At 63.7% G+C, this 54,249-nt stretch carries 63 protein-coding genes (1 of these 63 running past the window's edge); 29 read left to right on the top strand and 34 right to left on the bottom strand.

Translation table 11 applies throughout. The features are described from left to right. The 8 genes from ACX80Z_RS08715 to ACX80Z_RS08680 all read right to left on the bottom strand — a co-directional run. Positions 1–51: the 5' end (the start) of a DUF2254 domain-containing protein gene (locus ACX80Z_RS08715; RefSeq protein WP_459315584.1), read on the bottom strand. 1,344 nt of this gene lie to the left of the window's left edge; the window shows 51 of its 1,395 coding nt (coding positions 1–51); its start codon is at positions 49–51; its stop codon lies off the left edge, out of view. 83 nt (positions 52–134) lie between these two features. Then, a complete protein-coding gene (locus tag ACX80Z_RS08710) occupies positions 135–485 on the bottom strand; it encodes an iron chaperone (protein ID WP_024475637.1) in 351 nt (116 codons plus the stop codon). Between the two features lie 12 nt (positions 486–497). Continuing rightward, positions 498–797 (bottom strand): MoaD/ThiS family protein, encoded by a 300-nt coding sequence (locus ACX80Z_RS08705; protein WP_459303544.1) that lies wholly within the window; start codon positions 795–797, stop codon positions 498–500. 1 nt (position 798) lies between these two features. Further along, positions 799–1,887, bottom strand: a complete 1,089-nt coding sequence (locus tag ACX80Z_RS08700; protein ID WP_459315583.1) for a WD40/YVTN/BNR-like repeat-containing protein — start codon at positions 1,885–1,887, stop codon at positions 799–801. A gap of 118 nt (positions 1,888–2,005) precedes the next feature. Beyond that, positions 2,006–2,839 (bottom strand): ABC transporter permease, encoded by an 834-nt coding sequence (locus tag ACX80Z_RS08695; RefSeq protein WP_459315582.1) that lies wholly within the window; start codon positions 2,837–2,839, stop codon positions 2,006–2,008. Continuing rightward, a complete protein-coding gene (locus tag ACX80Z_RS08690) occupies positions 2,836–3,780 on the bottom strand; it encodes an ATP-binding cassette domain-containing protein (RefSeq protein WP_459315581.1) in 945 nt (314 codons plus the stop codon). Before ACX80Z_RS08690 ends, ACX80Z_RS08695 begins: the two co-directional genes overlap by 4 nt. A gap of 41 nt (positions 3,781–3,821) precedes the next feature. Then, positions 3,822–4,670 (bottom strand): DUF4097 family beta strand repeat-containing protein, encoded by an 849-nt coding sequence (locus ACX80Z_RS08685; RefSeq protein WP_459315580.1) that lies wholly within the window; start codon positions 4,668–4,670, stop codon positions 3,822–3,824. 79 nt (positions 4,671–4,749) lie between these two features. Next, entirely contained in the window at positions 4,750–5,238 is a 489-nt protein-coding gene (locus ACX80Z_RS08680) for a histidine kinase (protein WP_459315579.1), read from the bottom strand. Positions 5,239–5,329: 91 nt separating this feature from the next. Here ACX80Z_RS08680 and ACX80Z_RS08675 point away from each other — a divergent pair, with 91 nt between their 5' ends. Together ACX80Z_RS08675 and ACX80Z_RS08670 are read left to right on the top strand one after the other, a co-directional pair. Then, positions 5,330–6,208 carry a DUF4031 domain-containing protein gene (locus tag ACX80Z_RS08675; RefSeq protein WP_019482104.1) on the top strand — a complete coding sequence of 293 codons (879 nt, stop codon included), beginning with the start codon at positions 5,330–5,332 and terminating at the stop codon, positions 6,206–6,208. Positions 6,209–6,305: 97 nt separating this feature from the next. Then, positions 6,306–6,950: a TetR/AcrR family transcriptional regulator gene (locus ACX80Z_RS08670; protein WP_459315578.1), complete on the top strand. Its 645-nt coding sequence runs from the start codon at positions 6,306–6,308 to the stop codon at positions 6,948–6,950. Here ACX80Z_RS08670 and ACX80Z_RS08665 read toward each other — a convergent pair. Then, complete coding sequence (locus tag ACX80Z_RS08665; RefSeq protein ID WP_019482106.1) at positions 6,947–7,183, bottom strand: hypothetical protein; 237 nt, start codon at positions 7,181–7,183, stop codon at positions 6,947–6,949. The genes ACX80Z_RS08670 and ACX80Z_RS08665 overlap by 4 nt on opposite strands. Before the next feature lie 112 nt (positions 7,184–7,295). Between ACX80Z_RS08665 and ACX80Z_RS08660 the strand changes: the two genes are divergently transcribed. From ACX80Z_RS08660 to ACX80Z_RS08650, 3 genes are all read left to right on the top strand, one after another. Next, on the top strand, positions 7,296–8,633 hold the full coding sequence (locus ACX80Z_RS08660; protein ID WP_459315577.1) for an MATE family efflux transporter: 1,338 nt from the start codon (positions 7,296–7,298) through the stop codon (positions 8,631–8,633). 97 nt (positions 8,634–8,730) lie between these two features. Then, a complete protein-coding gene (locus ACX80Z_RS08655; RefSeq protein WP_459315576.1) occupies positions 8,731–9,339 on the top strand; it encodes a hypothetical protein in 609 nt (202 codons plus the stop codon). Positions 9,340–9,406: 67 nt separating this feature from the next. Next, positions 9,407–9,739 (top strand): hypothetical protein, encoded by a 333-nt coding sequence (locus tag ACX80Z_RS08650; RefSeq protein WP_019482109.1) that lies wholly within the window; start codon positions 9,407–9,409, stop codon positions 9,737–9,739. Between the two features lie 144 nt (positions 9,740–9,883). Here the strand turns inward: ACX80Z_RS08650 and ACX80Z_RS08645 are convergent, their stop codons facing one another. Beyond that, on the bottom strand, positions 9,884–10,429 hold the full coding sequence (locus ACX80Z_RS08645; protein WP_019482110.1) for a CGNR zinc finger domain-containing protein: 546 nt from the start codon (positions 10,427–10,429) through the stop codon (positions 9,884–9,886). 76 nt (positions 10,430–10,505) lie between these two features. Here ACX80Z_RS08645 and ACX80Z_RS08640 point away from each other — a divergent pair, with 76 nt between their 5' ends. After that, on the top strand, positions 10,506–11,474 hold the full coding sequence (locus ACX80Z_RS08640; protein ID WP_459315575.1) for an EamA family transporter: 969 nt from the start codon (positions 10,506–10,508) through the stop codon (positions 11,472–11,474). Positions 11,475–11,492: 18 nt separating this feature from the next. On the opposite strand, the gene ACX80Z_RS08635 is transcribed toward ACX80Z_RS08640, so the two are convergent. Genes ACX80Z_RS08635 through ACX80Z_RS08625 form a run of 3 tightly spaced genes read right to left on the bottom strand, consistent with a single transcriptional unit; the run spans position 11,493 to position 14,393 of the window. Next, a complete protein-coding gene (locus ACX80Z_RS08635) occupies positions 11,493–13,772 on the bottom strand; it encodes a heavy metal translocating P-type ATPase (RefSeq protein WP_459315574.1) in 2,280 nt (759 codons plus the stop codon). 55 nt (positions 13,773–13,827) lie between these two features. Next, positions 13,828–14,052: a heavy-metal-associated domain-containing protein gene (locus tag ACX80Z_RS08630; RefSeq protein ID WP_019482113.1), complete on the bottom strand. Its 225-nt coding sequence runs from the start codon at positions 14,050–14,052 to the stop codon at positions 13,828–13,830. Positions 14,053–14,081: 29 nt separating this feature from the next. Further along, positions 14,082–14,393 carry a metal-sensitive transcriptional regulator gene (locus ACX80Z_RS08625; RefSeq protein WP_019482114.1) on the bottom strand — a complete coding sequence of 104 codons (312 nt, stop codon included), beginning with the start codon at positions 14,391–14,393 and terminating at the stop codon, positions 14,082–14,084. A 161-nt stretch (positions 14,394–14,554) separates the two neighbouring features. Here ACX80Z_RS08625 and ACX80Z_RS08620 point away from each other — a divergent pair, with 161 nt between their 5' ends. Then, entirely contained in the window at positions 14,555–15,190 is a 636-nt protein-coding gene (locus tag ACX80Z_RS08620; RefSeq protein WP_019482115.1) for a DUF305 domain-containing protein, read from the top strand. Positions 15,191–15,244: 54 nt separating this feature from the next. After that, positions 15,245–15,889 (top strand): DUF3105 domain-containing protein, encoded by a 645-nt coding sequence (locus ACX80Z_RS08615; protein ID WP_024475625.1) that lies wholly within the window; start codon positions 15,245–15,247, stop codon positions 15,887–15,889. A gap of 67 nt (positions 15,890–15,956) precedes the next feature. Here ACX80Z_RS08615 and ACX80Z_RS08610 read toward each other — a convergent pair whose 3' ends face one another. Further along, a complete protein-coding gene (locus tag ACX80Z_RS08610; protein ID WP_459315573.1) occupies positions 15,957–17,504 on the bottom strand; it encodes an MFS transporter in 1,548 nt (515 codons plus the stop codon). Positions 17,505–17,565: 61 nt separating this feature from the next. Here ACX80Z_RS08610 and ACX80Z_RS08605 point away from each other — a divergent pair, with 61 nt between their 5' ends. Continuing rightward, positions 17,566–18,114, top strand: coding sequence for a TetR/AcrR family transcriptional regulator (locus ACX80Z_RS08605; protein ID WP_019482118.1), 549 nt, complete (start codon positions 17,566–17,568; stop codon positions 18,112–18,114). Positions 18,115–18,120: 6 nt separating this feature from the next. On the opposite strand, the gene ACX80Z_RS08600 is transcribed toward ACX80Z_RS08605, so the two are convergent. Genes ACX80Z_RS08600 through arsB form a run of 4 tightly spaced genes read right to left on the bottom strand, consistent with a single transcriptional unit; the run spans position 18,121 to position 21,652 of the window. Beyond that, the gene (locus ACX80Z_RS08600; RefSeq protein WP_459315572.1) at positions 18,121–18,771 is read right to left on the bottom strand and encodes an arsenate reductase ArsC; all 651 of its coding nucleotides are present in this window, start codon (positions 18,769–18,771) and stop codon (positions 18,121–18,123) included. A 13-nt stretch (positions 18,772–18,784) separates the two neighbouring features. After that, positions 18,785–20,149, bottom strand: a complete 1,365-nt coding sequence (locus ACX80Z_RS08595) for an NAD(P)-binding domain-containing protein (RefSeq protein WP_459315571.1) — start codon at positions 20,147–20,149, stop codon at positions 18,785–18,787. Further along, a complete protein-coding gene (locus ACX80Z_RS08590; RefSeq protein WP_019482121.1) occupies positions 20,146–20,559 on the bottom strand; it encodes an arsenate reductase ArsC in 414 nt (137 codons plus the stop codon). The genes ACX80Z_RS08595 and ACX80Z_RS08590 overlap by 4 nt, the downstream gene beginning before the upstream one ends. Continuing rightward, the gene (gene arsB / locus ACX80Z_RS08585; RefSeq protein WP_116778003.1) at positions 20,552–21,652 is read right to left on the bottom strand and encodes an ACR3 family arsenite efflux transporter; all 1,101 of its coding nucleotides are present in this window, start codon (positions 21,650–21,652) and stop codon (positions 20,552–20,554) included. Before arsB ends, ACX80Z_RS08590 begins: the two co-directional genes overlap by 8 nt. Positions 21,653–21,762: 110 nt before the next feature. On the opposite strand from arsB, the gene ACX80Z_RS08580 reads away from it, so the two are divergent. Both ACX80Z_RS08580 and ACX80Z_RS08575 read left to right on the top strand, forming a co-directional pair. Next, positions 21,763–22,116: an ArsR/SmtB family transcription factor gene (locus ACX80Z_RS08580; protein WP_459303552.1), complete on the top strand. Its 354-nt coding sequence runs from the start codon at positions 21,763–21,765 to the stop codon at positions 22,114–22,116. A gap of 118 nt (positions 22,117–22,234) precedes the next feature. Next, the gene (locus ACX80Z_RS08575) at positions 22,235–22,792 is read left to right on the top strand and encodes a dihydrofolate reductase family protein (protein ID WP_459315570.1); all 558 of its coding nucleotides are present in this window, start codon (positions 22,235–22,237) and stop codon (positions 22,790–22,792) included. A gap of 121 nt (positions 22,793–22,913) precedes the next feature. Here ACX80Z_RS08575 and ACX80Z_RS08570 read toward each other — a convergent pair whose 3' ends face one another. Then, complete coding sequence (locus ACX80Z_RS08570; RefSeq protein WP_459315569.1) at positions 22,914–23,969, bottom strand: lactonase family protein; 1,056 nt, start codon at positions 23,967–23,969, stop codon at positions 22,914–22,916. 93 nt (positions 23,970–24,062) lie between these two features. Between ACX80Z_RS08570 and ACX80Z_RS08565 the strand changes: the two genes are divergently transcribed. From ACX80Z_RS08565 to ACX80Z_RS08545, 5 genes are all read left to right on the top strand, one after another. Continuing rightward, positions 24,063–25,529 (top strand): cryptochrome/photolyase family protein, encoded by a 1,467-nt coding sequence (locus tag ACX80Z_RS08565; RefSeq protein ID WP_459315568.1) that lies wholly within the window; start codon positions 24,063–24,065, stop codon positions 25,527–25,529. Positions 25,530–25,660: 131 nt separating this feature from the next. After that, the gene (locus ACX80Z_RS08560) at positions 25,661–26,062 is read left to right on the top strand and encodes a phage holin family protein (RefSeq protein WP_019482127.1); all 402 of its coding nucleotides are present in this window, start codon (positions 25,661–25,663) and stop codon (positions 26,060–26,062) included. 186 nt (positions 26,063–26,248) lie between these two features. Then, positions 26,249–26,500: a hypothetical protein gene (locus ACX80Z_RS08555; RefSeq protein ID WP_019482128.1), complete on the top strand. Its 252-nt coding sequence runs from the start codon at positions 26,249–26,251 to the stop codon at positions 26,498–26,500. A gap of 3 nt (positions 26,501–26,503) precedes the next feature. Further along, on the top strand, positions 26,504–27,418 hold the full coding sequence (locus tag ACX80Z_RS08550; protein WP_024475998.1) for an FHA domain-containing protein: 915 nt from the start codon (positions 26,504–26,506) through the stop codon (positions 27,416–27,418). An 8-nt stretch (positions 27,419–27,426) separates the two neighbouring features. Next, on the top strand, positions 27,427–27,960 hold the full coding sequence (locus ACX80Z_RS08545) for a 2'-5' RNA ligase family protein (RefSeq protein WP_019482130.1): 534 nt from the start codon (positions 27,427–27,429) through the stop codon (positions 27,958–27,960). Here ACX80Z_RS08545 and ACX80Z_RS08540 read toward each other — a convergent pair. Continuing rightward, positions 27,957–28,877 (bottom strand): AEC family transporter, encoded by a 921-nt coding sequence (locus ACX80Z_RS08540; protein WP_019482131.1) that lies wholly within the window; start codon positions 28,875–28,877, stop codon positions 27,957–27,959. The genes ACX80Z_RS08545 and ACX80Z_RS08540 overlap by 4 nt on opposite strands. A 98-nt stretch (positions 28,878–28,975) precedes the next feature. Continuing rightward, complete coding sequence (purB, locus tag ACX80Z_RS08535; RefSeq protein WP_459315567.1) at positions 28,976–30,400, bottom strand: adenylosuccinate lyase; 1,425 nt, start codon at positions 30,398–30,400, stop codon at positions 28,976–28,978. Positions 30,401–30,569: 169 nt separating this feature from the next. On the opposite strand from purB, the gene ACX80Z_RS08530 reads away from it, so the two are divergent. Together ACX80Z_RS08530 and ACX80Z_RS08525 are read left to right on the top strand one after the other, a co-directional pair. Then, positions 30,570–30,878 (top strand): hypothetical protein, encoded by a 309-nt coding sequence (locus ACX80Z_RS08530; RefSeq protein ID WP_024476001.1) that lies wholly within the window; start codon positions 30,570–30,572, stop codon positions 30,876–30,878. Further along, a complete protein-coding gene (locus ACX80Z_RS08525; RefSeq protein WP_459315566.1) occupies positions 30,875–32,203 on the top strand; it encodes a hypothetical protein in 1,329 nt (442 codons plus the stop codon). The genes ACX80Z_RS08530 and ACX80Z_RS08525 overlap by 4 nt, the downstream gene beginning before the upstream one ends. Here the strand turns inward: ACX80Z_RS08525 and ACX80Z_RS08520 are convergent. Continuing rightward, positions 32,180–32,572 carry a phage holin family protein gene (locus ACX80Z_RS08520; protein WP_019482135.1) on the bottom strand — a complete coding sequence of 131 codons (393 nt, stop codon included), beginning with the start codon at positions 32,570–32,572 and terminating at the stop codon, positions 32,180–32,182. The genes ACX80Z_RS08525 and ACX80Z_RS08520 overlap by 24 nt on opposite strands. A 51-nt stretch (positions 32,573–32,623) precedes the next feature. Between ACX80Z_RS08520 and ACX80Z_RS08515 the strand changes: the two genes are divergently transcribed. The 5 genes from ACX80Z_RS08515 to ACX80Z_RS08495 all read left to right on the top strand — a co-directional run bounded on the left by ACX80Z_RS08515 (position 32,624) and on the right by ACX80Z_RS08495 (position 37,695). Next, positions 32,624–33,763 carry a histidinol-phosphate transaminase gene (locus ACX80Z_RS08515; RefSeq protein ID WP_459315565.1) on the top strand — a complete coding sequence of 380 codons (1,140 nt, stop codon included), beginning with the start codon at positions 32,624–32,626 and terminating at the stop codon, positions 33,761–33,763. Between the two features lie 119 nt (positions 33,764–33,882). After that, positions 33,883–35,055, top strand: a complete 1,173-nt coding sequence (gene pdhA, locus ACX80Z_RS08510; protein ID WP_116777997.1) for a pyruvate dehydrogenase (acetyl-transferring) E1 component subunit alpha — start codon at positions 33,883–33,885, stop codon at positions 35,053–35,055. Then, entirely contained in the window at positions 35,056–36,030 is a 975-nt protein-coding gene (locus ACX80Z_RS08505) for an alpha-ketoacid dehydrogenase subunit beta (RefSeq protein WP_019482138.1), read from the top strand. A gap of 9 nt (positions 36,031–36,039) precedes the next feature. Further along, positions 36,040–37,434, top strand: a complete 1,395-nt coding sequence (locus ACX80Z_RS08500; protein WP_459315564.1) for a dihydrolipoamide acetyltransferase family protein — start codon at positions 36,040–36,042, stop codon at positions 37,432–37,434. A gap of 24 nt (positions 37,435–37,458) precedes the next feature. Continuing rightward, entirely contained in the window at positions 37,459–37,695 is a 237-nt protein-coding gene (locus tag ACX80Z_RS08495; RefSeq protein ID WP_459315563.1) for a hypothetical protein, read from the top strand. 7 nt (positions 37,696–37,702) lie between these two features. On the opposite strand, the gene ACX80Z_RS08490 is transcribed toward ACX80Z_RS08495, so the two are convergent. Together ACX80Z_RS08490 and ACX80Z_RS08485 are read right to left on the bottom strand one after the other, a co-directional pair. Further along, positions 37,703–38,965, bottom strand: coding sequence for an aminotransferase-like domain-containing protein (locus ACX80Z_RS08490; protein ID WP_116777995.1), 1,263 nt, complete (start codon positions 38,963–38,965; stop codon positions 37,703–37,705). Positions 38,966–39,068: 103 nt separating this feature from the next. Then, positions 39,069–40,037: a helix-turn-helix transcriptional regulator gene (locus tag ACX80Z_RS08485; RefSeq protein WP_024476007.1), complete on the bottom strand. Its 969-nt coding sequence runs from the start codon at positions 40,035–40,037 to the stop codon at positions 39,069–39,071. Between the two features lie 604 nt (positions 40,038–40,641). Here ACX80Z_RS08485 and ACX80Z_RS08480 point away from each other — a divergent pair. The 3 genes from ACX80Z_RS08480 (at position 40,642) to ACX80Z_RS08470 (ending at position 43,015) form a co-directional block, all read left to right on the top strand. Further along, positions 40,642–41,640, top strand: coding sequence for a lantibiotic dehydratase C-terminal domain-containing protein (locus ACX80Z_RS08480; RefSeq protein ID WP_019482143.1), 999 nt, complete (start codon positions 40,642–40,644; stop codon positions 41,638–41,640). Positions 41,641–41,689: 49 nt separating this feature from the next. Continuing rightward, positions 41,690–41,881 (top strand): hypothetical protein, encoded by a 192-nt coding sequence (locus tag ACX80Z_RS08475; protein ID WP_019482144.1) that lies wholly within the window; start codon positions 41,690–41,692, stop codon positions 41,879–41,881. A 114-nt stretch (positions 41,882–41,995) separates the two neighbouring features. Further along, entirely contained in the window at positions 41,996–43,015 is a 1,020-nt protein-coding gene (locus ACX80Z_RS08470; protein WP_019482145.1) for a Gfo/Idh/MocA family protein, read from the top strand. Between the two features lies 1 nt (position 43,016). On the opposite strand, the gene ald is transcribed toward ACX80Z_RS08470, so the two are convergent. After that, positions 43,017–44,129, bottom strand: coding sequence for an alanine dehydrogenase (gene ald, locus ACX80Z_RS08465; RefSeq protein ID WP_019482146.1), 1,113 nt, complete (start codon positions 44,127–44,129; stop codon positions 43,017–43,019). A gap of 279 nt (positions 44,130–44,408) precedes the next feature. Between ald and ACX80Z_RS08460 the strand changes: the two genes are divergently transcribed. Beyond that, on the top strand, positions 44,409–45,620 hold the full coding sequence (locus tag ACX80Z_RS08460; RefSeq protein WP_459315562.1) for a PucR family transcriptional regulator: 1,212 nt from the start codon (positions 44,409–44,411) through the stop codon (positions 45,618–45,620). Positions 45,621–45,638: 18 nt separating this feature from the next. On the opposite strand, the gene ACX80Z_RS08455 is transcribed toward ACX80Z_RS08460, so the two are convergent. After that, positions 45,639–46,043: a helix-turn-helix domain-containing protein gene (locus ACX80Z_RS08455; protein ID WP_459315561.1), complete on the bottom strand. Its 405-nt coding sequence runs from the start codon at positions 46,041–46,043 to the stop codon at positions 45,639–45,641. A gap of 172 nt (positions 46,044–46,215) precedes the next feature. Between ACX80Z_RS08455 and ACX80Z_RS08450 the strand changes: the two genes are divergently transcribed. After that, positions 46,216–46,482 carry a hypothetical protein gene (locus ACX80Z_RS08450; RefSeq protein WP_019482149.1) on the top strand — a complete coding sequence of 89 codons (267 nt, stop codon included), beginning with the start codon at positions 46,216–46,218 and terminating at the stop codon, positions 46,480–46,482. A 56-nt stretch (positions 46,483–46,538) separates the two neighbouring features. Here the strand turns inward: ACX80Z_RS08450 and ACX80Z_RS08445 are convergent, their stop codons facing one another. The 8 genes from ACX80Z_RS08445 to ACX80Z_RS08410 form a co-directional block, all read right to left on the bottom strand. Continuing rightward, a complete protein-coding gene (locus ACX80Z_RS08445; RefSeq protein WP_459315560.1) occupies positions 46,539–47,297 on the bottom strand; it encodes an SDR family oxidoreductase in 759 nt (252 codons plus the stop codon). A gap of 60 nt (positions 47,298–47,357) precedes the next feature. Continuing rightward, complete coding sequence (locus tag ACX80Z_RS08440; RefSeq protein ID WP_459315559.1) at positions 47,358–48,374, bottom strand: PHP domain-containing protein; 1,017 nt, start codon at positions 48,372–48,374, stop codon at positions 47,358–47,360. Positions 48,375–48,420: 46 nt separating this feature from the next. Further along, the gene (locus ACX80Z_RS08435) at positions 48,421–49,182 is read right to left on the bottom strand and encodes an IclR family transcriptional regulator (protein WP_019482152.1); all 762 of its coding nucleotides are present in this window, start codon (positions 49,180–49,182) and stop codon (positions 48,421–48,423) included. A 120-nt stretch (positions 49,183–49,302) separates the two neighbouring features. After that, positions 49,303–50,166, bottom strand: coding sequence for an ABC transporter permease (locus ACX80Z_RS08430; protein ID WP_459303554.1), 864 nt, complete (start codon positions 50,164–50,166; stop codon positions 49,303–49,305). Beyond that, entirely contained in the window at positions 50,150–51,130 is a 981-nt protein-coding gene (locus tag ACX80Z_RS08425) for an ABC transporter ATP-binding protein (RefSeq protein WP_019482154.1), read from the bottom strand. The genes ACX80Z_RS08430 and ACX80Z_RS08425 overlap by 17 nt, the downstream gene beginning before the upstream one ends. Next, entirely contained in the window at positions 51,127–52,275 is a 1,149-nt protein-coding gene (locus ACX80Z_RS08420) for a LolA family protein (RefSeq protein ID WP_459315558.1), read from the bottom strand. Before ACX80Z_RS08420 ends, ACX80Z_RS08425 begins: the two co-directional genes overlap by 4 nt. Positions 52,276–52,415: 140 nt before the next feature. After that, on the bottom strand, positions 52,416–52,964 hold the full coding sequence (locus ACX80Z_RS08415; RefSeq protein ID WP_026040990.1) for a hypothetical protein: 549 nt from the start codon (positions 52,962–52,964) through the stop codon (positions 52,416–52,418). Further along, complete coding sequence (locus ACX80Z_RS08410; RefSeq protein WP_459315557.1) at positions 52,961–53,197, bottom strand: hypothetical protein; 237 nt, start codon at positions 53,195–53,197, stop codon at positions 52,961–52,963. The genes ACX80Z_RS08415 and ACX80Z_RS08410 overlap by 4 nt, the downstream gene beginning before the upstream one ends. A gap of 65 nt (positions 53,198–53,262) precedes the next feature. Here ACX80Z_RS08410 and ACX80Z_RS08405 point away from each other — a divergent pair, with 65 nt between their 5' ends. Beyond that, the gene (locus ACX80Z_RS08405) at positions 53,263–54,036 is read left to right on the top strand and encodes a hypothetical protein (protein WP_459315556.1); all 774 of its coding nucleotides are present in this window, start codon (positions 53,263–53,265) and stop codon (positions 54,034–54,036) included. Positions 54,037–54,249 lie beyond the last annotated feature (213 nt).

Below are 54,249 nucleotides of genomic sequence, written 5' to 3'. Positions count from 1 at the left end.
AGCGCGAAACTTATCGCCGATCCGGCTGGTTGGGCCTGAAGTCATAGCCATCGGCGGTAGGGCTCCTTGTTGGTGTTACAGGTACCTGCAAAGCGTAGACCAGGCCGCCGTGGATTACCGTGAGCAACCCCAAGTTAGGCGGAACCCGTGATCTCAGCTCGCCGTGCCCGCACAATCTCAACAACTACCGTCGCCGGAAGGGGGTGTTCCGGCGTGAACCTGATCGTGCCGGTGGAAAGTGAATAGTCGCCGAGCCTTCCGCGGACCTGGTCGACTACTGCCGGTGAGAAGGGGTGGACCGCAAGGTGCCGGGCGCTGGCCGTGACACCGATCAGCGGTTTGCCCCCGACTTTCAATACGGGTATTCCGTAGCTCACCCCGGCGACGGCGTCGGGTGCCGCTGCGCGAGCGACAGCGATAAGCCGTTCCAGGCACTCACGCTCGGGTTGGCCCAACGCCGCCACTGCCTCATCAAGTGAATCCATCGGTGTATCCGGCTAGCCGCCGGCCACGGACTGGATGATCATCACCTCGGCGCCTGGCGGGACTGGTGTCGAAAGCCCCGCCAGGCGCCGCACGTCCTCCCCATCGACGTACACGTTGACGTACCGGCGCAGGGCGCCCGTCTCGTCACGAATGCGCCGGGCGAACACCGGATAACCCTCGTGCAGGGTGTCGAGTAGCTGCGCGAGGGGGACCGGCGATTCAGCGGCGACAGGCACCGATGACCGGTCGCCGATCAAGGGCCGCAAGAGGGTCGGAATCAGGACCGTCACACCGCCCGAGGTGGCGCCCACCCTAGGAGCCGACGACAGCTGAGGCGCGGACACACAGGACGTCGGGCAGGTGGGAGACCACTTCGGTGAACGTTGCGCCCTCGTCGGCGCTCGCGTACACGGTGCCGCCCCGGGTGCCGAAGTACACACCCACCGGGTCCAGCGCGTCCACGCCGGCGGCGTCCCGCAGCACCGCGTTATATTCCTTCTCCGGTAACCCCTGGTCCAGCCGCGTCCAAGAGGATCCGGCGTCGTCGGTGCGGTGCACTGCGAGCCTGGCAGCTGGCGGGATGCGCTCGCCGTCGGCCTTCAGCGGGATCACCCACGCCGTTCCAGCACGATGCGGATGCGCGAGCATCACAAATCCGAAATCCGCGGGCAGGCCCTCGGCAATTGATTCCCAGGTTTCGGCGCTGTCGTCCGACCGATAGACCCCGTGGTGGTTCTGCGCATACAGTCTCGTGGGCTCCACCGCGTCGCGGGCTATCTTGTGCACGCACTGACCGAATTCGGGGTTGGGGTCGGGCATGAAGTACGCCGAAATGCCCTTGTTCCGCGGCGCCCAGGACGTTCCACCGTCATCGGAGCGATACACCCCGCCAGTGCTCATCGCCACGTGGACTGTGTCGTCGACCGGGCTCGGAGCCACTGAGTGCGCTGCGGCGCCACCGAAACCGGCACCCCATTCGGGGCGGTGAGGGTGATCCCATAAGCCGCGATTCAGTTCGAAGTGCTCGCCGTAGTCGGTCGACTTCCACACCGAGATGGGCTGACAACCGGCCCAAACCACTCCCGGGCGGTCGGCGGAATCGGGATGGAGCTGCCAGATCCGTTCGACGGCAGCGTCGTCGTCCGCCGCGAACTTGATGGCACCGTGTTCGGGTTCAGACCAGGTGGCGCCGAGATCGTCGGAGTAGACCACCGTCGGGCCCCAGTGGTAGGACAGCACGCCCGCCATGACCCGGGTTCGGCCCTCACGGGTATCGATGCCCACGCTCGCCACCTCCTGCATCAAAAAGTGTGGGTCGGAGAGCGTCCAGGTCAGCCGGTCGGTGCTGGTCGCAAGCCAGAGGCCCTTCTTCGTGCCGATGGCCAGGAGAGTTGTTGTCATGGGGTCCTCGGTTCAGTGGGTAACTGATGTGAACACTGTAAACAATGGCATAGGCGCGGTGTCCTGTACATAGGTCGATCGGACGCCGCGGCGTCGTCGGCGACGTGGCAGGCTTGGGTCAGCGCACCGACTTCCGTTCGTAGATTGCCATCGACCAGGTGTGGCCGACGGCGATGATGACGGCGCACCACCCGAGCGACAAGCCAAGGTTCCAGTCCAGAGGGTTGCCGAGCAGCAACCCGCGGATAGCTTCAATGAAGGGGGTAAACGGCTGATACTGGGCAAACCACTGCAACCACTCTGGCATCGACGCGGTCGGGACGAACCCACTGCCGAGGAACGGCAAAAGGGTCAGTAGCAGTGGCCAGTTGCTGGCCGTCTCCACTGATTTGGCCTGGATTCCCATTGCCACGCCGAGCCAGCTGACCGCGTAGCTGATCAGTGCGATGAGCCCGACCGCGGTCAGCCATTCCAATGGAGTTGCGGTGGGTCGAAAACCAATCAGCAGGCCCACGGCTAGTACCAGTACGACGGCGATGATGCCCACGATCGTGTTGCCCAGGACGTGGCCAGCAAGAACGGCGGATCGCGGAATAGCCATGGTGCGGAACCGGGCGGTAATACCTTCGGTCATGTCCATTGCGGCAGTGATCGCGGCACCTCCGGCGTTGCCCGCTACGGTTACCAGGAGTATCCCCGGCAGCACGTAGGAGATATACGCTTCCCGACCCAAGTCCGGGTCCACGCCGGGCAGTCCGGCCCCGAGGGTGCCGCCGAAAACGTACACGATGAACAGCAAGGCCACCACGGGTCCGAGGATCGTGAACAGTGACAGGGCGGGGTAGCGGATCATATGCAGTAGGTTTCGGCGCAGCAGGGTGAGCGTGTCGGCGAAACCGTGGGATTGTCTTGTGGCGCCAGAACGTGCCGGCGACGCAGCGGTGGTGGTCATGGTGTGAATCCTTGGGTATCAATCCGGCCGGTGAGAGCGAAGAACACGTCGTCCAGGTCGGGGGTGTGGATACTGAGGTCGTCAACCTCCAGGTTGGCGGCGTGAAGGCGGTTCAGGAGAGTGCGAAGTGCACCCGGCGCGCCATGGCTCGGCACGGTGAGCGTTAGGGCCGCGAGGTCGCTTTCGGATCCATCGACCAGTTGGGCGGCGGACTGCAGCGCTCCGGTGTCAGGGAACCGCAACCGGACATGTCCGCCGGGTACCAGGCGTTTGAGCTCCTCCGGCGTACCTTCGGCAACAATCCGGCCTCCGTTGAGGACCGCGATCCGGCCCGCAAGGCGATCTGCTTCCTCCAGGTGCTGGGTGGTGAGGAGGACTGTGGTGCCCTCGGCCACCAGGTCGCGCACAATATCCCACATTGTGTGGCGGCTGCGCGGATCCAGTCCGCTGGTGGGTTCGTCCAGGAAAATGACCGTGGGCGTCGCAACCAGCGTCATCGCAAGGTCGAGTCGCCGCCGCATCCCGCCGGAGTATGTGGACAGGGGCTTCCGGGCGGCCTCGACCAGATCGAACTGTTCGAGGAGTTCGCTCACCCGGGTCCGCGAGCGTTTCGCGCCGAGATGCCGCAGGCGCGCCATCAGGCGCAGATTTTCTTCGCCGGTCAGGAGGTTGTCGACTGCCGAGAACTGTCCGGTCAGGCCGATGGCTGCCCGGACCCCGTTGGGGTCGCTGACGACGTCGCATCCTGCGACCGCCGCGGTGCCGGCGTCAGCCCGGATGAGAGTAGACAGGATATGGATCGTTGTCGTTTTACCCGCGCCATTCTGGCCGAGTAGGGCTGTAACGGTTCCCGCACTGACGTGGAGGTGGACGTCGTCGAGCACCACCTTGTTCCCGTACGATTTCCGCAGCCCCTCAACGCTGATTGCTGAAGTTCCCATGTCTGGTTCCTGGATTCTGTGTTCTCGATGAGCGCGCCCACCTACGGGGCGCGGTTGATGGAAATGCTGCCGCCATGGGTGCGTGCCCGGACGGCTACTGACTGCTCTGATGGCGCTGGTGCCTGATCGCCGGTGAGCTCATTGCGGATCTGGCCTAGCTTTGACGCCAGGTCGAGCCAGGCGGCGACGCCGCGCCGCACCCCGATGCTGATCTGGCCGAACCCGCTCTCGACGGCGATGCTGCCGTTTGAGACGTCGGGGAGGGTGATGCTGCCGTAGGCTGTCTTGGCCGTGACGGATGCCAGCGCCCGGGCGATATGGAGGTCGCCGTAGGAGAGCTTCGCCTCAAGTTCACCCGCGGCTTCCTCCACTGAAATGGCGCCATGGGAGGCCTTGAGGATGGCGTCGCCGGTGATGGCGCCGACCCGTATTTGGCCGTGGTCGGCAGTCACCTCGGCACCACCTCCGACCGAGCCGACTGTCGCGTTGCCGTGGCCGACCCGCAACCACAGGTCGCCCGTGGCGGCGTCCACTTCCACGGGGCCCATCGAGCTCTTGATCCGGGTGGCGCCCAGGCGGCCGATGGTGCGGACACCGCCGACAGCGATTTTGGCGGTGAGCCGCGAATCGGCTGGCAGCTCGATGAGCAGGTCCACCGATTCGGTGGGGCCAATCACGCTGAAGCGGGGCTTTGGGCCGGAGATAGTGAGCCGTTGCCCGTCGAAATCGACGGTTGTCGCTTCGGCGCCCCGGCGGTCGACCGCCCGGTCCGGGTTGGTGGCCGAAACGGTGACCACCGTGTCGGGCCGGTCGCTGGCAATGACGTCGATCGCACCGACCTGCAGATTGATGGCGAGGTCGATGGCACTGGGGGTGGTGTAGGTAGGCATGCTGAAGTACTCCCCTTGGTAGGCGTGTGTGTATTACCCCGCGGGCTCGCGTGGTTAATGGAGTTGTCAGGCGGACGGGTTAGCGCGCCCAGCCCGCGAAGTTGTCGCCGGTGCGCAGGGCACGCTGCGCTGAGCGTCGTTGCTTGGGCTGGAGCGCGGCCGCTACCGCCCGGACCAACCAGGTGTTGACTGATAGACCGTCGGCCGCCGCCGCATCATCCACCCGCGCCTTCAGCGCGTCGGGAAGACGGAGTGTGGTCCGGGTGGTGCTCGCATCCTCATGGTCAACAGCCACAGAGCTCGGTCCGTCCGCTTCCGTCTCCACTGCGGGCATGGAGACCACAAACTCGACCTCCCGGCCCCTGAGTCGGAGGTCCACGGACCCAGGTGCCAGGTCCCGGGTAATTTCGCCGGCTGCCGCCGACAGGACATCGAGCAGGACGATCCGGGTTGCAGCATCCAGCCCGGCGGCAAGCCGTTCGGCGATTGCCCGGGTGTCGTCGGCGCCGGTTTCGGAGGCGTCCACCAGCTGGCGTTGCAGGTCACGGATGTACTGCCCTAGTTCCATCTCACCATCGTGACACCATAGTGGTGTCATGTCAATGAATAAGTGGTGTCACTTTCTGAGTGGCCCGCACTGCCCCCGGTAAGCTGGAGCAATGGCCATCTTCATAGACCCCCCGCTATGGCCAGCCCACGGGACCGAATTTTCCCATCTGATCTCGGATACCTCCGTCGCCGAGCTTCACGCTTTTGCTGCCGTCGCCGGGATTGCCGAACGGGCCTTCGACGGCGATCACTACGATGTTCCGGCCCGCCGCTACCGCACACTCGTGGCCTTGGGGGCGAGGGAGGTGGATTGCGGAACCCTGACCCGGATCCTGATCTCCAGTGGTTTGCGCATCCCGGCCCGGCAGCGCGCGCCGAGGTTACGGCGTGCCCTGCTGGTGCGGTGGGGCGCGGTGGCGCCGCAGGCTCCACAGTTGGGTGAGAGCCTGCTGGGCCGATGGTCCGAGGCGCATCGCCGCTACCACACACCCTCCCATCTCCTCGAGGTGCTGGAGGCGCTCGATGTGATTTTCCTGCCGTCCGACGACGAGCACCTGCGCCGCCGGGTCCGGCTTGGCGCGTGGTTTCACGATGCCGTCTACGAGGGCGCCGCCGGAGCGGACGAGCGAGCGTCTGCTGCCTTGGCCCAGGATTGGCTGTCAGGGGTTGTGCCGGCAGCTGAGGTGGCGGAGGTGGCCAGACTGGTGCACCTGACCGCGTCACACGACCCGATACCCGGCGACCGCGCTGGCGAGCTGCTGTGCGACGCGGATCTGGCCGTCCTGGGGAGGCCGGAGCACCAATACGGGCAGTATGTCGCGGCGGTACGCCAGGAATATGCCCATGTGTCGGACCACGACTTCACTGTCGGCCGCAGCGACGTCGTGCGGCGGCTCCTCGCCATGGACCGATTGTTCCGCACCGTCCCGGCGCAACGACTGTGGCTGGAAGCCGCTCGCGCCAATCTGCTGAACGAGCTGCGGTCCTGATCCTTCCTCCGGGGTCTCGCTGCAGGACGGTTGATGCCTCGTGACACAATTGTTGACACTGTTTACTTTTATCTGTCCGAAGTTAGGTTGAGGGCCTGTGACCCAGCAGTCGAATCCGCGCACCACGTACCGGCACGGTGACTTGCGGCGGGCGCTGATCGCAGCGGGAACCGAGCTGGCGCGTGAGGGTGGACCCGACGCCGTCGTCCTTCGGGAGGTGACCCGCCGCGCCGGTGTGACCCCGAACGCCGCCTATCGGCACTTTGCTGACAAGAGCGCGCTGTTGTGGGCTGTATCCCTTGCCGCACAGTCGAGACTGGCGGCAGCTATGGAGGAGGAGCAGTCAGCGATCGACGACGACGGCGCTCGTCTCGGCAATGTCGGGCTCGCGCGCGCGAAACTACGTGCGGTCGGGGCCGGGTACCTGCGCTTCGCCCAAACCGAGCCGGGGTTGTTCAGAACCGCATTCGCCAACCATATTGACCTGCGGGACGCTGCGATTGAAGACTCTGCCGGGCCGCACGGCAGGACCCCGTTCCAGCTGCTGTCCGACGCCCTGGATGCGCTCGTTGACGCCGGGGTGTTGCCGGTTGACCGGCGGCCGGGTGCGGAATTTGTTGCCTGGTCGGCGGTGCATGGGCTGGCCATGCTGGTGATCGACGGCCCGCTGCGCGGGTTGGACGCCGATCAGCGGTTGAGTGCCGCGGGGCGCCTGCTGGAAATGGTGGAGAAGGGGATCTAGTCCTGGTCGAGGCTGGAGTGGTGTTTGCGGCGGACGACATAGCCGGTCGCAAGAGAGGCGATCGCTATCGCGATCAGGAGCGCACCGATCCCGAGGTTCAGCCCGGCACCTGCGGGCACCGCCTCATTGAGCGCAGCGGCCCTGGCGAAATCGGAGATGCCCTGTGGGATGAAGAGAGTGCTCAGGAAGAAGGCCACCAGACCGCCGATGAAGAACCAGACCTGTTTTTGCATTGAACTCTCCTGTGCGCCGTCGTGCCCCGGCATTAAGCCTAGCCGACCAACGTCCCTTGACCGCTTCCACTCGGGTAGGAGACGGTTCGGAGCAAGGCATTAAGGTGGCACTGTGACCACCGCACTGCCTGACACCCGCGAGCTGAGCCGCCGGATCCTTCACCTTGCCGTGCCGGCGTTGGGCGCGCTGATCGCGGAGCCGTTGTTCCTGTTGGCCGATTCAGCCATTGTGGGGCACCTGGGTGTCGACGAACTTGCGGGCGTTGGGCTGGCGTCCACCGTGCTGCACACCGCGGTCGGGCTGATGGTCTTCCTCGCCTACTCGACCACGCCCGCCGTCGCACGGTTCCTGGGCGCGGGGCGGATGCAGGATGCGGTGGCAGCGGGCCGGGACGGGATTGGCCTGGCGCTGGTGCTGGGCATGGTGTTGTCCACCGCGGGCTGGGTGCTGGCGCCCGGGCTGTCCTCACTGATGGGCGCCGAGGAGCAGGTGCATGACTTCGCCGTCGACTACCTGCGGTATTCGATGCCTGGCCTGACCGCGATGCTGGTGGTGCTCGCGGCAACCGGCGTGCTCCGCGGCCTGCAGGACACCAAAACGCCGCTGCTGGTGGCGGGCATCGGTTTCACGGTGAATATCGGCCTCAATTTCCTCCTGGTGTACGGGCTGGGGCTCTCGGTGGCCGGGTCGGCGCTCGGGACCAGCATCACGCAGTGGGGGATGGCCGCCGTGTACCTGACCATCGTCTACCGGCTGTCCCGAAAGAACCGGGTCCCGCTGCGCCTCTCCTGGCTTGGACTACGGGCGACGGCGCGGGTCGGCTCGTGGCTCATGTTGCGCACCATGAGCCTGCGGGCCGCAATCCTCGCCACGGTCTACGTCGCGACGGCGCAGGGGTCGGTTTCCCTCGCCGCACATCAGCTAGTGATGACCATCTTCATCTTCCTTGCGTTTGCCCTCGATGCGATCGCCATCGCTGCGCAGGCCCTGATCGGCAAGGAACTGGGTGCCGGCGACAAGCCGCTCGCGCACGCGTTGACCCGCAGAATGATCGGCTGGGGGTTGGGATTTGGGGTCATTACCGGTGCGCTCCTTGCGGTGGCTGCGCCGTTTGTCGGGTGGATCTTCACCACTGACGAGTCAGTCCAGTCGGCGCTCGCGGCGGGGCTCTTTGTCCTCGCCGCGTCACAACCCATCTGTGGGCTGGTGTTTGTGCTTGACGGGGTGCTGATCGGAGCCGGAGACGCGAAGTATCTGGCGATCGCCGGCGTCGTCAATCTTTTGCTCTACCTGCCGCTGCTGATCTGGGTCTTCAACGCCGAATTGACCGGACCCGCCGGTATCGTCTGGCTGTGGGTGGCGTTCGGTGTGGGCTACATGGCTGCTCGTGCCCTGACCCTGGCCTGGCGGGTCCGCAACGACCGTTGGATGGTAACCGGCGCCCACTAGGCATGGGTCCCCGACAGACTTCACGGGGTCCACTCGGGGATAAACTAGGACTTCTGGACTGAAGTGATCAGCCCTGTGTCTACCGGAGGTCTACGCAATGGGTGCCGCACCCCAGGATGCGACGGTCCAACCGCCACGCACTCCGCTCGATCAAGCGGCGGCGGTCTGGCGGCCGTTGCTCTTTCGCGCGATTGTGTCCACGGCCTTCGGGGCCCTGACGATTTTCTGGGTTCAACCATCGGTTCATGTCGCGTCAGTGGCCGGTGGACTGTACCTGTTGGCGCTCGCAGTTTCGGCGGCCTGGTTGGAGCGGGCTGCCGGGGTGAAGACCAGCGGCGACCGGTGGGTGGCCGGGATCGGGCCGGGGTTCCTCCTGGTGGGGGGCGTGCTCAACCTGTGGGTTCATACCGATGCGATGTTCGCCCAGGTTGTTGCGCTCGTTCTGGTGATTTCCGGGGCTGTTGACCTGTTTGTGGGAATCCGCCAACGCCGCTTCAATGTCGTTGGGAAAGATCTCATCGTGGTCGGTGCAGTGGGAATGACCTCGGGATTGTTGCTTCCGCTTTTCCAGGACGCTGGGGCGCACGCGCTGCTCGGCGTAACGGGAGGCGGGGCGATCATCATCGCTGTCGTTCTGGCGATCGCGTCGTTCGGCTTCCGGCATGATGTACGTCACGCGGATAAGGCGTCCCCGTCAACCGCGTAAACTAGACACGGCAGTCTTTCTACCCTTCGTAGAAGAATGTGCGGCGGCAATTTCTCAAGGAGTAACAGTGTCCAAATCGGTCAAGGGTGTCAAAGGCCCTCTCATCTTCTCTGCTGTCCTCGGGGCGGTGGCCGGTATCGTCGCGATGGTTGTCTCCACCGGTGGTGGAACGAGGGAACTCAGGGTTGATATCGGCCTCACTGCGGCCGGTATCGCGTTCATTGCGGCGCTGGTGGTCTGTGCGCTGCTCCTGATGACGGAGAAGCCCAACGCTGATCACCTGGGCAAGGGAACCGGCATCAATCGGTCATCGTCGAAAATCCAGGGCGGCGCAGGCAACCTCGATAAGGACGGAAACATCAAAGGGACGCCGCGCGGCGGCCCGGACAGCCCTCGCTGACCCTGCCCGCTGGCCCGTCGTTCCGGCCCAGGTCCAGAAAAGTGGCTGCACTGCAGGCCCAGGTCCAGAAAAGTGGTGGCACTGCAAGTGCGCTGTTGGGCAACCACTGGTATGCGGGTGCGGGACTTTTCTGGCCCCGAGGGGTTACCCCGTAGCCGATTTTCGGGCCCGGTAGGCCTTGACGTGGGCGCGATTCGCGCAATTTCCGGTGTCGCAGTACCGTTTCGAGCGGTTCCGGCTCAGGTCCAGCACCACGGCGCTGCAGTCGTCGGCCGCGCAGATCCGCAGCCGCTCCATTTCGTGGGTCCTGATGACATCGACCAGAGCCATCGCCGCTTCGGTTGCCATTCGGTCCTCCAGCGGAGCTTCGGGCCCGGTGGCATGCAGGTGCCAGTCCCAGTGATCATGACGTACCAGTTGGGGAAGGGCGCGGGCGTCGCTCAGCATCCGGTTGACGTGCGCGACGGCGTCGTCCTCCGTTGACGTCCATACCTCCTCCAGCTCTGCCCTGAGCTGCACCACCGCAGCCAACTCGTTGGCAGTATGGGCGCGCGAGCCGGAGAAGTCCTGTTCCGCCAGGAATCGGTCGAGGTCCGCCAGCGTTGTCAGCTGGTCGGTCTCCTCCTTGCCCGTGTTGATGAGCGCTGCCGCAGAGATCAACGCAACCTCTGTGTCATTAGCAAAGGTCACATTGACTCCTGACATTGTTGGGGTCTACTGTCACTACCATAATCAACTTTTGGTCATGACACTAATGAGGTTCAGCATGAAAAACGGCGCAGCGGCGGGTCTGTGGTGGGCGGTCATCTCGGCGGCGGCATTCGGCGTGTCCGGGCCGTTTGCCAAATCGCTGCTGGAAATCGGCTGGAGCCCCGGAGCTGCCGTCGGTGTGCGCATTGGTGGTGCCGCCCTGGTCTTGCTGATTCCGGTCCTGTTTGCGCTCCGCGGGCGCTGGACCGCACTTCGCGGCAGTGCACTGACCCTCATCATCTACGGTGTCACTGCCATCGCGCTCTGCCAGTTCTTCTACTTCAACGCTGTGCAGCGGATGTCAGTGGGCGTATCCCTGTTGCTGGAATACCTGGCGCCGATACTGATTGTCGGATGGCTGTGGGCGCGAAGCCGCCGGGCACCACGCCGCCTCACCGCCGCTGGTTCGGTGACGGCGATGCTGGGTTTGCTCCTGGTGCTGGATCTCACCTCGGACGAGCGGCTGGACCCGATTGGAGTCATTTACGGGCTTGCGGCGGCGGTCTGCCTGGCGGTCTTCTTCCTCATGTCAGCCAAGGCCGACGACGGCCTGCCGCCGCTGGTGATGGCAGGGGGCGGCATGGTGGTGGGCGCCGTGGCGATCGGGGTCATGGGGCTGGTGGGCATCATGCCGTTCACCTTTGAATTTCGGGATGTGACGCTGGCTGGTTGGGAGACGAGCTGGCTGGTCCCCGTCCTCGGCCTGGTCCTGATCTCGACCGTGGTGTCCTACTTCACCGGGATCCTTGCCGCCCGCCAGCTCGGCTCGAAGGTGGCTTCCTTTGTGGGGCTCACCGAGGTGATGTTTGCGGTGCTCGCGTCCTGGCTGATGCTCGGTGAGCTGCCGGGACCCATCCAGCTGCTGGGCGGTCTGCTGATTGTCGGCGGAGTGGTGATGGTTCGCGTCGATGAGCTACGCACGCCAGCTGATGGGATCCAGCCCCTGGAGCGGGCGAACGACGTCGAACCTGTTCCGCTGCCCTAGAACCATCCCCGCCGACCGTTACTTGCCGAACCTGCGCAGCCGGAGCGAGTTGGCCACTACCAGCACCGAACTCGCGGCCATCGCCGCGCCGGCGACCATGGGGTTGAGGAAGCCGAGGGCCGCCACCGGGATTCCAATGGTGTTGTAGAAGAAGGCCCAGAACAGGTTGGTCTTGATGGTGCGCAGGGTGATCCGTGAGAGCTCGATGGCCTGGGCCACCTGCTCCAGGCTGTTCCCCATCACGGTCAGGTCGGCTGCCTCGATAGCCACGTCAGTGCCGGAGCCCATCGCGATGCCAAGATCGGCCTGGGCCAGCGCTGCGGCGTCGTTGACTCCGTCGCCGGCCATGGCCACCGTGGCCCCCTCGGCCTGAAGTTTCTGGATCGCCTGGACCTTCCCCTCGGGCAGTATCCCGGCGAGGACGTCGTCGGGGGCAATGCCGACCTGCTCGGCCACCCTCCGGGCAACTGCAGCGTTGTCGCCGGTCAGCAGGATGGGCCGGAGACCCAGTTCCTTGAGCCGTGTGATGGCGGCCGCCGACGATTCCTTGACCGTATCCTTCAGGGACACCAGCCCGGCGACGCGGCCGTCCACTGCCACCCAGATGGCGGTGGAACCTGCATTCTGCTGGTCCTGCAGTTCGGCCAGATGCTCCTCGCTGATGACGACGCCGTTCTCCTCCAACCAGCCCGAGCGCCCAGCAACCACCGTGACCTCCCGTCCGCCGTCGTCGACGGCGCCCCGGACTCCGCCGCCCGCTGAACTGCTGAACCCCGTCACCGAAGGATGCCCAGGGGCAGCAGCCGCGATCGCCTGGGCAATCGGGTGCTCGCTGGCCGCCTCGACGGCGCCAGCCAGGGCCAGGACACGCGTGCGGTCGAGTGCCCCAAGCACGACGACGTCGGTCACGGCCAGTTTGCCCGTGGTGACGGTGCCGGTCTTGTCCAACACGATGGTGTCGACGGTCCGGGTGTCTTCCAGGACCTGAGGGCCGCGAATCAGGATGCCCAGCTGGGCGCCGCGACCCGAACCGGTCAGCAGGGCCGTCGGTGTGGCCAGGCCCAGCGCACACGGGCAGGCGATCACAAGGACGGCGACCGCGGCAGTGAAAGCCGATTGAAGGTCGCCGGTAAGGACCATCCACCCGACAAAGGTCAGGACGGCAATAACCAACACAATCGGCACGAATACGGCGCTGATCCGGTCCGCCAGGCGGGCAATCGGTGCCTTGCCGCTTTGCGCCTGGCTGACCAGCCGTCCCATTTGGGCGAGGGTGGTTTCGCTGCCTACCCGGGTGGCCCGGATAATCAGGCGTCCCGAAGTGTTGATGGTGGCGCCGGTGACGACGTCGTCAACACCGACATCCACCGGCATTGACTCGCCCGTGATCAGCGAGGTGTCAACAGCACTCGCCCCATCGATCACGACGCCGTCGGTGGCGATTTTCTCTCCGGGCCGCACAACGAACTGGTCGCCGTGCACGAGGGAGTCGGCGGGCACTTTGACCTCCACGCGACGCCCATCCTGATCGCGGAGCACTGTCGCCTCCTTGGCTCCGAGGCTGAGGAGCGCTTTGAGTGCCTCCCCTGCGCGCTGCTTGGCGTTCGCTTCCAGGTAGCGGCCCAGCAGCAGGAAAGTGACTACGACGGCCGCCACCTCGAAGTACAGGGCGTGATCACTCATGGCCATACCGGCGTGTTCGGTGATCGAGGGGTCGGCCAGGAGCTGCCAGGCCGAGAAGAGGAACGCGGCCGTGACGCCGATCGAGACCAGGGTGTCCATTGTGGAAGAGAGATGGCGGGCGTTGATGGCGGCCGCCCGGTGGAATGACCAGGCAGACCAGGTGACCACGGGCAGGGTGAGAGCGAAAACCAGCCACCCCCAGTGGGGGAACTGCGCCGCGGGCACCATGGAAATGACGGCGACCGGCACCGTGAGCAGCGCCGCAACAATTAGCCGCGGCCGCAATTGCGCGGCGGTCCCCCCGTGTGACACGTGATCGGAGTGCACCGGGTCCGTGCCGTCCAGTGCTGGGTCGCCAGGGGAGCTGTGGGCCGGCCGCTTCAGTTGGGCGGTGTACCCGGTCGCATGGACCGTGTCCACGATGTCCTGATCCGATATGTTCTCGGGGACTGTGACGGTGGCGGACTCCAGCGGCAGATTCACACTCGCCTGGACTCCTTCAAGCTTCCCGAGTTTGCGCTCCACCCGTCCCACACAGGACGCGCAGGTCATGCCCTGGATATCGAGTTCGACAATCCTGGTCGGTGGAGAGGTGGACAGCTGATCGGTGCTCATGGGGGTCCTTGGTGATGCTAGTAAGTCGAACTGCTGGAGTTAGGCGCTGTTGCGCCTAGGCGTCGTTGGCGACAACGAGGTAGCCGGCTTCGGCTACCGCTTCGCCGATCTGGTCGGGGTCGAGGTCGCCGTCGGAGGTCACGGTGGCGGTGGAGACGCCACCCTTGTTGAGGTCGACGGTGACGCTCTGGACGCCGTCGAGGGCGCTGATTTCTTCGCTGACCGAATCAACGCAGTGGCCGCAGGTCATGCCTGAAATGCTGACGGTGGTGGTGCTCATGGGTGTACTCCTTGGGTGTTGGGGGTTTGCTACCTCAGCAGGCGACTGATCGCTGCCGAGGCTTCCTGGACTTTTTCCTGGACAATTTCGGGGTTGCCCGTGAGTTGGGACTCGTTGGCGGCGCCCACCACGCAATGGGCAATATGCTCCTCAAGGAGCCCCATGCTGACCGCATGGAGGGCCTTGTTGATCGCCGACACCTGGGTGAGGACGTCAATGCAGTACTTGTCTTCCTCAATCATCCGGGCGATCCCGCGGACCTGGCCCTCGATCCGCCTCAGGCGCCGAAGATAGGCGTCCTTGTCCGCTGTATAGCCGTGTTCGATGGTGGTGTCACTCATTGATCCTCCTCGTTCTTCATCGAACATATACCCCCTACCGGTATATTTCAAGTACCCTAGGGGGGTATCTTCATGTTCGTTCAGGGAACGTCGAGCCTGATGCAATACGTTAGAGAAGAAGGAACCACCGCCAGCACCTGGAAAACAAGGAAAAAAGATAGATGACCCTGCACCTCGAGACGTGGCAGAAGCGCCTGCTCATTGTTCTGGCCGGAGCGCTGCTGGTCTCGCTATTTGTCCTTGCTTTTGTTGCTGGCCGGATCGGTACCGGCACCGACCATCCGTCCGGCACCAGCGCCGATGCTGGTTTTGCCCGCGACATGCAGATTCATCACACCCAGGCGGTCGAAATGTCGCGGTTGGTGCGAGACCGGACCGATGACGAGGTGGTGCGCACCATTGCGTATGACATTGCGATGACGCAGCAGCACCAGATCGGTCAGATGTATGCCTGGCTGGAAGAGTGGGGGCTGCCCCAAAGTTCCTCCGCGCCCAATATGGCCTGGATGGCAGGGTCAATGGATCATCACACCGGTGGAAGCATGTTGGAGCCGAACGGCCTGATGCCTGGGATGGCTACCGCCGAGCAGCTGCAGGAACTTGCTGATGCTTCGGGAGTCGAGGCAGAGCGGATTTTCCTGACGCTGATGATCACCCACCATGAGGCAGGCGCCGAGATGGCGCAGGCAGGCGCGGAACTTGCCCAGGAGCCCCGGGTGAAAGGTGCTGCCGAGAAGATGGCTGTAGCCCAGGTCGCCGAAATCACTGCAATGGAAGACATGCTGGACAAGCTCTAGCAGCACCGACGGTACATTTGTTTCAAACACACTCAAGGAAAAAGGATTTACGCGTTGAACAAGAAGCGAGCCCAGGACAATGCCGACCGCCAGGCGCGGTTGGCTGCCATCCAGTCCAAGCAGCGCGCCAGCGACCGCAAGCGCACCACTTTGATCCTTGGTGGCATCGGCGCGGTGGTCGTGGCGATCATTGTCGCGGTGACCATTGTGATTGTGGGTCAGGTGCAGGAGAACCAGCGCATCGAAGCGCTCGCCAGCCAGCCCATCGAAGGCCTCCAGGAATTTGATGGCCTGACGAACAACCACGTCGACGCCCCTGTTGAGTACGAGCAGTCTCCACCCGTGGGCGGAGATCACAACGCCGTCTGGACCAACTGCGGCGTCTACACCTCGGAGCTTCCCAACGAGAACACCGTCCACTCGATGGAGCACGGTGCCGTATGGATCACCTATCAGCCCGATCTGCCTCAGGACGAAATTGATGCCCTGACCGACCTCGTGGGGTCCAGTGGGTACGTCCTGCTCAGCCCTTACGCCGATCAGGAGTCGCCCATTGCCGCGAGTGCCTGGGGCCTACAGCTCGGCGTTGACACCGCCGACGACGACCGTCTCGCGGTCTTCCTGGAGCGGTACATTCAGGGCGAGCAGACCCTTGAGCCGGGCGCTGCCTGCTCCGGTGGCATCACCCCTTCGGCCTAGGGTTGCCGGGAGCGAATCTGCCGGGCGTACGTGGGAAGGCATACTCCCCACGTACGCCCGCGGTTTCTTAAGCGCGCCGCAGGCTCCACAGGGCCAACGCGGCTGCGAACAGCATGAGCGCTGCCCCAATACTTGAGGTGAGCACCACTCCGCTGTCGAAGGCGTGGAAAGCCGACTCGAGCAGCCGACTGCCGCCGTCGGCCGGTAGCGCGGCGGCCAAATTCACCGCGCCGCCCAGTGTTTCGGTCGCGGTGGTCACCTGATCCGGGCTCAAGCCCTCCGGAAGGACCAGGTTGCGCTGGTAGGACGCGAGCAGCACGCTACCCAGCAGGGCCGTGCCGAATACCGAACCAACCTCGTAGGCGGTTTCGGATACTGCTGACGCCGCCCCGGCCTTTTCTGCGGGCACCGTTGCGAGGATCAGGTCGTTGGACACCGTCTCGGATGCACCGACACCCACACCAAGCAGCATGAACGCGAACAACAAGATGGCGGCCGACCCACCCTGACCGGTGACCGCCACGAAGGCGTACGCTGCGGCGGATAGCAGCAAGGCGATGGGTACAACTACGCGCGGTGGCACCCGGCGGACGATGGGAACCACCGTGAGTCCCGCAATGATCGTCATTACCAGGCCGGGAACCAGAACCAGGCCCGCGTTCAAGGGGCTCAGCCCAAGGACCAGCTGCAGGTGCTGCGACACGAAGTAGATGAACCCCACCAGGGAGAAGATCGCCAGCAGATTTACCAGCACCGCCCCCGTGAAGGCGCGCACCGTGAACAGCCGCACGTCGAGCATGGGGTTCGATCGGCTGAGCTGGCGCCTGGTGAACAGCGTGCCCGCCGTAAGTCCGATGACGACGGCGGCGACGGTGACCGTCACCGAGTCCCCCTTCGCGAAGTTTTTGATCGCGAAGACGATGGGCAGCATGGTGGTCACGGAGAGAACGATGCTCAAGTAGTCCACCCGCCCCGGGTTGGGGTCCTTCGATTCCGGAACCAGCGCCGGGGTGAGCGCCAGCATCAGCACCAGTACCGGGACGGCCAGTAGGAATACTGACCCCCACCAGAAGTGTTCAAGAAGTGCGCCGCCGACTAGCGGTCCCATGGCTGCGCCGGCCGAGAACCCGGCGGCCCAGATAGCGATAGCTAGACGGCGCTGGTTGCGATCGGTGAAGATGTTCCGCAGCAAGGAGAGGGTCGAGGGCATCAGCATGGCGCCGAAGACGCCAAGGCCCACCCGGGATGCGACGAGTAGTTCTGCCGTGGGCGAGTAGGCGGCGGCGACCGAGAAGACGGCAAAGCCAATGGCGCCGATGATGAGGAGCTTTCGGCGGCCGAAACGGTCGCCGAAGCTGCCCATTGCGACCAGTAGCCCCGCCAGGACCAGGGGATAGCTATCGATGATCCACAGCAGGGTGGTGCCGCTGGTGTTGAAGGCCAGGGAGATGGCGGGGGTCGCGAAAGCGAGCACCGTGTTGTCTACCGCAACCAACAGGACGGGCAGCATTAGAACAACAAGGGCGGTCCACTCGCGCCTCCCCGCCCGGCCGGGAGCGGGGTGCTGTGCTGCCGCTCCGGTTGACGGCTCGGTGAAGTAGGTCGATGTGCTCATCACTCGAGGCTATACCGTCCAGCCGGTACAGTAAAATTTGAAGCACCGTTACGATGAATGCATGGCCAGTTCCAAAGAGCGCATCCTCGACAGTTTCGAAAACATCCTTATCCGCGACGGGGAGCGGGCTGCCACCATGGAGGCGGTGGCCGCCTCAGCTGACGTGTCCAAGGGCGGTCTGCTATACCACTTTCCGTCGAAGGAGGCGTTGGTCGATGCGTTGGGGGAGCGGCTACTCGCTCTTTCCGCACGGGACCGGGAGCTGATGGCCGCCGACCCCGACGGTGCGGCACGCTACTACGTCCGGACCTCTGTCTATGAAGACAGCGCTTTGGATCGCGCGCTTGTGGCGATGGCGCGACTGGCCCAGCAGGGGCACCCGAAGGCACAGCAAAACTTCGCCCAGATCCAGTCTTTGTGGCTCGAGGCACTTGAGTTGGCACTAGGGAGCCATCCGGTGGCCCGTGCAGTGAAGCTGATGGGTGACGGCCTCTACTATGACGCGGCCTTCTTTGCGGGCAGCGGCGCGGATCAACGATCCGCGGATGAAATGGAGCAACTCCTGGAGCTGGTTGACCTTCTTCAGGCGCCCCAGCGTCGGGGCGCCTGACCTGGCCTACTGGTCCAACAGTTCGGCGGCGAGTTTCCGGACCCGCTCGTCCAGGTCGTTCCGTACCCGTTCAACACCCGTCGCATCGAGATCAGCGGGATCCTCAACCTGCCAGTCCTCATAGCGTTTTCCGGGGTAGATAGGGCAGGTATCGCCGCAGCCCATGGTGATGACGACGTCGGCTGCACGCACCACGTCATCGGTGAGGGGCTTGGGGAAGTCGGCACCGAGATCTATACCGAGTTCCTTCATGGAATTGACCACGTTGACGTTGAGCTGTTCGGCGGGCATGGATCCCGCGGAACGGACATTGATCCGACCTTCTCCGTAATGTCTGAGCAGCCCAGCCGCCATTTGTGAGCGTCCGGCATTCTGCACACAGACGAACAGCACCTCGGCTTTTCCGCTGGGACGAATGCCCTGGGAATGGGCGAGGGCGTTGAGTCGGTCCTCAGCGAAGTGCTTGGTGATGGAGGCGAGATAGGTTTTGATCTTTGCCGTGCGGGCGAGAGCTGTGTAGGACTCGAAGACGTACCGATCCACCATCTCCGGGGTGAAGACGCCATCAAACCTGCCAGCCAGTTCACCGCTAATCCGGTGTAGGACGTGTTCGTCGTTGATCAATCCGGGCATCGGGTCGGGCTTGGTGGACATCATTGCTCCTTGGTGGTCAGTAGTCAGGATCGTTGGAGCGGCCGTGCGCCGTTCCAGTAGGAACTCCTACGGTCACGAGCTGCGGTGTGCTGCAGCAGCTGTCTGCCGCTGCTTCAGCAGCGGGGGCGGGGGCATCACAGGAGCCCCCCAGGTCGGTGCTGCACACTCCCGTTTCCGGCAGTTCCAGTTGGACATCCTCTGAGGCTGCCGTATCTCCTGCGATTGCTGCGACCACTGACCGCACCTGCTCGTAGCCGGTGGCCAGCAGGAAAGTGGGAGCACGGCCGTAGCTCTTCATCCCGACCAGATAGAAGTCCTTGTCGGGGTGGGCGAGCTCCTTGGCGCCGTGAGCGGGGACCGTTCCGCAGCTGTGGAACTCGGGATCAATCAGTGGCCCCAATGCGCGCGGTGCCTCGACCGCTGGGTCCAATTCCAGACGAAGTTCGCGAAGGATGCCGAGATCTGGCCGGAAGCCGGTCGCTGGAATCAGCAGGTCCACCTCGACTGAGTCATCGATGGTGTGGACAGTCAGGGTGTCACCGGTTGAGAAGCTGCTGATGGTGAAGTTCGTTTTGAGCTCCACTACGCCGTCGTCGACCAGTTTGCGCAGCCGGGAGCCGAGCTGGCCGCGGGCTGGGAGGCCGTCAAGGTCGCCGCCCCCGTAGAGCCGTTCAGCGGAGCCGGTGCCGCGGACTGCCCAGATGAGGGTGGTGGACTCGGATGCCCGGGCCACCTGTCCCAGTGCGATCAGGGTGTTCGCTGCGGAATGACCGGCACCGACCACCATGACCCGTTTGCCTTCGAACTGTGCCCGCTCGGATCCTGTGACGTCGGGGAGGGGGTGCGTGATGAACCGTGCCGCCTCTGCCTCCCCATGGGCGGGGAGTCCACTCTGGCCGAGAGGGTTGGGTTGGTCCCAGGTGCCGGACGCATCGATGACGGCGTGAGCAAGATGATCCTCGACCCCGTAAGGGCCTTGCACGCGAACCAGGAACGGCTGGGTGTCGCGGCCCTTGGTGCGGGTTTTGTCCATGCCCTGACGGGTCACGGCGACGACGCGGGAGTTCAGGTGCAGTGCCTCGGCGATGGCCGGGACGGCGGCGAGCGGTGCCACGTAGTCGGCGACCAGTTCGGACCCGTAGGGCAGCGCCGTTCCCCGCGGCGAGGTCCAGCCGGTGGGCTCCAGCAGGCGTCGGGCGGCGGCGTCGACGTTGAACTGCCACGGTGAGAATAAGCGGATGTGGCCCCAGTCGCTGATGGCTGCGCCCGGCGTCGTGCCGGCCTCGAAGATGAGGGGGGTCAGTCCGCGCTCCAACAGGTGAGCCGCAGCGGCGAGACCGATCGGTCCGGCGCCGATGATGACGACTGGGAGTCCGCTCATGCGGGGATCAGCTCTGCGATCAGCGCTTCGACGCGGCCCTTGATGGTGTCGCGGATGGGTCGAACCGATTCGACGCCCTTACCCGCCGGGTCTTCCAGTACCCAGTCTTCATACCGTTTCCCGGGGAAATAAGGGCATTCGTCGCCGCAGCCCATGGTGATCACTACATCGGAGTCCTTGACGGCGTCGTCGGTCAGGACCTTGGGGATTTCGGCTGACATGTCGATGCCCAGTTCACGCATGGCCTCGACTGCCGACGGGTTGATGGAATCGGCTGGCTGCGAGCCTGCCGATCGGACCTCAATCCGGCCTTCGGAAAGTGTGGTCAGGAAGGCAGCCGCCATCTGTGACCGCCCGGCATTGTGGACGCAGACGAAGAGGACTGAGGGTTTTGTCGATGAATCAGACATGAGAGGTTTCCTTTGATGGTGTCAGGGAGTCGGTGGAGAAGAAGCGCTTCCGCGCCCACAGGGCCACATAAACCAGTGCAACAAGAACTGGAACTTCAATCAAGGGTCCGACGACGCCGGCGAGGGCCTGACCGCTGGTGACCCCGTAGGTGCCAATGGCGACGGCGATGGCCAACTCGAAGTTGTTGCCAGCGGCGGTGAAGGCGAGGGTGGTGGTTTTGGCGTAGCCAAGGTTCAGGAGCTTGCCGATCACCATTCCTGCGGCGAAGACCACCAGGAAGTAGATCAGGAGGGGCAAGGCAATACGGGCGACGTCGAGCGGCCGGGCGAGGATTTCATCGCCCTGGAGGGCGAAGAGGATCACGATGGTGAACAGGAGACCGTAGAGTGCCCACGGTCCAAGCTTGGGGAGGAACTTCCCTTCGTACCAGTCGCGGCCTTTGGTGCGTTCGCCGATGGTGCGGGTCAGGAATCCGGCCAGAAGTGGTATTCCGAGGAAGATGAGGACGCTGATGGTGATGGCCCAGAAGGAAAAGTCTGCGCTGGTGGTTGGCAGGCCAAGCAGGCTCGGCAGCCCCTGCAGGTAGAACCAGCCCAGTGCTCCGAACGCGAAGACCTGGAAGACCGAGTTGATGGCGACGAGAACGGCCGCCGCCTCACGGTCACCGCAGGCGAGGTCGTTCCAGATCATCACCATGGCGATACAGCGGGCCAGGCCGACAATAATCAGGCCGGTGCGGTACTCGGGCAGATCGGGGACGAAGACCCAGGCCAGGATGAACATGAAGGCGGGGGCCGCGACCCAGTTGATCACCAGGGAAGTGATCATGAGCTTCCGGTCCTTGATCACGGCGCCGGTTTGGTCGTAGCGAACCTTTGCCAGCACCGGATACATCATCACCAGGAGGCCGAGGGCGATGGGCAGGGACACTGAGCCGACAGCCAGGGAATCAAGGGCACCGGCCATGCCGGGGATGAACTGGCCGAGCGCTATGCCCACCACCATGGCGGCGATGATCCACACCGGAAGCAGCCGATCGAGGGTGGACAGTTTGCCGGCCGTTTCTTCGGCGGGAAGGGTGTGAGTACTCAAGGGGCTCCGTTGAACTGTGGTGAATGACGGTCGCATGGATCGATGGTCTTCGATGCCTGAAGTATTTCCCAGGACATCGACGAATGTCAATGTCAGTGCATAATAGATGGATGACTACAGCCATGAGCACAACGCCGGAGGCGCTCACCGCCTGCTGCACACCCACGGGTGAGCCTGCAATGTCGGAGGAGACGGCGTCGTCGTTGGCTGCCCAGTTCAAGGCGATCGCTGATCCCAACCGGCTGCGGATGGTGTCGATCATCTCCTCGAGCGAGAACGCCGAGGCGTGCGTCTGCGATATTACCGAGCCGTTGAACCTTGGGCAGTCGACCGTGTCGCATCACCTGAAGATCCTTGTGGATGCCGGCGTCCTGACGCGGGAGAAGCGCGGTGTGTGGGCCTACTATTCGCTCGTGCCGGGGGCGCTGGACAGCCTCGCGGGAGTGCTCACTAGCCGTCCTTAGAGCGGAGCTATTCCCCGTCCGCCCGGCGTGGCTGTCAATAGGTCCTGCTCGCTTTGTCGTGGAACGGTGAAACGCCGACAGGACTAAACTGCCGGACAACTGACGATGGGAGCAGCTGATGCAAAGAGGAAAGTGGCAGGGGCACGTCTTTATCGGAATGAGCGTCGACGGGATGATCGCCCGCACAGATGACGACCTCGACTGGCTTACCGACAGCCCCAGCGACGCTGCAGATCCGGAGGAGGCAGGGTTCTCGGACTTCATGCAACTGGTCGATCACATGGTGATGGGCCGCAGCACCTATGACATCGTCAATTCCTTCGGCGAGTGGCCCTACGGTGACACCAAGGTTCTGGTGCTCAGCACCACCCTTGAGTCCGACGATCCCCGGATCGAGGTGGTGCGGTCCCTCACCGAGGCACTGGCGAGGCTCGACGACGGCGGCGCCCGGCATGTCTACGTTGACGGCGGCAGAACGGTGCGGACGTTCCTGGCGGAGGGCCTCATTTCCACTTTGACGCTCACTCGGGTGCCGGTGCTGATCGGTGACGGTAAGCCCCTCTTCGGCTCAGTTCCCGCCGACATCCAGTTGACCCACGAGGAGACCAAAGTCCTGACCGGCGGTGCCGTCCAGTCCCGTTACCGGGTGAACGGTCCAGCAGGCAGCACATCGTGAGTATCGGCCCGGCACGGCTCAAAAACACCCGGCACGGACTCAGAAAAGTGGCCGGGCCGCAGCCAAGTGGTGTCGCCACCGCGAAGCTGCGGGTCCAGTACTTTTCTGGGCCGAGAAGGAGCTAGTCCAGCGGTGAGAACTCGATCCACCGCGGCCCCGGGGAGCAGCCATGGCTCCCGCGTTCGTGCAGCAGTCCGCTCTGCGGGTCGATCGCGTACAGGGTTATCCCGTCCGAGGCCTCCCCGCATGCCAGCAGAAACCCACCGGTAGGGTCGATGTTCATCCCGCGAGGCTGGGATTGCGTGGGGGTCGTGTCGACCAGCGAGAGCGTGCCATCGGGTGCCACGGCGACGACGGCGATGGTGCTGCTGGTGCGCTCGGTGCTGTACAGGAAGCGACCGTCGGGGGACACCTGCAGCTCAGCGCACCAGATGGCGTTGGCTGCCGGTTCGGGCCCGGACCCGTCCCGGACCCGTCCGGGCACCAGATTCAGTGAGGGGGAAATCGAGGAGATCCGCTGCTGCTCGGTCAAGGCGCCAGACTCGGGGTCCCGGGCGAACGCCGCGATCTCCCCGGACATTTCGTGGAGCGCGTAGAGCGTCGCGCCCGACGGTGAGAAGCGCAGGTGACGCGGGCCGCTCCCGGCAGGGGTGGCAATCTGGCCGTGATCAGTCAGCGTGCCCGTGGCCGAGTCCAATGCCCACCAGGCAATGAGGTCATCACCCAGGGCGGTGGCGTAGGCAAACCGGCCATCGGGGCTCGTGACGACGGCGTGGGCGTGGGCCCCGGGAGCCTCGGAGGTGGCAGTGTCCGGCACCATCCCGCCGTCGCCGTCGAGCTTCATCACACTGACCAGGTGGTCAGTGTAGGAAGCGCCCAGCAGGTGGCTGCCCGATGGGTCGACACCCAGATAGGCCATCCCGGCAACCAGATCGGCGTTATGAGCCGTGGCGAGGCTGCCTGAGCTTGAGTCGATGGATAACGCGGTGACCGAGGGCGGGGAGGTGGCGAGAGCGGCGTAGAGCACTCGGCTGGAGGGGTGCATCGCGAGGCATTGAACCTTCACGCCCAGCGCCAAGGACTGGCCGGTCGTCAACGTTTCGGAGGTTGTGTCCAGCTGGAAAGTATCGATGCTCCGGCCGTCGGCGCAGGCAACATGTACGGCGAATCGAGTCATATGGCTCAGCCTAGCAACCGAGCCGCAGGACTCCCCGGATGTGCGAGCATTGCAGCGGTGCAGATGCACGTCAGGCGGGACGAAGGAGTTGCAATGCAGGTTCAGTTGGTATTCCCCCACCAGCTCTTCGAAGAGCACCTGGAGGCCCCCTCGTCGCACCGGTTCATTCTGGTTGAAGACGACCTCTTCTTCCGCCAGTACCGCTTCCACCAGCAGAAACTGGTCCTGCACCGGGCGAGCATGCGCCTTTTTGCACAACGCCTGAAGGATTCAGGTCACGCTGTGGATTACCTTGAAACGTCAGCAACCCAGGCGAGTCAGGACCGGCTGGGCGCCCTTCTGGGCGAACTTGGCGCCACACGGTGTACCTACTATGAAGTCGTCGACGACTGGCTGAACCAGCGGCTCGCCACGACCCTCGGTGACCTTGGTCTGCCTGCTCAGATCGAAACCAGCCCCGGTTTCCTGCTCAGTAGTGAAGACATCAGCGGCTACTTCAGGGACAACGGTTGGCGCATGCAGAACTTCTACGAGTGGCAGCGCCGCCGGCTGGGCATCCTGGTCGAGCCCGATGGCAGCCCGATTGGTGGGCGTTGGAGCTTCGACTCGGAGAACCGCAAGAAGCTTCCGAAAGGGATGACGCTGCCGGACCTTCCCGTGTTTGACCGTTCGGATGAGGTGCTGAGTGCGCTGGAGTGGGTGGCTCAGGAATTCCCCGACAACCCAGGAGCAGCGGCCGGGTTCAACTGGCCTGTTACCCACCAGGAAGCGGCCGCTGCCCTGGAAGCGTTCCTGAATGACCGGTTCACGAAGTTCGGCCCCTATGAGGACGCCATCTCGGCCCCTGATTCCTTCCTGTTCCATTCGGTGCTGAGCTCAAGCCTGAACCTGGGTCTGCTCAGCCCCTTGGAAGTGGTTGACGTGACCCTGGATCATGCCGCGCGGCATGACACACCAATTGCCAGCGTCGAGGGCTTCATCCGTCAGGTCATCGGGTGGCGCGAATACATGCGCGCCTCCTACCTGCTGCGTGGCCGTGAAATGCGCACCATCAATACCCTCGGGTTTGAGCGTCGCCTCGACGACGGCTGGTGGACCGGGGAGACCGGGCTGGAGCCGGTCGACGTCGTCATCAAGCGAGTAGACGCCACCAGTTACGCGCATCATATTGAGCGACTGATGGTGCTCGGCAACGCAATGGCCCTGTTGCGGATGCACCCGGACGACGTCTACGAATGGTTCATGGCGATGTTCATCGACGCCTACGACTGGGTGATGGTCCCTAACGTTTACGCGATGAGCCAGTTCGCGGCCGGCAACATGATCACGACCAAGCCTTACGTGAGTGGCAGCAATTACCTGAAGAAGATGAGCAATTTTCCACCGGGCCCGTGGCAGGACAGCTGGGATGCCCTCTACTGGCAGTTCGTGAGTGATCACCGCGAGATGTTCAGCCGGAATCCACGGTCCTCCATGATGGTGAGCCTCTATGACAAGTTCGACGACGACAAGAAGGTGCGCCTGCAGAACGAGGCAGCGCGGTGGTTGCAGGGCAAATAGGCGCATCACCGCTGCGGGCTGCATCGCGTACGGGTCGTGACGAGACCACCCGATACGGGTGAGCCTTGAATGAGACCTTGGTGGCAGGATGGGCCTCACCGAAGCGGGTAAGAAGCCTGAGAGAAAGTGAAATGCTCATGATCCGGTTTCTGTTCCATGTCCTCATCAATTTGGTTACTGCGGCCGTCGGTCTACTTCTGGCCGCGTGGCTTGTCCCCGGTGTGACTCTGCAGCTTGCGGGTTTCATCGTCGCCACTCTGGTATTTGCCTTCGCGCAGGGCATCCTGGGGCCATTTGTTTTCAACGTCGCGCGACAGTACGCGTCGCCCATCCTGGGTGGGATAGGGCTGGTGACCACGCTGATCGCCCTTTTTGTCGCCTCCTTCTTTCAGGGAGGGCTGGAGATTCGAGGTGTCTCCGCCTGGGTGCTCGCAACTCTGATCGTGTGGATTGTCACCGCGCTAGGAGGCTGGATCCTCGGAGCGATCTTTCTCAAGAACAGGAGCGCACGGCGCAAAGCTGAAACTCAATAGCGGAATGACCGGTGATGTCGCGATTTCAGGGGAAACGCGGGAAGTGCAGACTGTGGTCAGTAGCTTGGTGAGCTATTGGATTTTGGGGGGTGTTGCCGCTCGGGGTGTCGTACTAAGGTTGGATTGTTAGCGTCAGACGGGTAGAGGGCGTCTGTCATAGTGCACGCTCCAACGAAGGAATCACTCATGACCGAAAACATTTCCCCCGCCAGCCAGGACCACCACAACATCCGGGACTGGGCAGATCTTGCCGAGGAAATGTGGACGTACCTCACCGGCAAGGGCGCAGCCGTAAATTACAGCTTCATCGACATGACCGTCGAGGTACCCCGGGATATTGGTCCCGACGCCCCTCGCGCCACATGGAAGCTGAACGGAACGTTGCGGGTCACAACCAGTGACAACGATGCAGCGGGCTCAGACACCCACCGCAGCTGAGCCATGACCGCAAAGATCCGGTTGGAGATCGATCTCGAATTTTCGGTGACCGAACCAGCAACGCCGGACCGCTCCCCCTCAACCATCAACGGGACCGTCAAGGCGGACGGATCGACCGTCGAGGTGTATCTCGATACGCCCGAGGCTTTTGGCGGGTCTACCCTTCCCAGCCTCGACGCCGTCCGGGAGTTGGCCAAAGCGTTCGCTGACCAGGGCGTTGCCGTATCAGTGTCCGGCCCCAAGGGGAACCTTGTAAGCCTCGGCGCCGTCAAGGTCTCGCGGGCGCAGCGGCTCCTGACCCGGTCACCCCACATCCGGCTGGGATCCCTTAGCGCACTCAAACCCATGGCCAAAAGCGTGCGGGCCTCAGGGAAGTCCGACGCCACCAACCTGCTGCCGCCGTCGACCCCGTTTCCCCTCGTGCCCACGGTGAACCGGAAGATCCGTCGGCGGGTGACCACCACCCACCACACGCCCGGCAGCGGGCGTGCCCGGCTGATCTTCGTCCAGGATTCGGCGACCTGGAATGGGCAGGTGCCACGGGAGTTCAACCTGGGGCCGGTGTCCACCACGATCGGCAGCGGAGACGGTGTCGATCTGGTATTGCCCGGCCTGGACGCCGTGCACGCCGAAGTGGTGCATAACGACGCCGACGAGTACGTACTCATCCCGCATGGACCGGTCAGCGGCAGCGTCAACCCCTCGGGGCCGTCGGTGCTCCGGACCGGGGCGCGCATCCAACTGGGTCAGTGGTGCCTCGCCTATTTCCGTGAGGAGTACGCCGATCATGGGCGGCCATTCGGCGGGCGCAGCGGAGGGGAACTGGCATACCAGCGACCGCAGTTCGATCCGCGCACCGGCAGGACCGAGGGTGACGGCTCAGAAGGCGTCGGGGACTTCCGCCGCCGGCCGCGCTAAACCGCGCGGTGGACAGCATTGAACTGCTGCTCGATGAGGGATCCGAGCAATTCATCCTGCGCGAGTGGGAGGCGCTTCAGGCGGCTGGACTGCCCAGCAGGGCTTCCCACCGTTCTCCACATAACCGTCCGCACATCACCCTCGTAGCCGCACCAGCCATCACCGGCAATCGGGATGAGCAAACAGGGGCAGGTCTGAACCTGCCCCTGGCGTTCACCTGCGGTGGGATGTTGCTGTTCAACGCCGGGCGGAAGGGCTACGTGCTGGCACGGCAGGTGATCTGCACCGCCGAACTGCTGATGCTCCATCGCGGAGTGCACGACGCCGGTGCGGTGGCTGGCGCGGCGCACACCTCGCTGCCCGGCAGGTGGATCCCGCACATTACGCTCGCGAACGCGGTGCCGGGAGAGCAGCTGGCAGCAGCGCTCGACGTCGTCGGCGCACCCATGCCCGAGGGCAGCGTGGTGGGGGCACGGCGCTGGGACAGCCAGGCCAAGACCATCACCTCACTGGCTCATCTCACCAACGCGACGAGCGGCTAGGTCAACAACCAGGCAATCACAATCAGGGCTGGCACCGACAGCATCGACGAAATCAGGATGACGTCCCTCGCGACAGTGATTCCGCGGTTGTATCGGCCAGCGAACAGGAACACGTTCTGGGCGGCGGGCAGGGCGGCCATGACCACCGCGCCAAACACCAGCTCATCATCCAGCTGAAACAGGAAGTTGCTGAGCAGGTAGGCAGTCGCGGGCATGACGAAGGTTTTAATGAGGGTCGCCACGATGACCTCGGTGCGGCCCTCGCTGGCACGCAGCGGGCGGCTCCCCCGCAGCGACATGCCGAACGCCAACAGTACGAGCGGGACCGCCGCCCCGCCCAGCAGCGCCAGCGGTTCCCAGATCAGTTGGGGCACGTCGAGGTCAGCCCATCCGACGGCCAAACCAATGAATGAGGCAACGATCATCGGGTTGCGAAATGGCTGGGTCAGAACGTTTTTGACCGAGGGCTTCCGTCCCGAGGAGAGGTCAAGAATGGTGAGATAGAGCGGAGTCAACAGAAGCAACTGCACCAGCAACACCGGGGCGACGGCCGTCGCGTTGCCCAGCGCGTAGACAGCGATCGGGATGCCGATGTTATTGGCGTTGACGTAGGAGCCTGCCATCGCACCGATGACTGTTTCGGCCGCTGGGCGCCGGAACCAGATCCGGCTCACCACTACATACAAGAGCGCCGCGACCACGGCAGTGATGAGCGCGATTGGCAGGTAGGCGGACAGGACCGACGTAAGGTCAGCGTCCGCGAGAATGGTGAACAGCAGGGCCGGATTGGTGATGAAAAAGGCCGTCTGGGTGAGAGCCTTTACGGTCTCGGGCCCACCGATCCGCAGGCGGGCAGCAATATAGCCCGCCAGGATCACCGCTCCGACAATCGCGAAGCCCGCCAGTACGCCGCTCAAAGGCCCTCCGACCGCAGTTGATGATGGGGAAAGTTCGGATGAGACCCGGGGCCTCGGGGTGCATCCGTCCCGTCGCTGTGGGGGTCGTTCGGTCGGTACTACCTGAGGTGGCCGACGAGCTGTTCAGCGATCCCCGTGTAGGTGGCGGGAGTCAATGCCATCAGTCGGGTCTCCGCCTCGGCTGAAAGCCCCAGGCCGGAAACGAACTCCTGCATCCGGGCGCCATCGACACGCTGTCCACGGGTCAGCTCCTTCAGGCGCTCGTAGGGGTCATCCATACCCGGGACACCGGCGATGCCCTCGGCCCGCATGACCATCTGAACGGCTTCACCGAGTACTTCCCAGTTGGAGTCGAGATCAGCGGCCAGCACTGGACCAGCGACGTCGAGCCGCTCCAGGCCCTTCGCCACATTCGACAGTGCCAACAGCGAGTGACCGAACGCGACACCAATGTTCCGCTGCGAGGATGAGTCGGTGAGGTCACGCTGCCACCGTGAGGTGACCAGGGTGGCCCCCAGTACGTCCAGCAGGGAACAGGAGATTTCGAGGTTCGCTTCGGCGTTCTCGAATCGGATCGGGTTCACCTTGTGCGGCATCGTGGAGGACCCGGTGGCGCCTTCCACCGGAACCTGGGCGAAATACCCGATCGAAATGTAGCTCCACACATCGGTGCAGAAGTTGTGCAGGATCCTGTTGAAACGAGCCACATCCGCGTAGAGCTCAGCCTGCCAGTCGTGGGATTCAATCTGGGTGGTCAGCGGGTTCCAGGTCAGCCCCAGCCTCTCGACGAAATCCCGTGACACCCGCTGCCAATCGGCACCGGGAACGGAGGCGTAGTGGGCGGCGAAGGTGCCGGTCGCACCGTTGATCTTGCCAAGGTACTCAGTGCGTTCGATCCGTTTGAGCTGGCGGTCCAACCGGTGCGCGACGACGGCGAGCTCCTTGCCCAGCGTGGTCGGAGTTGCTGGTTGACCGTGGGTGCGCGAGAGCATGGGTACGGCTGCCGACTCGCGTGCCATTTCAGAGATCTGGGCAGTCAGGGCCCGGGCGGCGGGTAGCCAGACGTTCTCGACGGCACCCTTGATTCCCACGGCGTAGGAAAGGTTGTTGATGTCCTCCGAGGTGCAGCCGAAGTGGACCAGAGGTTTGAGGGCCGATATTCCGATCTCGGGGAGCCGGCGTCCAATGAAGTACTCCACCGCTTTGACATCGTGGACTGTCACCCGTTCCAGTTCGGCGAGCTCGGCGACCGATTCTCCGTCGAAACCGGTCACGATCTCCCGGAGTGCCGCCTCCTGATCGGACGTCAGGGGTGCGGTTCCCGGCAGGACGGCATTGCGGGTGAGGTGGATCAACCACTCCACCTCCACATGGACGCGGTCCCGGTTCAATGCTGCCTCTGAGAGATAGTCGACCAGGGCCGCCACGGCACCGCTGTACCGACCGTCCAGCGGGCCGAGAGCCAGCGGAACGCCCGACTGGGTTGAAGTCGATGCGAGGTTTACTCGGGAAGTATCAGCCATACCCAGATCATTTCACGATCTGGAGGGTGCCTGCTGTCGTGTGACTTGCCCCCGCCTCCAGCCAGCGCACTGCGCCAGCTCACATAGCAACGCTTTCGCCCACGGCTGCCCTGCTGCGGGGGTACCGTTCGAGTGATACAGCCCCGGTTAGGACAGACAGGGAGATTCAATGAACGGTGCGGCTGGGTTACCGTGCGAGCCCTGGGCGACCGACAGTGGCACCGCAGTAGCGCTCAGCGCCCTGGTCCTGCTCCAGGCTGACGCGGTGGATAACGTGGCGTCCCGGATGGTGGAGGTTGCCGACCTTGAGTGGGAATCACCGGCGGGCCGGAACTATCGGGATTACGTTCTGGTCCAGGCGGGAGGAGTGCGCCTGTGCGGTGCACTGTTGCGAGACGCCGCGATCGGTGTCGAATCGTTCGCCGCCACGCTCAGAAGCTTCGAGTACAACCGGTACCTGGCGCAGCAGCTGCCATGAGGGCAACGGGCGACCTTTTGCCAGTCAACCCACCACCGGAACCGGTGGAGTCCAGCATCGTCGTCAACGGTGGAGTAGGAAGCATCAGGTTCCAATGGTCGGAGCTACGGCAGGGAACGGTACGGCTCGGGCTCCTGGCCGACAGCATCAGCGATATCCTCCAGCAGTGCGGGGAGCTCCAATGGCGGCTCCAAATGCTTCTCAAAGAGCAGGACCCGACCGTGCGGGGCGCGGGGGTCGGCGCCGTCGCCGGCCTTGACGATGCGCGGACCGCGCTGGCGGCAGCCGAAGACGAACTGCGGGACACAGCCCAGCGGGTTGAAGCGTGCCGACTGGCCTACGAAGCGGCCGAGGCTATGGCTCGCCTGGCTTCGGCCGCAGCCAGGACCGCTCTGGGCGAGGTCGAACGGGACCTGGCTCGGGCCATCAGCCTCGCCAATGGTGGCGACCTGGCCGAACCCAGTGCGTTGAGCGTGGAACGGCTATCGCCTGTTGCCGGGCTGACACTCGACGGCTCAGTGCCCGCGTTATTGGATCGGGTCCAGGCGGTCAATGCAGACGGACCAGGAGCCTTCGAGGTGCTGAAAGTTCAGGGACCGGAGGGGTCGGTGTTTGTCGTAGTGCTGCCAGGCACCCAGGGGTCGTCCATCACCGCCAGCACCCAGCCCTTCGATCCGACCGGAATCGTCGAGGCGGTCCAGTACGACAGCATGTTTGTCACCGAGGCAGTGGGAGCGGCGCTCGCCGAATCTGGAGCCGTCCCGGGGGACCGGGTGATGGTCGTCGGCTACAGCCAGGGCGGAATGCACGCGGCGAACATTGCCCAGAACCCGGGCTTCGCTGAAACCTACCAGCTTGAGCTGGTGTTGACCGCGGGATCTCCCACCGGCCGGGAACCCTCCGGTGGGGCTCAATACCTGCACCTGGAGCATGCCGACGATTGGGTCCATCAGGTGGATGGCACCTCGAATCCCGACGAACGCGACCGGGTGACGGTGACCCTGCGGGATCCGGTCGCAGGGATTCCCGACGGCGACAAAGGGTTGGGCGCAGCGCACAAGCTGGGCACCTATCTGGCCGGGGCCGAAGCGGTCGAGGCCAGCAGCCACCCCTCAGTGGTAGCGACCGTCGCCACACTCAGGGCTGCGATCGGTACCCGGGTCCCGGCCGAACGGCATGTGTTCATAGCCCACCGCCCATCGGTTGAGGGGCGTACCTCCTCGACTGACCAGCGGCGACGGGGACATCGGTTCACGCCTGGTCCGGCCCCTGAGCCGGGCCGCTCGGTGGGTGGACCCCAGCTACCTGCGAGTGCCAGTGAGTGACCCTGCCACCATCGAGACCACGCTGATGATGAGTGAGCCGAGGACTGCGGTCCAGAAGAAATCGTCAACCGAGAACAGGATTGGGGTGAAAGAGGTCAGCCACGCGGTTAGCATCAGCATGCCTGCGTTGATGATGACGGTGAACAAACCGAGCGTCAGGATGGTGAGCGGGAGGGACAGCAATGCAACGATTGGCCGGACCAGCGCATTGACGATACCGAAAACCAACCCTACGAACAGGTAAGACAACACGACTCCGGTGGTATCCCCACTGGACGCCGCTCCTCCCACCTCGATGCCTGGAAGAAGCCAGGCCGCGACGAAAAGCGCCAGCGCATTAATGAGGATACGCACAATGAACTTCAGCATGACCCAATGCTGTCATAAGGCTCAACCCATGCCCAGCGATAAGCTGGACCTATGACTACACCAGAGCGCCAGGGCGACGACGCCGGGGCACAGGAACCTTCAATCCATCCCCGCAGCGTGTTGGGCCGCCTGCCACGCTATGCGGCCGGCAAGCCGCCGGTCGTTGTCGAGGGCCTGCAGAGCTACAAACTTTCCTCCAATGAGAACCCCCTCCCACCGCTACCGTCGGTGCTAGCGGCGATCGCGTCGCAGACGCACATCAACCGCTATCCAGACCCGATGACCACCGCGCTCCGGACGGCGCTCGCGTCGTTCCTCGCCGTCCCCGCCGATGACATTGTTGCCGGCGCAGGAAGCCTGGGCGCGTTGAACCAGGTCCTGGCCACGTTTGCGGGGCAAAACGACTACGACGCGGCCGATGAAGTGATCTATCCGTGGCGCTCATTCGAGGCGTACCCGATTTGCGTTGGGCTGGCCGGGGCGGCCGGTGTGCAGATTCCACTAAACCAGGATGGAACCCACGACCTCGAGGCAATGCTTGCGGCAATTACTGACAGGACCCGCGTCATCCTGCTGTGCACGCCCAACAACCCCACCGGACCGATCCTCAAGGCGGCCGAGGTCGCCTCGTTCCTGCAGCGGGTGCCGGCGCATATCGTCGTCGTCATCGACGAGGCTTACCAGGAGTTTGTCAGGGACGCCGAGGCAGTGGACGGGCTCGCGATGTACCGGGAGCACCAGAACGTTGTGGTGTTGCGCACGTTCTCCAAGGCGCATGGCCTCGCTGGGCTTCGCGTGGGGTACTCCGTCTCGCAGCCGGAACTGACTCAATATCTCAGGGTGAGCGCCGTGCCGTTTGCAGTCTCCCAGATCGCTGAACAGGCTGCGGTGACCTCCCTGGAGCATTTCGACGAGGTGAGGGAGCGCGTCCAGGGGATTGTCGATGAGCGGACCCGGGTGGTCGAGGGCCTGCGGGAGCTGGGCTGGACTGTGCCCAACGCCGAGGGAAACTTCGTCTGGCTCGCGCTTGGCGACAACACGCCGGAATTCGCGGGACTCGCTGAACAGCGGGCCTTGTCGGTCCGCGCCTTCGGCACCGAGGGGGCCCGGGTGAGTATTGGCGAGCCCGAAGCCAACACCCGTTTCCTTGACCTTTGCGCTGCTTACCCACATGGGCCCGGCCTTTCGTAGAGCGTCATAAATGGGTTGAGCACGATCTCGTGACTAGTGTGGACGAGGTACATGCGCATGAGCGTATGTCCCAGCGATACATTCCATTCAAGGTATATAAGGACGGGGAGGGAGCACGTATGGACGTTGTGCAATCGACCGCAGCCGGGCTGGACAGCAACGGAAACGGCGTGAGTCCGGCCGCTGCTGGATTGGACACCCCGGACATGGTCCAGCTGATGACCGCAGACGGCGATCTGCGGGACGATGCTCGGTTCAGCGACTATGCCCCCGATCCGGACACCTATCAGGGCCTGTACCGGGACATGTTCCTGATCCGTCGGTTCGATCAGGAGTCGACTGCGCTCCAGCGGCAGGGCCAGCTAGCCCTCTGGGTGCCACTGACCGGCCAGGAAGCCGCGCAGATCGGCTCGGGTCGCGCAATGCAGCCACAGGACTATGCCTTCCCCACCTACCGGGAGCACGGCGTGGCACTGACCAGGGGAGTCGACTTACCGGACATCCTCAAGCTGTTCCGCGGGATCACGAACGGTGGCTGGGATCCCCGGAAGCACAACTTCCAGCTCTACACCCTGGTGCTGGCTGCCCAGACCCTGCACGCTGTCGGCTACGCGATGGGTATTCAGCGGGACCGTACCGCCGATCCTGCCGTCCCCGCGGCGGCATCGGTCGCCTATTTCGGGGACGGGGCCAGCTCCGAGGGTGACGTTCACGAAGCGATGGTCTTCGCCGCCTCGTTCAACGCCCCGGTGGTGTTCTTCTGCCAGAACAACCACTGGGCCATCTCGGTGCCCTCGGATGTCCAGACCCGGGTACCCCTGGCCCAGCGCGCCGCGGGCTACGGGTTCCCCGGCATCCGCGTCGACGGCAACGATGTCCTGGCAGTCAGTGCGGTCACCGCCTGGGCGCTGGAACATGCCCGGCAGGGCAAGGGGCCGGTGCTCATCGAGGCGTTCACCTACCGGATGAGTGCCCACACGACAGCCGACGACCCGACCAAGTATCGTGCCTCCGCTGACGAAGAATCATGGCTGGCGCGTGATCCTCTACTCCGGTTGGAAACTTATCTCCGAGCCAACGGCACCGCCGACTCGTTTTTCGAACGACTTGAGGCGGAGGCGGCGGAGCAGGCCGGCCGGCTCCGCCGCGCGGTCCTCGCCATGGAAGCACCCGATCTTAGCCAGCGTTTCGGCACGGCTTATGCCGAGCCGCACCCCCTGGTTCAGGAGGAACTGCGGTTCTGGCAGGACTACGAGGCTGGATTCGCGCCAGAGAAGGATGGAGGTCGCTAGATGCCGGTCATGACCATCGCCAAAGCGATCAACGAGGGCCTCCGCGCCTCGCTGGAGGCTTCCCCGACGACGCTGCTGATGGGCGAAGATATCGGCGCTCTCGGGGGCGTCTACCGCGTGACCGAGGGCCTGAAAGCCGAGTTTGGCGCAGATCGCGTAGTCGATACGCCGCTTGGCGAGTCAGGCATCATCGGGACAGCCATCGGGTTGGCCTTGCGCGGCTATCGACCCGTCTGCGAGATTCAGTTCGACGGGTTTGTTTTCCCGGGGTTTAACCAGATCACCACCCAATTGGCGAAGATGCATGCCCGCAGCGACGGAATGCTCCGAGTTCCGGTGGTCATCCGGATCCCTTATGGGGGCGGGATCGGTAGCGTTGAACACCACTCCGAGTCACCCGAGGCGTTGTTTGCGCACACCGCAGGACTGCGCATCATCACGCCCTCCAACCCCCAGGATGCCTATTGGATGATCCAGCAGGCCATCGAGTGCGACGACCCGGTGATCGTCTTCGAACCGAAACGACGCTACTGGCTCAAGGGGGAGGTGGACCTAACCTCCCCATCCGGGGACCCGTTCACCGCCCACGTGCTGCGTGAAGGCACGGACGCGACAGTGGTGGCGTACGGCCCGCTGGTGCCCGTTGCGCTCGCCGCCGCAGCGGCTGCAGCGGAGGATGGACACAGTATCGAAGTAATCGACCTGCGATCGGTGTCACCGATGGATTTCGACACGGTGACGGCATCAGTCCAAAAGACGGGACGGCTGGTTGTCGCCCATGAAGCGCCCACGTTCGGCGGGATCGGCGGTGAGCTTGCAGCCCGCGTGACCGAACGCGCCTTCCTTTCGCTACAGGCCCCCGTGATGCGGGTAGGAGGCTTCCACCTGCCGTATCCCGTGGCGCGCATGGAAGAGCACTACCTGCCAGATATTGATCGGATCCTCGAATCCGTCGACCGGGCCCTGGCCTACTAGAGGAACCCCATGACACTCAATACGTTTAATCTCCCCGACGTCGGGGAAGGACTCACCGAGGCAGAGATAGTTCAGTGGAAGGTCCAGCCAGGCAGCGTCGTCGCGATCAATGACATCATCGTCGAGATCGAGACAGCCAAATCCCTGGTAGAGCTGTCCTCACCGTACGCGGGCGTCGTCGCGGAGCTTCTAGCCACGGAGGGTGAGACCATCGACGTCGGCTCGCCGATCATCTCTGTAGCGGACGGCGACGACGACGCACCGGCTCCCCAGATGCCCGGCGAGTTATCGACCCCGCCGGCGACCACTCATCCATCAGCCGCAACGGACGCGTCAGCCACCAGCGGCTTTGGATCCGACAGCGGACAGCACGCGGGCGCCCAGGAGCCACCGGAGGTCGGCCCACTGGTGGGAACCGGCCCGAAAGCTGATGCGGTGAAGCGGCGGCCTCGACGGGCTGACGCAGAGCCAATGCAGGCTCCAACTCCGCAGTCCGCCCCGCCGGCTGACGGGGCGCAGCCAGCCAACCGGGTGCTGGCCAAACCGCCGGTTCGGAAGGCGGCCCGCGATCTCGGAATCAACCTGTCCGATGTCGAAGGGACTGGCCGCTCGGGTGAGGTGACCAAGCGGGATCTCATGAGCTACCAGGCGCAGCGCGACGCAGAACAGGACGGCGCCAATACCTTCTGGGAAGCGACCCAAAAGCCTCAGGATCAGCGGATTGAACGTGTGCCCGTCAGAGGTGTCCGCAAGGCGACCGCGAAGGCGATGGTGGACAGCGCCTTCTCGGCGCCGCACGTCAGCATCTTCGTGGACGTGGACGCCTCCCGCACCATGGAGTTCGTGAAGCGGCTCAAGGCTTCCCGGGACTTCGAGGGAATCAAGGTGTCGCCCCTGCTCATTCTGTGCAAGGCAGTCATCTGGGCCGCCGCCCGCAACCCGTCGGTCAATGCGACCTGGGCCGGTGACGAGATCCTCGTCAAGCACTTCATGAACCTGGGCATCGCTGCCGCTACTCCTCGCGGACTGATGGTTCCGAACATCAAGGATGCGCAGGACCTGACGTTGAAGGAACTCGCGATCGCCCTCAATGAGCTGGCGACCACTGCTCGTGCGGGAAAGACGCAACCAGCCCAGATGCAGGGCGGGTCTCTCACAGTCACGAACATCGGCGCACTCGGGATCGATACAGGGACGCCAATCATCAACCCGGGAGAGGTTGCAATCGTGGCCTTCGGCACGATCAAGCAGAAACCGTGGGTGCTGGACGGGGAAGTTATCCCACGGTGGATCACCACATTGGGGGGATCGTTCGACCACCGGGTGGTGGATGGCGACCTCAGCGCACGCTTCATGGCCGACGTCGCCTCCATCCTGGAGGAGCCTGCGCTGCTGCTCGACTGAGGTTGTGCCCTAGGCTGGTTTCCGATGCCAAATAACCCCAGTCCGAGCCAGCGCCCCGACCGAGAAAATTCGGGGGCGCCGTCGCCCACCGGTTCCTACCTCAAGCGGCTGTTGCCCATGCTGCTCGCCGCGTTCATCGGCTCAACCCTGCTGCAGTGGCTCTTCCCGGAACTGAACTTCGTGGTCCGGTTGCTGATTCTTGCCGTCCTGCTGCTGGCGGTCTCGGTTGTCCTGGACCGGTTGCGTTCCCGCAACAGGTAGCCTCCGCTTACGCATGATTCGATGCGATCGCTTCCTGGAGGATCGGGGCAAGACGCTCGATTCCCGTGACGATGTCCTCGCTGGAGACTGCGCTGAAGGCAAGCCGCAGCTTGTTCGACGGGGCATCGGAGGGGGTGAAAGCGGCACCGGGAATGAACACCACCCCCGCGTCGATTGCCTTGTACAGCAGGGGGTAGGTGTCGATCCCTTCGGGCAGGGTTACCCAGATAAAGAAGCCCCCATCGGGACGCGTCCACGACACCGACGCTGGTAGGTGCTGCGCCAGGGCACTCAGCATGGTCGAACACCTCTCGCTGTACAAGGCTCGCGTGGTCTCAAGATGACCCAGCCAGTCGTAATCGCTGAGATAGGCCGAAACCAGCATCTGGGTCAGCGGGGATGGACAAAGCACCACAGCTTCGCACGCCAGATAGAACCGCCGATGCAGGTGCCTGGGCACCAACGCCCAGCCGAGCCGCACCCCGGGGGCGAAAATTTTGGAGAAGGACCCCAGATAAATGACGTCGTCGGGGTTGCCTTCGCGCAGCGGGGTCAGCGGCTTGCCATCAAAGCGCAGCAGGCCGTACGGGTTGTCCTCCAGCACGAGGATGTTGTGTTTTTTGCAGATGTCGACAATGACCTGACGGCGACTGGCCTTCAGGGTAATCCCGCTCGGGTTGTTGAAGCTGGGGATGGTGTAGAGGGCCTTGATGGTTCGGCCCTCCGACTGTAGTTCGGTGATCCGCTGTTCGAGGGCTTCGGGGATCAGGCCGTCGTCGTCCATGGCCACCGCCTGGACATCCACTTGGTATGCCTCGAAGGTGTTGAGCGCTCCGACATATGTGGGGTCCTCACACAGGATCACATCGCCTGGGTTGCAGAAAACCTTGGCGGCGACGTCCTGCGCTGACTGCGATCCGGTTGTGACCACGAGGTCTGCCGGGTCGGCGTCGGTAATTCCCTCGGCCGCCATGACCTCGCAGATCTGTTGGCGAAGCTTTTCCATCCCCTGGCCACCGCCGTATTGCAGCGCCTCCAGGCCGTGCTCGGCGATGATCCGTTGGGCAGTGTCGCCAAGCTCCTTCAGGGGAAGCGAACGCAGGTAGGGGCTTCCTCCGGCGAGCGACACCAGCCCGGGTTGGATTGAAATGTCGAAGACATCGCGCACCGCAGACTGTTTGATGTTCGCAGCCCGATCGGAGAATAGAGCCTCGTGTCGATGAGCTGAATCAACTGCGCGGACCAGCGCTGCTTCGGTTTCGGCCGGCATGGTCGTTGGGTCAAGTTTTGCCTGTGAGTTCACTCACGCAGTCTAAGGCAGGGGTTAACTAATGAGCAACGGGTGTTGCCTGTTGTAGGTATTCTCCCTGTGGTCAGATCCAGCCCGCATCGCGGGCCTTCGCGCCCGCCTGGAATCGACTGTCAGCCTTCAATGCCTCGAGCATCCAGGCAATGTGCCGTCTGCACGTGCGTACACTGAGATCGAGGCGCCGGGCAATAACCTCATCCGAGTAGCCGGCAGCGAGGCCCGCAAGAATTGCCTGCTGGGTTCCATTGAGCGGCGACACCGTATCCTCCTCCGTTGGAAACGGCTCGGCGAACTCCCAGGTGAAGTTGAAGAACCGAATGAAGACGTTCACCAGGTTAGGGTCGCGGATCATCATCGCGGCCTTGTCGTCGCTCGTCAGCTGCCGAGCCACCACAGCGAGTTTCCGGTCGAAAATCAGCATCCTGAATGGCACCGACGGCAAAGTGCGGAACTCGCCGCCCTCCGCAGCAATCGCTTTCACCGCCTTGCGGGTCGGCATGTGGTCGCGGGTACTGAGGTCGTAGAGGTTCCTGCGGTTCACGCCCTGCTTCAGCAGGTCGACGTCCTTCCTGACGTTCTCCTCCTGGAAATCTGCATTCGCGCCCTGGCCGGGGACAGCCATCAACACGTGCTCGGAAACGTCCCGACCATACTCGATCAACACCCGTTGAATCAGGTGCGGGTCCTCGAGCACCTCAACCGATGCGCTGGAGAGGACGTCCCTGCGGGCTTCGAGGTAGAGGGGAACCAGGCCGGATAGCTCGAGGCGCCTGGTGTTGATCCGACTCTTCAAGTCCTGGACGAGGCGCTCGTCAGCGTCAACCAGATCGGCCAGCGCGACGTCGGGCGAAATCGCGACGAACGCGTCCGAATCCGCTGCATGTGAGCTGAGCAGCTTCCGCTCACTGAGCTGGTTCGTCGCGGAATCAATGTCCCTCAGGGTGTAACCAAGGGCCTCCGAGGCACCCTGACGCGTCCATCCGGGGTGGGCGACGGCGTAGCGGTAGAGCTCTAGACCTAGTCCGTCGAGCATGAACATTCCTCCCCGGTATGGCGGCACACCTGCCTGTAGCCTACCGACCCGTTTCCTCGCGGGGCGATTCGGTTGTGCAGCGCCGCCTGGTAGGTCGATCATGGCGCTGTAAAACATGACATGTCCACTTTATGACACAGTGCTTGATGCCTGTCGCGGTTCCGCCCCAGGAGCGGATTTCCCTTGGACGGGTGCGGGTATTGGGGTCTTGCGAGCGTTGGTTGCGCCGGCAGAAATCTGCCATTTAGTCATCTTTAGGCCATGTCCAGAACAGGGTGGTTATCTGGCTGGACATCGATAGAGCCAGCGGCTCATGGTTGTGGGTATCGGCATCACTTCCGCCGACGCACCACCACATGTGGCCACTCAAGGGGGGTTCTCGTGAAAAAGATTGTCGGCACAGTAGCCGGTCTTCTAGTCGTCATGAGTGTCGTTGCCTCTACCAGTCCCGAGCTCAGCGCGGCGAACTGGGAATGGCCTAAAACGGTGATGGCAGACAACTGGGAGTGGCCGAAATAGCAGGTTGTTTTGACCGATTCCCGTCGGGATGGCAGCACTTAGACTCGCCCCAGTGGCGGTGACCAACATCCGGAAGGAGAGAGCTATGAGTCAGCTGGTTGCAGTTCGAAACGCCTCACGAACCGCCAACAGCACTCAATGGTGGCATCTCTCGCTCTTTACCGGTGGCTTCGATGTAGCGGACGGCATCATTGAAGATCTGGTCGCCCCACTGGCGGCGCAGGCTCAGCTTTTGGGGGCCAGCCGTTGGTTCTTCACCCGGGGTGAGGAACCAACGGTGCCTCAGGTGCGGCTACACGTTCTTGCCAGTCCCGCCGCAATTGCCAGTCTTCAGACCTCGCTTGCCACCTTCCGGGCCCGGGCCACCGCGGGGGACCTGGGCGGCGCAAACCCCAGCGCTGTGGCTGGGTTGCACGTCCGGCAGTACCTCTCCTCACCAGCGGGCAGCCAGCTGCCCCCGGGCTCCGATAAATCCAGTGGCAATGAGATCAGAAGGAAGCTGGAAGCCGACCTCGAGAAGTACGGTGGGGTTGCAGGTCTCCAACTTGCTGAAGAGGTCTTCGAACTCTCCTCCGAGCTGGCCACATGGGCCAGCCGACGTTTCCCCAAGATGCACAACCGATCGGCGTTCGGTGCGCTGATCCTTTTCGACTCTGCACGGAGCATGATGAAAGGCCCACGATCTGCTGGTTGGCCTGACCGGCGGCGAATCAGCTGGGACTTTTATTGGAACAGTCACCTCAGAACCTGCACCGCTGACCTGGGCCCCCGCGCGGTGGGCGTCCGTGAGGCCCTGGCGGCACAGGTGGAGGTCCGGGCTTCAGCCTTTCACGGCTTGATGGCGGCCACCGCTGCCGAATCTGCGGCGCATAACTGGCGTCGCAGATGGTCCCGCGGGATCGACAATTATCTTTACCGCGCCGACAAGGCCCAGGTGAGCCGCAGCGCTCAGCACCTGACCGTTTACCAGGCGCACCTGACGCTGAATCGGCTGGGCTTTTCTACCCGTGAAGAGGCAGTCCTCGGTCTGTACGCCCGGTCATGGGGCATCGAACGCGAGTCACCCACTTACCGACAGAATTAGGCCAGACCCAGACCCGACCAGCAGGGCACCACGGAAGGATTAGAGCACCATGGCGATTAGCAATGATGTCATCCTGGCAACCGATGTGCGGGAACTCAGTGAGGCTCTGGGGTGCTCACCGGACACCCTTGAGGACATGCTGGTGCAGGGTGTGCTCGCTTCCCGTGGCGAATTGTGGGAGGTTGGACCGGCCAGGGACTACCTGCGCGATGCCGCCTGGGCGGACAGCCTCTGGTCCTGACTGCCTCTGGTTCTGACTGCCTCTGATTCTCACTGCGGGCGGTGTTCATTGCGGCTGAGGTTTATCGAACAGTCGAGGATCGAAGGGTTTAACTCCGCCCGGTAGGCTGAGCCCATGACGACAATCCGAACAGCAGTCTTCGGCTACGGCCTTGGTGGACGCGTGTTTCATGCCCCTTTCATCCACGCTAACCCGCGGTACTCACTCGATATCATCGTCACTTCCGACCCAGCCAGGAAAGCCGAAGCCGAGGTGCGGTATCCGGGTGTCCGCGTAGTACCAACTGCCGCGGACGCCTTCGCCCTGGCTGGTCAGCTCGATCTGGCCGTGATCAGCACTCCGCCGGCCACTCACGTTCCGCTGGCTCAAGCGGCCCTGGAGGCTGGGCTCGCTGTCGTCGTCGACAAGCCCTTCGTCGTCGACACGGCGGATGGTCTGCGGCTCATCGAACTGGCGCGGTCTCGTGGGACGGTGCTGAGCGTTTTTCAGAACCGAAGGTGGGATGGCGATTTCCTGACCGCCCGGAAGCTCATCGACGACGGCGCCCTCGGGACGGTACGCCGCTTCGAGTCCCGCATGGAGTCCTTCAAACCTGTGGTGTCCAAACCGTGGAAGGGGGCGGTCGCCGGTGAGGGCGGCGGCATACTCTACGATCTGGGACCGCACCTGATCGACCAGGCGTTGCAGCTATTCGGGCCCGCGGAGCTGCAATACGCCGAGCTTGCCGCGCACCGCGGCGACGGTGGGCCGGATGACGATGCGTTCCTCGCCCTGCGGCACGCCAGCGGGACCATCAGCCACCTGTGGATGAACGCCCTGGCACCGCAGGCCGCCCCCCGGTTCCGTATCGTTGGATCCCAGTCGGCCTATTCGAAGTGGGGTGTTGACGTGCAGGAACCGTCGATCATCGCGGGAATGCTCCCCACAGATTCCCTTTATGGAGTCGAGGATGAACTCGCCTGGGGGCTCCTGGGGTTCGACGCCGACGCTACCAAGGTGCGCACGGAGAAGGGCGCTTACCCGCGGTTTTACGAGCTGATGGCCTCAGCCGTGCTCGATGGTGCACCGGTGCCCGTAGATCCGCAGGACAGCATTGCTGCCCTGCGGATCATTGAGGCAACCCACCTCCGCTGAGTCAGACCAGTTCTCGCCAGTCAGCGGCGAGGTCGAGGCCGTGAGCTTCGGAAACAGAATGGTGTGCAACCCGTCCACCGGCAATATTCAGGCCATGCGCCAGTGCGGCGTCGGACTCAAACGCAGCCCGGACCCCGCGGTTCGCCAGTGCGACCGCATAGCGGAGCGTCACATTGGTGAGTGCGTAGGTTGAGGTGTTGGGCACTGCGCCCGGCATGTTCCCCACACAGTAGAACAGCGAGTTGTGCACGGTGAAGGTGGGATTCTCGTGCGTGGTCACATGTGAATCCTCGAAGCAACCACCCTGGTCCACAGCGATATCCACAAGGACGCTTCCCGGTTTCATCCGGGAAACCATTTGGTTCGTCACGAGCTTCGGAGCACGGGCACCGGGGATCAGGACAGAACCAATCACCAGATCAGCGTCCAACACTGCTCGCTCGATTTCAAAGGCATTTGAGGCGACGGTCTTGACCCGGCCCGCGTAGAGGGCGTCCAACTCGCGCAACCGGCCAATGTTGATGTCGAGAATGGTGACTTCAGCGCCAGTGCCCACCGCCATCGCTGCCGCATTTGTGCCGGCTACGCCGGCGCCGAGGACAACTACCTTCGCTGGGCGTACTCCGGGGACCCCTCCGAGGAGTAGACCGGGGCCACCAGCAGGAGCGGTCAGGACCTGAGCTCCCACCTGTACCGACAGTCGACCGGCAACCTCGGACATCGGTGCCAGCAGGGGCAGCGCGCGCCCGTCCTGAACCGTTTCGTAGGCAATCGCCGTTACGCCCGCGTCCAGCAGTGCCCGGGTCAGCTCGGGTTCCGCCGCAAGGTGGAGGTAGGTGAAGAGAATCAGACCCTCGCGGAACCGGTGATACTCCTCGGCGATCGGCTCCTTGACCTTGAGCACCAGGTCCGCCCGGGACCACAATTCGTCGGCAGAGGTGACAATCTCCGCGCCGGCTGCAGAGTACTCATCGTCGGTAATGTATGAACCGACTCCAGCGTCTTTTTCAATCAGGACTGTATGCCCGTTGGTACGGAGCTCATGCACCCCTGAGGCGGTGATGGCCACGCGGAACTCGTTGTTTTTGACTTCTTTAGGAACGCCGACGATCACGGGATTCTCCGTTCACTCTCAAGGTGCGGTGAGGTGGCTTATAGCCAGGTCCCTAGCCTACGGACAACCAGGAGCCTTCGGGCAGCCCCCCGGTCGTGCTAGATCGTCGCCCGGGGACGGATGATGGCCCGACTGGGTCAACGATCCCTGTGGATGCGGGCCCGGTGCGGAATGTGACCTGGTTCACTACCATACGAACAGCAGCTAACGACGTCGACAAGTGTCGACCTTTTGCGCATCAATTGTCTCCTTGGTGACGCCGCCCAGTAGCATTAGGCAATGCAGCCAGACGGGGTCGACGCGGCCGTCGAAGCGATAGCCGCCCGGCTGAACCGCGGCCTGTCTCTTGAAGATCTCGACGGCGTGCTGCTGGCGTACAGCAGCCACCAATCCGCTGCTGACCGGGTCAGGGTCAATTTCCTGCTGAGCAAGAAGGTGCCTGCCGACGTCAGCCAATGGCAATTGCAGCACGGCATCTCATCGGCAGTCCGTCCAGTGGTGCTGCCAGCCAACCCGTCGCTAGGGATGCTCGGACGAGTCTGCGTTCCCTTGCTGGTCCGAGGGTTCCGGGTGGGCTACCTCTGGGTGCAGCAGGAGGCAAACGAGACGACCCCCGAGGCCATTCTCGACCAGCTCCCGGATGTGCGTGCTGACATGGATCGACTTGCATCACTACTACTGGAAGGCAACACGGCAGCCTCCGAACACCGGCGCAAGAGGGAAAGCATCTTTCTGGCGGCCTGTGACGGGACCGAGGCTGGTACCGACGAGCTGGCTGGTTGGCCCGAGCTTCACAACACTGCTCCCTGGCAGGTAGCGGTGCTCTACGCCCAGAACGATCTGCCCGAACCCGCCGACCCCCACGCGAGCCTGCTGACCCACCGCACTGCCGCCCTGCAGGCCACCGTCGGTGTGAGGTCGGTGCTGTTCAGCGCCGGGACTCCGGCCATCGCCGTGCTGCTCCTCACCGGTGACGTGGGCGGCGGCGAATACGCTGAGATCCTTCGCCGATACGATCAGGAACAAGCCAAGCGTGAAGGCGGTGCTGTGGGGCGTGCCCTGCTGGGGCTGAGCGAACGGGTGCTTGATCTACGGGAGCTGCCAAAGGCTTTCAGCCAGGCACGCCACGCCGTCCAGGCGTCGGCGGTCGATGGAGGGCTCGGTCTGATCACTGAATACCGGGCCACCGGGTGCTATCAGTTCCTAGCCGCCGGAGGGTGGCAGCTGACATCCGCCAAGTCGGTCCACTTCGCCGAAATTGAGGAGCAGGATAAAAACTCTGAACTACTGCCCGTCCTGGAATTGCTTTACGACAAGAACGGGTCGGTTCAGGATGTAGCCGCGCAACTGCACCTACACCGCAGTAGTGTCTACAACCGGCTGGCTCGAATCCGGTCGATCATTGGCGCGGACCCGCTGGGCGGTCACGTGCGGCTGGAACTCCATTTAGCCCTCAAGGCGCGGAAATGGTCACGGCGTCCCAGGATCTAATCCGGTATTGGCAGTCTGTTAGCTGTCCGTAATTGATCGCGGCGACTCTCCGCGATTGTCTGATTTCTGCGTGGCCAGCCACTTGGTAATGTCCTGGGATCTAATTCGTCGATGGGTGCCGCGATATTCGACCGGAATAATCCCAGCATCAGTGAGATTTCGTAAATAGGTGTGGGAAATTCCAGCTGCCGCCGCGGCCTGTGAAGTGGTCAGGGTCTCGGCAGCGGAGGTGGTGGTGACGGCGTCACCGGCAGCAAGCCGGCGCAGGACGTCGACGACAGCATCCCGGGCGGCAGGTGGCAGTTTCACCGCGGTGCCGTCAACAAATACGGTGACGTCAGCGGTTTCGGCGAGGGCACGTTTTAACGGTGCTGCATCGGCTGGGCGAAGGGCCTCGGTGGTGTGGGGGCTGCGGATGACCATTCCTCTATTCTGCCAAGGCCTGTCAAAAGTGAAAGTTTCAACAGAATTCGTTAATCCAGTGGTGACGACAGGCTCTTCCCCAAATGTCGTGAGAGGACTAGGGTGGGGTCCACTCATAAGGGGACGGAATTAACCGGAGCTTAATTATTCACTGGCTGGAGTGGTGATTCCCATGGCAATATTCAATCCATACGAGTCCGAGCGGACCCGAGTGCCCGCAGGCGATGTCAGGGAACGTGACCCGGGCCTGCCCTGGTGCTCCGAATGCGACACCGACGAGTTCCTGATGTATGAGGATTTCGTCCCGGCGCGTCGTCCCGCGGGGGGTGGTCACCTTGTTGCAGCGAGCGTCAATTACTCCTGCTCTGTTTGCGGGAGGTTTAACGGGCACGAGGTGCCGGACTCCTGGAACCCGCCCAACTGGTTCTGGTACTCCTGACGGCGCTGCACCTCCTGGCGGTAGCCGCACCGCCCAGAGGCCAAAAGGCGCCCGGGTCAGCCGCGGCCGACGAAGGGCATCCCGCTCGCGGTGATGAGCAACGACCCGACCGATGCAGAGGCCGGCAGTTGAGCCATCAAAAGGACCGCCCGGGCTGCCTCTGCCACGGGGAAGGTGGGCTCCGGTCGGCGGGAGCCGTCTGCTTGTAACGCGCCGCCGTTGACGCCGATGGTGTCCATGAGTTGGGTGTGGGCGTTCCCGATGTCGATTTGGCCGCAGGTGATGCCGAAGGGGCGTCCATCCAGCTCGATCGACTTGGTCAAGCCAGTAATCGCATGCTTGGTGGTTGTATAGGCGACCGACAATGGGCGGGGTGAATGAGCCGAAATGGACCCGTTGTTGATGATCCGCCCACCCGGTGGCTGCTGGCTCTTCATCAGTCGAACAGCGGCTGCGGCACACAGGAACGCGCCGGTGATATTGACCGCAACGGTGTCGGCCCACTCTGTCAGCTGAATCTCGTCAACGGCGCCCGTAGGACCGAACACGCCCGCATTATTGAAAAGTACCGACAGGGCCCCGAACTCCTGCTGGACGTAGTAAAACAGTCGGTCGACATCGTCGGGCCGGGTAACATCGGTGGACACCACATGGGCGTGGGGATGCCCGTCTGCGGTCTCTTCAAGGGCAGCTTGTCTCCGGCCCGCCAGGACGACGTCGAACCCGGCGGTGAGAAACTCTCGGGCCACGGCACGCCCAATGCCCGAGCCTGCGCCTGTCACGACTGCGGTGGGCGTACTGGGTGTTACGTCCATCTGTTTCCCCTGGGCTAGTTCTGGTGCTGTCGGTTGGTTCGTTCCGCGATGCTGGCTCACCTAGTCGCCGTTGAGCCAGCTGAGCAGTTGCTCCTCCGGCCAGGTAGTGATGATGCGCTCAGCCGGAACGCCATTGGCTTCGGCCCGTTCCGCCCCGTACTGCAGGAAATCCAGCTGGCCGGGCGCATGCGCGTCGCTGTCGATGCTGAAAAGGCAGCCAGCATCCAGTGCCAGGCGAATCAGTTCATCGGGAGGATCCTGGCGTTCCGGTCGGGAGTTGATCTCCACGGCAACGTTGTTTTCGGCGCAGGCCGCGAAGACCTGGACGGCGTCGAACTCCGACGGCGGGCGAGTCCCCCGGGACCCCTGCACGAGACGGCCGGTGCAGTGTCCCAGGACGTTGGTCTGTGGGTTCCGGATCCCGCCGAGCATCCGCCGGGTCATAGTGGAACGGTCAGAGCGAAGCTTGGAGTGCACGCTGGCGACGACGACGTCGAGCCGGTCCAGCAGCGCTGGCGTCTGGTCGAGGGTGCCGTCCTCAAGGATGTCGACCTCGATGCCGGCCAGCAGCCGGAACCCGGCGGCGCTGGCGTTGATCTGCTCCACAATATCGAGCTGCTCAGCGAGTCGTTCGGCGCTGAGCCCATTGGCGATAGTGAGGTTGGGCGAATGATCAGTGAGGGCCAGATACTGATGGCCGAGGGTTTGTGCGGCCTGGACCATCAGTTCGATGGGGCTACCCCCGTCGGACCAGTTGCTATGGCTATGCAGGTCGCCTCGTAGGGCGGCCCTGAGCGAGTGTCCGCCTTCCCCCAGGGGCATTGCCGACTGTTCGCGGAGTTCAGCGAGGTAATCGGGGATCTCTCCGCTGACGGACTGGGAGACCACCTCGAAGGTGCGCGCCCCGATGCCCTTCATCCTTTTTAGTCGACCGTCTCTGGTCCTGGCCAGCAGCTCGTCGAAAGACAGCTCACCGAGAAGATCGGCGGCGTTCCGGAATGCCTTGATTTTGAAGGTTGGCGCTGCCTTGCGTTCGAGCCAGAAGGCAATTTCATTAAGCGCAGCTACGGCGTCCATGCTTCACCCTACAAATAACCCGGTCTGAAGTCGCCGAAACACCGGGTCAGGCCTTCAGATTCAGTTCCGCGGCGATTGATCGGACCGCCTCGCGGAGCAGAGGGACGGCCTTCTCGGCGAACCGTTCATCGACGCGGGAGACCGGCCCGGATACTGAAATGGCGCTGGGGGTCGGCGCGTCGGGGACGGCCATGGCGAAACACCTGACGCCGAGTTCCTGCTCCTGCTCATCGACTGAGTAACCGCGCTCGCGGATGAGCTCCAGTTCGGCCAGCAACTCGTCGATGTTTTTCAGGCTCCTGTCGGTCGGCGTCGGCATGCCCGCGCGGCCGACGATGCTGCGCACCGCATCGTTGCTCAACTGCGCAAGGATGGCTTTCCCCACGCCGGTGTCGTGGGTGTGGGCGCGGCGGCCCACCTCGGTGAACATGCGCATCGAGTGGGGGGAGGGCACCTGAGCGATGTAGATGACCATGTCCGAATCCAGGACCGCCATATTGGACGTCTCGCCCAGACTGTCAACCAGGTTCTTCAGCTGGGGACGGGCAAGAGCTCCGAGCTGTTTGTTGGCGCCTTCGCCCAGCCGGATTAGCCGCGGGCCCAGCGCGTAACGGCGGTTTGGTAGCTGGCGGGCATAACCCTTGGCGACCAGGGTGCGCAGCAGGCGGTGGATGGTCGGCAAGGGAAGCTCGGTCGAGGAGGAAAGTTCACTGAGGGAGACTTCCCCGCCGGCGTCGGTGATGAGCTCGAGCAGTTCAAAGACCCGCTCGACGGACTGTACCCCGCCGCCTGCTGCTTTCTCAGCCATGTGACACTCCCAATTCTCGAGCTCCCACTGACAGGTTTGATCCGCGAGGTGGAAACTTTCTAGAGGCTATCGTACTTTCCACTCAGTGGAATCGGGAATCCAGCAAGATGAGGGCAGCCGTCAGGCGAGGACATCGCGCGTGGTGAACCGGCCGTAGGCGAGCGCGCCGAAGACCAGCACATAACCCGATTGTAGGAGGGCATTCGCGGCGAAGGAGGACCACTCGATCGGCTGCCGGAGCAGATCCACGAAGCCAAACCAGTAGTGGCTCAGGAGCCAGGGGTGCAAGAGTTCCAGCTGGGGAAGCTGACCCACCACTTGGGAGACGACCGAGATGACCACCGTCGCGGCCATCGCGCCGACCGGCACATCCGTGAGGGTCGAGATGAACAGGCCGACGGCGCAGAGCCCGGTAAGCGACACGGTGACGTAGGCGCAGATCAACGCCGACCGCAGCAGAGACTCGCCGATGCTCACGGTGTCACCGGACAGGAGGGTCACCGGCCCCACTGGGAACAGGACAGCGCCAATCAGCGTTCCGGCCAGGACGACGGCGAGTGTCGCTGCCAGGCAGAACACCACAGCACCGGCGAATTTCACGGCGAGCAGCCGGCCCCGGCCCACGGGTGCCACCAGGAGGTAGCGTAGCGTTCCGGTGCTGGCTTCGCCGGCGATGGTATCGCCAGCCACTACCCCGACAGTGAGCGGCAGAAACAGCGGAATAGCGACAGTGATCGCTGCGACGGCCACGAACAACCCGTTCTGGGTGATCTGGTCAAGGAAGGCCGGGCCGCGCCCCGTAGGCGGACCGGAGGTCAGCCGGACAGCCACCGCAATCAGAACCGGGATGGCCGCCAGCGCAAGAAGCAGGGCCCAGGTGCGCCGTCGTCTGAACAGGATTGAAAGTTCCGAAGCCATAAACACCAGCCCCGTTGCGGGCCGCCGCCCGATGCTGTGCGCCGGATCGTTATTGGACAACGTCAAACCCTTCCCCGGTGAGCGACACAAAAAGTTCCTCAAGCCCCACCTGATCGACGGTAAAGCCCTTCACGCGTACCCCGGCGGCCACGAGAGCGGCGACGATGGTCTCGGGTGGGAAATGCTCGGGTAGCGGGGCGCCCACCGCAACATCGGAACCGCCCGGGGTGTGGTGGCTGGGTGTCGGCTCTTGCGGGGTCAATCCCAGCCGGGTCAACACCTGTCGGCAGTCCGCGCCGTCGGGGGTAAGTACCTCCACCCGGGTCTGGCCGGCGGCGCGCAGCTCACTCAGCTCGCCCTGCGCCACCAGCTTGCCCGCTCGGAGGACCGCCACGTGGGAGCAGATCTGTTCCACCTCGGCCAACAGGTGACTGGAGACGAAGACCGTGGTGCCTTCTGCGGTGAGGGAATGGACCAGATGGCGCACCTCCCGGGTGCCCTGGGGATCGAGGCCGTTGGTCGGCTCGTCCAGGACGATCAGGTCCCGATGTGTCAGCAGTGCGTTGGCGATCCCTAGCCGTTGCTTCATTCCCAGAGAGTAGGCCCCCACCTTTTTGTCGGCCGCCTGTGAAAGGCCTACCCGTTCCAGTGCCTGCGCGGTGCGGGCGCGGCGGGTCGACGGGTCAACGAAGCGGTCTGCGGCGTCGAGGCGGTGCAGGTTGGCCCGCCCCGAGAGGAAAGGGTAAAACCCAGGTCCTTCCACGAGGGCTCCCACCCTGGGCAGTACCTCGGGAAGAAACCTGGGGATCTTGCGCCCGAGTACCTCCACGTCGCCCGATGTCGCGCTCGCCAGGCCTAGCAGGATACGGATCGTTGTAGTTTTGCCTGACCCATTGGGGCCGAGGAAGCCGAAAACCGACCCCCGTGGCACTGACAGGTCGATACCGTCCAGGACTGTTTGCCCACCGAATCGCTTCGAGAGCCCCCTGGTCTGAACGGCAGGGCCCTCCGGTAACGTTTCGTCGCTCACTCGTCGTCGGCAACTGCCTGGAGACGATCGGCGGGCACGGAACCCACCAGAACCCGCCCATCATCGGTGAGCAGAACGTTCAGCAGTCGGGTCTGCATCAGGCGGCCGCCGTCGACCGGTGTGCTTAGCTGATCGATCATTCCGGTCAACTCGGGGTCTCCGGTCGGGAAGTCCCCGGCGGAAAACTCCACCACGGTTCCCCAGCCGGTGCCGGTGACAGTCGGTTCGGTTGACTCGTCGGTGGCTTCGGGCTTGCCATCGCTATGATCGCGTTTGTCGTCGTGTTCGCGGTATTCGCCGTGTTCCGGAGCCTCAGTGATGGTGGCACCAGCCGGGGGCGTGAAGTCGAATATCTCGGGAGCGGGCGCCTCGAAACTGATCTCGGTGTATGCGGCACTGAACGCCGGGGTGGTTCCGCTACTGGCAGCGACGCTGACCGCGAGCGGGAGGCCCGTCTCGGCGTCGACGTCGACCGTGATCGAACCCACCAGAGTTTCGTTGCTGCGGGGGGTCATGATCAGCTGGTAGGCGGCACGGCCGGCGACCATCCGGTCGGGGCCAACTGAAACTTCGGTGGTCGGGTCGGCCTTCTCGAGGAGGAGTGTGGCGAGCTGGTCCGGGGTCTGCACCCCGGGGAGGTCAGCCGGCACTCCGTCTGCCGACTTGATTACCGAATGTACTGCGGAATTTTCTCCGGAGTCGTAGAACCAGAGCTCATCGCCGTTGAGGATGAGGTTTCGTTCGGCCATCTCGTCCTGGATCTGGATTCGAGCCTGGGTTGGGCCGTCAAGGAAGACCCGTGCGGTGTGTGGGGCAGTGAGCATTTCCAGCATGGCGCCCTCGGCAGTCGGAACCGAACCCCCGTCGGCGCCGGGATCAGTTCCAGGGGCTGTGCTGGGCCCCATACCGCCTCCGCCCGCACCATTGATCAGGGAGAGGTCAGGCAGCCCGAGGTCGGACGTCTGCTCCACGGTGCCCGAAAGTGCATCCACCGAGTGGCCGGCAGCTAGTTCGAGTACCTCGGCGGCGGTCAGGTCCGGCAGGTCGACCGCGGCGTTAGCCGTGAGTGGGACCAGGATGACCCCGGCGCCCATGACAGCTGTCACTGCTACGGCCGGCGCCCAGTTTCGCCACTTACGGTTCATGGTCCATCTCCCTTGATCACAAGTTCCGCAACCACAACGGTTATGTTTGGACGTTACTCCGGTTTCCTGAGAGTTTGATCTGAGTTTCCCGCCCCTGTCCGCTAGGGAAGCGAACGGTCTGGCCGGGGGAAAGTGAGCACCTAACGGCGGCGTGAACCGAAAAGGTAGCCGCCGACTGCGGCGCCGAGGGCGACCCCGCTGGTCAACAGGGCGGTGCCGATCGGCCGGATCGGGAGTCCACTGCCGAAGGGCGTGTGGACGGCACCCGGATGCGAGGCCAGAGGGGCAGGCACGAGTCCCGATCCCACCGCAATGAGGACTCCGGCCAGAAGTAGACCGGTGCCCACCCACAGCACCACCACCGGTGAGCTGGGCTTCCTCGGGTTTGTCCCAGTCATGACCCGCTGACGTTTCCCCAGCCGGAGGCCGGCGGCTGCGGCGCTGGCCATCAGCCCACCGACCAGCAGCACTTGACCGCACACGGCGAGCAGGTCGGAAAAGGAGGAGGCGTCGTCGTCGACCGCTATGACCAACTCGGAGGAATAGGCGATGCTCTGCTCGCCGACGCCGGTGGGCAGGGGCAGCGTGGTGGGGGTGGCGCCGAACAGGAGTGACACCCCACCGAGCGTCACCACAAATGAGAGCGCGACAAGCCAGACGGCCACCGGCTTTAGAGTGAAAGTGGTCATGGTGCCCGCCACCCGCGAAAGTAGCCAAGTGCCCAGGCGATAATTATCAGCCCGAGCGCAGCAAGACCCAGCCCGAAGATTTCACCAGCGGTCGGACCGGGCAGGAGCACGGAGTTTGACAGCGGCGCGTAGGCAAACCAGCCAAACTCCAGGGGCGGCCTGGTCATCGCTGCTGTAATGATCATGGCCAGCCCGACGACGGCGGCGGAAGATCGAACCGGCGAAGAAACCAACCCTGACGACACCTAAGCATGAGCGCGGAATCCAACGATAATCAGATATTAGGGGAGACAAGGCAATGAGCGAATCAGACGGCATTGAAGAAGCAGTAAACGGACTCTCACGAACCGGAATAGCGTTAGCGGGCCGGTTAGGCGAACAGTTCGCCCGGATGCGTGAGCAGTCGCTACGCCAGCAGCAAGCAGTCGAGGAACAGCGCGGCAAAGAACTCCAGGCCCGCTACGAAGCCCAACGGGGAGCAGCGTGGGCGCAGCTCGCCCCCACCGCAGATGATCGGTGGTGGGACCAGGCACGCCCGCAGGACATAGAGCGAGTCCACGAGACGGCCACCGCGTGGAAAGACATTGACCCCTCAGCTCAGGAAGCCGCCGAGCGTATCCGCCGCGAAGTGCAGGGACGCTACGGCGTGGACGTGAACAGCCCCGGAGCGGACCCGAACGCAGTCAGCGAAGCACTAGCCCGCGCAGAACGGGACAGGGCCGAAGCAGACCGGCAGCGCACCGCCGGGAACAATGACGGCATAGAGGCAGGCGTGGTGATGGGAGCTGCTGGCAGAGAGGACCGCAACCGAGCCGCAGAGGTCGAAGCCGAGAACGCCGCAGCGAAGCAAGCCGCCCCACTGTACGACAGCGAGGAACGCCGGCAAGCTTTCGCTTCATCACTGGACGGCAAAGCAGACGCCGAAACCATCAACGCCCGGATAGTGGCCGACCGTGACCAAGCCACACCACCCACCGAGGCAATCGCCGGGAAGCCAAGCAGAGCAAAAACAGTCAAGCGCGGCAACACCCCAGCACCAACGCAAGAGATCCGCACAGGGATCTCCCGATAACAGCGTCTCGTGCCGGTACTGCCTGGACGTAATCTTTACAGGAGATCGACGGGCTGAAGCGAACATGGGTCGAAGGAGCTAAACGGAAGGACGACCGGGCCGCCAATTACTGCGTGCAGTTGGATCGGGACCAGGGATTCAAGGCGAACCTTGTCCGGCGGTCTTTCGTAGCGTTGTTTGAAGACCAGTACATGTAGAGCGTCTATATCTACA

The sequence above is a fragment of the Arthrobacter sp. TMT4-20 genome, assembly GCF_054510775.1.
The sequence above is the reverse complement of the archived record's forward strand: the minus strand, read 5'-3'. Positions and strand labels throughout refer to the sequence as shown.

Bases quoted from the DNA above. Each gene is read 5' to 3' on its own strand.
- ACX80Z_RS08475 (WP_019482144.1), top strand. From the start codon at position 41,690: ATGGCGATTAGCAATGATGTCATCCTGGCAACCGATGTGCGGGAACTC.
- ACX80Z_RS08665 (WP_019482106.1), bottom strand. From the start codon at position 7,183: ATGCAAAAACAGGTCTGGTTCTTCATCGGCGGTCTGGTGGCCTTCTTC.
- ACX80Z_RS08565 (WP_459315568.1), top strand. From the start codon at position 24,063: ATGCAGGTTCAGTTGGTATTCCCCCACCAGCTCTTCGAAGAGCACCTG.
- ACX80Z_RS08620 (WP_019482115.1), top strand. From the start codon at position 14,555: ATGACCCTGCACCTCGAGACGTGGCAGAAGCGCCTGCTCATTGTTCTG.
- ACX80Z_RS08405 (WP_459315556.1), top strand. From the start codon at position 53,263: ATGAGCGAATCAGACGGCATTGAAGAAGCAGTAAACGGACTCTCACGA.
- ACX80Z_RS08680 (WP_459315579.1), bottom strand. From the start codon at position 5,238: ATGGAACTAGGGCAGTACATCCGTGACCTGCAACGCCAGCTGGTGGAC.
- ACX80Z_RS08415 (WP_026040990.1), bottom strand. From the start codon at position 52,964: ATGACCACTTTCACTCTAAAGCCGGTGGCCGTCTGGCTTGTCGCGCTC.
- ACX80Z_RS08520 (WP_019482135.1), bottom strand. From the start codon at position 32,572: ATGCTGAAGTTCATTGTGCGTATCCTCATTAATGCGCTGGCGCTTTTC.
- ACX80Z_RS08455 (WP_459315561.1), bottom strand. From the start codon at position 46,043: ATGGTCATCCGCAGCCCCCACACCACCGAGGCCCTTCGCCCAGCCGAT.
- ACX80Z_RS08560 (WP_019482127.1), top strand. From the start codon at position 25,661: ATGCTCATGATCCGGTTTCTGTTCCATGTCCTCATCAATTTGGTTACT.
- ACX80Z_RS08600 (WP_459315572.1), bottom strand. From the start codon at position 18,771: ATGATGTCCACCAAGCCCGACCCGATGCCCGGATTGATCAACGACGAA.
- ACX80Z_RS08635 (WP_459315574.1), bottom strand. From the start codon at position 13,772: ATGAGCACCGATCAGCTGTCCACCTCTCCACCGACCAGGATTGTCGAA.
- ACX80Z_RS08685 (WP_459315580.1), bottom strand. From the start codon at position 4,670: ATGCCTACCTACACCACCCCCAGTGCCATCGACCTCGCCATCAATCTG.
- ACX80Z_RS08445 (WP_459315560.1), bottom strand. From the start codon at position 47,297: ATGGACGTAACACCCAGTACGCCCACCGCAGTCGTGACAGGCGCAGGC.
- ACX80Z_RS08595 (WP_459315571.1), bottom strand. From the start codon at position 20,149: ATGAGCGGACTCCCAGTCGTCATCATCGGCGCCGGACCGATCGGTCTC.
- ACX80Z_RS08625 (WP_019482114.1), bottom strand. From the start codon at position 14,393: ATGAGTGACACCACCATCGAACACGGCTATACAGCGGACAAGGACGCC.
- ACX80Z_RS08700 (WP_459315583.1), bottom strand. From the start codon at position 1,887: ATGACAACAACTCTCCTGGCCATCGGCACGAAGAAGGGCCTCTGGCTT.
- purB (WP_459315567.1), bottom strand. From the start codon at position 30,400: ATGGCTGATACTTCCCGAGTAAACCTCGCATCGACTTCAACCCAGTCG.
- ACX80Z_RS08690 (WP_459315581.1), bottom strand. From the start codon at position 3,780: ATGGGAACTTCAGCAATCAGCGTTGAGGGGCTGCGGAAATCGTACGGG.
- ACX80Z_RS08515 (WP_459315565.1), top strand. From the start codon at position 32,624: ATGACTACACCAGAGCGCCAGGGCGACGACGCCGGGGCACAGGAACCT.
- ACX80Z_RS08440 (WP_459315559.1), bottom strand. From the start codon at position 48,374: ATGGACGCCGTAGCTGCGCTTAATGAAATTGCCTTCTGGCTCGAACGC.
- ACX80Z_RS08590 (WP_019482121.1), bottom strand. From the start codon at position 20,559: ATGTCTGATTCATCGACAAAACCCTCAGTCCTCTTCGTCTGCGTCCAC.
- ACX80Z_RS08500 (WP_459315564.1), top strand. From the start codon at position 36,040: ATGACACTCAATACGTTTAATCTCCCCGACGTCGGGGAAGGACTCACC.
- ACX80Z_RS08450 (WP_019482149.1), top strand. From the start codon at position 46,216: ATGGCAATATTCAATCCATACGAGTCCGAGCGGACCCGAGTGCCCGCA.
- ACX80Z_RS08435 (WP_019482152.1), bottom strand. From the start codon at position 49,182: ATGGCTGAGAAAGCAGCAGGCGGCGGGGTACAGTCCGTCGAGCGGGTC.
- ACX80Z_RS08420 (WP_459315558.1), bottom strand. From the start codon at position 52,275: ATGAACCGTAAGTGGCGAAACTGGGCGCCGGCCGTAGCAGTGACAGCT.
- ACX80Z_RS08605 (WP_019482118.1), top strand. From the start codon at position 17,566: ATGGCCAGTTCCAAAGAGCGCATCCTCGACAGTTTCGAAAACATCCTT.
- ACX80Z_RS08490 (WP_116777995.1), bottom strand. From the start codon at position 38,965: ATGCCGGCCGAAACCGAAGCAGCGCTGGTCCGCGCAGTTGATTCAGCT.
- ACX80Z_RS08580 (WP_459303552.1), top strand. From the start codon at position 21,763: ATGACTACAGCCATGAGCACAACGCCGGAGGCGCTCACCGCCTGCTGC.
- pdhA (WP_116777997.1), top strand. From the start codon at position 33,883: ATGGACGTTGTGCAATCGACCGCAGCCGGGCTGGACAGCAACGGAAAC.
- ACX80Z_RS08610 (WP_459315573.1), bottom strand. From the start codon at position 17,504: ATGAGCACATCGACCTACTTCACCGAGCCGTCAACCGGAGCGGCAGCA.
- ACX80Z_RS08710 (WP_024475637.1), bottom strand. From the start codon at position 485: ATGGATTCACTTGATGAGGCAGTGGCGGCGTTGGGCCAACCCGAGCGT.
- ACX80Z_RS08460 (WP_459315562.1), top strand. From the start codon at position 44,409: ATGCAGCCAGACGGGGTCGACGCGGCCGTCGAAGCGATAGCCGCCCGG.
- ACX80Z_RS08495 (WP_459315563.1), top strand. From the start codon at position 37,459: ATGCCAAATAACCCCAGTCCGAGCCAGCGCCCCGACCGAGAAAATTCG.
- ACX80Z_RS08485 (WP_024476007.1), bottom strand. From the start codon at position 40,037: ATGCTCGACGGACTAGGTCTAGAGCTCTACCGCTACGCCGTCGCCCAC.
- ACX80Z_RS08555 (WP_019482128.1), top strand. From the start codon at position 26,249: ATGACCGAAAACATTTCCCCCGCCAGCCAGGACCACCACAACATCCGG.
- ACX80Z_RS08640 (WP_459315575.1), top strand. From the start codon at position 10,506: ATGAAAAACGGCGCAGCGGCGGGTCTGTGGTGGGCGGTCATCTCGGCG.
- ACX80Z_RS08480 (WP_019482143.1), top strand. From the start codon at position 40,642: ATGAGTCAGCTGGTTGCAGTTCGAAACGCCTCACGAACCGCCAACAGC.
- ACX80Z_RS08675 (WP_019482104.1), top strand. From the start codon at position 5,330: ATGGCCATCTTCATAGACCCCCCGCTATGGCCAGCCCACGGGACCGAA.
- ACX80Z_RS08525 (WP_459315566.1), top strand. From the start codon at position 30,875: ATGAGGGCAACGGGCGACCTTTTGCCAGTCAACCCACCACCGGAACCG.
- ACX80Z_RS08575 (WP_459315570.1), top strand. From the start codon at position 22,235: ATGCAAAGAGGAAAGTGGCAGGGGCACGTCTTTATCGGAATGAGCGTC.
- ACX80Z_RS08550 (WP_024475998.1), top strand. From the start codon at position 26,504: ATGACCGCAAAGATCCGGTTGGAGATCGATCTCGAATTTTCGGTGACC.
- ACX80Z_RS08695 (WP_459315582.1), bottom strand. From the start codon at position 2,839: ATGACCACCACCGCTGCGTCGCCGGCACGTTCTGGCGCCACAAGACAA.
- ACX80Z_RS08630 (WP_019482113.1), bottom strand. From the start codon at position 14,052: ATGAGCACCACCACCGTCAGCATTTCAGGCATGACCTGCGGCCACTGC.
- ACX80Z_RS08655 (WP_459315576.1), top strand. From the start codon at position 8,731: ATGGGTGCCGCACCCCAGGATGCGACGGTCCAACCGCCACGCACTCCG.
- ACX80Z_RS08505 (WP_019482138.1), top strand. From the start codon at position 35,056: ATGCCGGTCATGACCATCGCCAAAGCGATCAACGAGGGCCTCCGCGCC.
- ACX80Z_RS08530 (WP_024476001.1), top strand. From the start codon at position 30,570: ATGAACGGTGCGGCTGGGTTACCGTGCGAGCCCTGGGCGACCGACAGT.
- ACX80Z_RS08470 (WP_019482145.1), top strand. From the start codon at position 41,996: ATGACGACAATCCGAACAGCAGTCTTCGGCTACGGCCTTGGTGGACGC.
- ACX80Z_RS08570 (WP_459315569.1), bottom strand. From the start codon at position 23,969: ATGACTCGATTCGCCGTACATGTTGCCTGCGCCGACGGCCGGAGCATC.